This window comes from Pseudomonas sp. LM13 (genome assembly GCF_041381355.1).
In the GTDB taxonomy this organism is placed as follows: domain Bacteria; phylum Pseudomonadota; class Gammaproteobacteria; order Pseudomonadales; family Pseudomonadaceae; genus Stutzerimonas; species Stutzerimonas frequens.
The window spans coordinates 1-53,814 of sequence record NZ_JACBXH010000016.1 but is presented as its reverse complement, the minus strand read 5'-3'; the positions used below and the strand labels follow the sequence as shown (position 1 = coordinate 53,814).

Sequence of the window (53,814 nt, the reverse complement as noted above, 5' to 3'; positions counted from 1 at the left end):
GCGATTGGTCTGGTCGGCACGCCTTATCGCTGGGGCGGCAACACGCCGGACAGCGGCTTCGACTGCAGTGGCCTGATCGGCTACGTCTACCGCGGCGCAGCCGGTATCCAGCTCCCTCGCACCACTCAAGCCATGAGCAATTTGCGCGGCCCGTCGGTACGGCGCGACGCACTGCAGCCCGGCGATCTGGTGTTCTTCGCAACCAGCGGTGGGCGCCGGGTCAGCCACGCAGGCATCTACGTTGGCGAAGACCGCTTCGTTCACGCGCCATCATCTGGCGGCACGGTACGTCTGGACAGCCTTACTGCCGACTACTGGCACAAGAGTTATCTGGGCGCCAAGCGCGTGCTCGACCAGGAGCAACTGGCCCGCAACCCCTGAGCGTCATCCGCATAGAACCCCCGTCGTAGACGCCCTGTCTTTAGTCGTACTCATATGCTGAAACATTCTGCGTTTGACACGCGGTGATTCCGCTCGCCTGGCGCTTTGGCTAACATGCGCATCCCCAATTCCTCCCCGTGCGTCGTTCCGTCGCGCACAGACCCTTTTTCCCCACTTCCCATTAGGTGAGATATGCCTGAATTGCTGACGTACGTGCTGATTGCACTGGCGGTGGCGGCGCTGCTTGGCGTCGTACTCGAAGAAATTACCCACGTGAACAAGGCCAAGGTGACGCTGTTCTTCGGCACCCTGGCCTGGCTGCTCTTGTTCATCTTTGCACCGGCGGGCGAGGCGCGGGAAACCGTGCTGGAAAGCCTCAACGAGAACATCGCCGAGATTGCCGGTTTGTGGATCTTCCTGGTGGCGGCGATGACCTTCGTCGCCTACCTGAACAAGAAGGGCATGATCGAGAATTTGATCTATCTCGTCCTGCCGAAAAGAATCAGTGAGCGCGCGCTGCTGTTTCTCACCGCGACCTTCTGCTTCGTGTTCTCGTCGCTGGCCGACAACATCACCGCGACGCTGGTTTCCATCACCCTGATCCTCTCGCTGCAACTGGATAGGGCGAAGACCATCAAGTTCGCCACGCTGGTGGTTTTCTCCGTCAACTCCGGTGGCGTCGCGCTGATTACCGGTGACGTCACCACGCTGATGATCTTCCTCGCCGGCAAGGTGGCGATCCTCCAGCTGCTGGCACTGGCCGTACCGGCATTTATCGCGGTAATGGTGCTGGCAGCCATGCTGTCTATCGGCATGAAAGGCGAGGTAGCGGTGCAGGGCCATCGCAACGATGTACACGGCGTGGATGTGGCCATTGCGCTGATCTTCCTCTGCACCATTCTGAGCACCATCGTCGGCAACTTCCTGTTCCAGATTCCGCCGGTGCTGACCTTCCTTGCTGGCCTCTCGGTGATGTTCCTGGTTGCGCGCTTCTTCAGCGACGACAACGACTCCGATCCGATTCTCGAATACGTGCGCCAGGTGGAGTTCGAAACGCTGTTCTTCTTCCTCGGCATCCTCCTGCTGGTCGGCATGCTCAAGGAGATTCGCGTGCTCGACGGGCTGGTGCACATCTATGACCAGGTCCCCGCCGTCATGGCCAACTACCTGATGGGCCTGATGTCGGCAGCCATCGACAACGTGCCGCTGACCGCAGCGCTGCTCAAATCCGGGCTGGAAATGGGTGTCGCCGAATGGATGGTGCTGACCTATGCGGTCGGTGTCGGCGGCTCGCTGCTGGTGATCGGATCGGCGTCGGGCATCGTCGCCATGAGCAAGGTGCCGGGGCTGACCTTCGGTAGCTATCTGCGTTACATGCTCTACCTGTTCATCGCCTTCAACATCGGCTTCGCCGGTGTCTATCTGGTCGGCCTGTCGGTGGGCTGACCGCGATTCGCGCGCGAGCGCGGGTCACCAGCTCAGGTTGAAGTGCGAACCCAGCACGAAGCGACCGTCGAGCAGGTCCCAGCGCTCGACGCAGACCTTCTTCTGTTCGCCGGGATGCAGCTTCAGCCGGTTGAAGGAGTTCGGCGAGGTGCCACGCAGGCGGGTCGAGAGCGTGGTGCCGGCCTGCACCATCCAGATCTCCCGCGCGAGACCGCTGTACTGCTTGGACAACGGCAGCACGTAGGGCAGATGGATGTGCCCGCCCATGACCAGATCCAGCCCGTGCTCGGCCCAGCGCCGCAGCGCGGGTTCGGCGCCGTGCTGCAGGTTGCTCAGATCGCTCGGCACCATCGCGCCGAATGGCTGGTGGGCCACCACGATGCGAATCTTGTGCGGGTTGCCATCGGCCAGCCGCTGCGCCACCCGCTCCACTTGTCGCCCCGTCACCACGCCGTCCTTGTGCCGGCGCGGATGGGTGGTATTGAGCCCGATCACCAGCATGTCGTCGTTCTCGAAAACCGGCTCCAGCTCATCACCGAAGTGTCGCCGGTAGTTGCCGTACGGTGTGAACAGACGGGCGAAGAGGTTGTACAGCGGGATGTCGTGATTGCCCGGAATCACCAGCGTCTCGCCGACGCCGTCGGCCTCCAGCCGACGGACGAAGGCCGCAGCGCTGGCGAACTGGCCGCGGCGGGCGCGCTGGGTGATGTCGCCGGAGAACACCAGCAGATCTGCTCGATGCTCACTTACATGATCCTCCAGCGCCTGGACCACGGCGGGTTGCTCGGTGCCGAAATGGGTGTCGGAGATCTGCACGATGCTGGTCATGGGCTTGGCTGAGGGTCCTGGCTGTTTGCTGGCATTGTTGCATTCGAAGCCTTACGGCGTCCGCCGTTCCAAGCGGCGAGATGCAAGCGAAGATTGCAGAGGCCGTGCCGACAACCTCGTGGTTGCGTGATCCCCGGCCTTGGACTAACCTCCGCGTCGCCTCAGGTGCCCCCTGGCCTTGTGCCAGACGGGTGAAACAGGGAAGCCGGTCCATTCTCACGAAGATTCCGGCGCTGCCCCCGCAACGGTAGGCGAGTCGAGAAACCGCAACAGCCACTGTGCTCAACGCATGGGAAGGCGCGGTTTCGGGATGCCGCAAGGCATACGCTCGCAAGCCCGGAGACCGGCCTGTCGCATTTCACTGACAGTGCGGCGGGCGCTGGGCGGGTGCATATCCCTCGCGGTATTCCCTTCCTTTTGCGGTTCCTCCGTCTGTCTTCGTCGACTTTCAGTCGTGCGGGTGGGCACGACGGAGACCTGAACCTTGACTGGCAAGCCCCGTTTCAAGCCAGCGGCCTATGTGCTGCTCGGCAGTTTTCCCTTTTCCATCGGCGCAGCCCCGCTGGATCTCCAGCAACAGGTGGTGACCGCCACCCGTACCGCGCAGACGGCTCAGCAGAGCCTGGCCGCGGTAACCGTGATCGACCGCGAGCGGATCGAGCGCAGCCAGGCCAATTCGCTGCCGGAGCTGCTCAAGCAGGTGCCTGGCGTTTCGCTGGCCAACAACGGCGGGCCCGGCAAGTCCACCTCGCTGTTCATGCGCGGCACCGAATCCGATCACGTGCTGGTGATGATCGATGGCATCAAGATCGGCTCGGTCACGGGCGGCGGCGCGGCCCTGCAGGATCTGCCGCTGGAGCTGATCGAGCGCATCGAGGTGGTCCGCGGTCCGCGCTCCAGCCTGTACGGCTCGGAGGCCATCGGCGGGGTGATCCAGATATTCACCCGCAAGGGCCAGGGGCAGGGCGTCAAGCCGTTCTTCTCGGCCGGCTACGGCACCCATGACACCTATACCGGCAGCGCCGGCGTTTCCGGCGGCGACGGCCGTGGCTGGTACAGCCTGGGCGTCAGCGGCTCGGACACCGACGGCATCAACGTCAAGTCGGCGGACACCAGCGGCTACGAAAGCGATGCCGATGGCTATCGCAACCTGTCCGAGACGCTGAGCGCCGGCTACCGCTTCGACAACGGCCTGGAGCTGGACGCCAACCTGCTGCAGGCCAAATCCCATAACGACTACGACAGCGTGAACCGGGCCCGCACGTCCGGTTTCGGCGCCAATGCCGATGGTGAGTCGAGGGTCTTCGGCACCCGTGCGCGCTTCAGTCCGCTGGAACCCTGGCGGGTGACGCTGCAGGCCGGGCGCAGCGAAGACAAATCCGATGCCTATCAGGACGGACAGTTCTATTCACGCTTCGACAGCCGTCGCGACACGCTCAGCTGGCAGAACGATATCGAGCTGACTGCGGGGCATACGCTGATCCTGGGTGCCGATCACCAGCGCGACGAGGTCAACGGCACCACGGTCTATGCCGAGGACTCCCGGGACAACGACGGCTATTTCGCGCAGTACCTGGGCGAAGTCGGCCGCCATGATTGGCAGCTGTCGCTGCGTCGTGACGACAACGAGCAGTTTGGCCAGCACGACACCGGCAACATCGGCTACGGCTATGCGCTGACCGACTGGTTGCGCGCCACCATCAGCTACGGCACGGCATTCAAGGCACCGACCTTCAACGAGCTGTATTTCCCCGATTACGGCAATCCCGAGCTGGATGCGGAAACCTCCGAAAGCCTCGAAGTCGGCCTTGCCGGGCAGCATGGCTGGGGCCACTGGGCAGTGAATGCCTATCGCACCGTGGTCGATGAACTCATCGCCTATGACGCCAGCATTTCCGCGCCGGCCAACGTGCAGGAAGCGCGCATCCGCGGGGTCGAGCTGGTTCTCGGCAGCCAGTTGCTCGGCTGGGACTGGAATGCCAACTACAGCCTGCTGGAACCAGAGAACCGCTCCGCCGGCGCCAACCGCGGCAACGAGCTGGCGCGCCGGGCCAAGCAGCTGTTCAACCTCGATGTCGACCGTCGGTTCGGCGCCTTTAGCGTCGGCGCCAGCCTGCATGCCGAAGGGCAGCGCTACGACGACCTGGCCAACGCCCGCGAGCTGTCCGGCTACGCCACCCTCGACCTGCGCGGCGAATACCGCATCACCCCGGAGTGGCGTCTGCAGGCGCGCGTCGCCAACCTGCTGGACGCCGACTTTCAGACCGCCGAGGGCTACAACCAGCCCGGCCAGGCCGCTTACCTGACCGTGCGCTACCAGGCGCTGTAAGACCGCGGCGCGGGCATGTCGCCCGCGCCCACAGAAGGAGACTGCAATGATCAAGCTTGCCCCGAGATACCAGCTGCTGGTCGGCCTCGCGCTTGCCGCGCTACTGGCCATGACCCGCGGACAGCACTTCGCCAGCGTCAACCTGCCGAGCGCGTCCTGGGCGGTGTTCTTCCTCGCCGGCGTCCTGGTGCGGCCGAAGTGGGTGTTTCCGGCACTGTTTCTCGAGGCGTCGCTGTTGGATTTCGCCGCCATCCAGTGGGCCGGTGTCAGCGACTGGTGCATGTCGCCGGCGTACTGGATGCTGGTGCCGGCATACGGTTCGCTGTGGTTGGGCGGTCGACTCTACGCCCGTCTGCATCGTGACCATTTCAGCAGCCTGGCGACCCTGGCGCTGTGCGTGATGGCCAGCGCCTTCGTCTGCTACCTGTTCTCCGGCGGCGGCTTCCTCTATTTCTCCGGGCGCTACCCGGAGCCGACGCTGGCGCTGCTGGTCGACCGAATCGCTACCTATTACCCGCGCTACCTGTCGACCCTTGCGCTGTATGTCGGCGTCGCCGCGCTGCTGTTCGTCGGTTTGCGCGCCTGGTCTGGGCAGCGTGACGAGGCCCGCGCATGAGTGAGTCCAGCGAACGCGATGATCGCCACAAGGCGCGCATGCAGCGCAAGAAGGCGCTGATCGACGAGAAGATCGCCGAGGCGCAGGACGAGTACGGCCTGCTGCTGGTGCACACCGGCAACGGCAAGGGCAAGAGCAGCTCGGCCTTCGGCATGCTGGCGCGTGCGCTCGGCCATGGCATGAAGGTCGGCGTGGTGCAGTTCATCAAGGGCGCGGCCAGCACCGGCGAGGAGGCGTTCTTTCGGCGCTTTCCGGACGAGGTGCGCTACCACGTCATGGGTGAGGGCTTCACCTGGGAAACCCAGGATCGCCAGCGCGACATCGCCAAGGCCCGCGAGGCCTGGGCGGTGGCGGCCGAGTTGCTGGCCGATCCCGAGATCGGCCTGGTGGTGCTCGACGAACTGAACATCGCCCTGAAGTACGGCTACCTGGAGCTGGCGCCGGTGCTCGCCGACATCGAGTCGCGGCCGCTGCTGCAGCACGTGGTGGTTACCGGCCGCGGCGCCCCGCCGGGGCTGGTCGAGGCGGCGGATACCGTAACCGAGATGGCGTTGGTCAAGCATGCGTTCAAGGCCGGCGTGAAGGCTCAAAAAGGCGTCGAATTTTGACGCCTGCGCTCAAAACATTCACGGACCGTTGCGTAGGGTGGGTGGCGCCTGTTTCATCCACCATCGGCGTGGTCGGTGGATGGGTGAACCGTCATCCACCCTGTGATGCTGATGAGAGACCGCGATGACCAGTAGAAACTGCCCGGCGCTGTTGATCGCCGCCCCTGCATCCGGCCAGGGCAAGACCACCGTCACCGCTGCGCTGGCGCGGTTGCATGCGCGGCAGGGCAAGCGCGTGCGGGTGTTCAAGTGCGGGCCGGACTTTCTCGACCCGATGATCCTCGCGCGTGCCAGTGGCAAGCCGGTCTATCAGCTCGACCTGTGGATGGTCGGCGAAGAGGAGTCGCGACGCCTGCTCTGGGAAGCGGCGGGCGAGGCCGACCTGATCCTGATCGAGGGCGTGATGGGCCTGTTCGATGGCGCGCCCTCGGCGGCCGATCTGGCGCGGCGCTTCGGCGTGCCGGTGCTGGCGGTCATCGACGGCTCGGCCATGGCGCAGACCTTCGGCGCCATGGCGCACGGGCTGAGCAGCTTCCAGCCGGACCTGCCGTTCGACGGCGTGCTGGCCAATCGGGTCGGCAGCGCCCGGCATGGCGAGATTCTGCGTGACAGCCTGCCGGAGTCGATCCGCTGGTACGGCGCCCTTCCACGCAGTATCGAGGTGGAGCTGCCCAGTCGGCACCTGGGGCTGGTACAAGCCGAGGAGCTGGCTGATCTGGACGCCCGTCTGGATGCCGCCGCCGATGCTTTGGCACTCAGTGCGGACACCGAGTTGCCTGCACCGGTCACTTTCGCCGCGCCGGCCAGTGCGCCGCTCGAACCGCTGCTGGCGGGTGTGCGCATCGGCGTTGCACGCGATGCGGCCTTTGCCTTTTTCTACCAGGCCAATCTCGACTTGCTGCAGGCGTTGGGCGCCGAGTTGCTGTTTTTCTCGCCGCTGCGCTTCGCCCGCTTGCCGGCCGTGGACAGCCTGTACCTGCCCGGAGGCTATCCCGAGCTGCACCTGCGCGGCCTGTCGCGCAACCGTGCCATGGCCGACGCTATCCGCGCACATCATGAGGCGGGCAAGCCGATCCTCGCCGAGTGCGGCGGCATGCTCTACCTGCTCGACGGGCTGACCGACCGTGGCGACGAGCGCGCGCAGATGCTCGGCCTGCTGCCCGGGGAGGCGCGCATGCACAAGCGCCTGACTGCGTTGGCGCTGCAGGAAGTGGAGCTGCCGGAAGGGCGGCTGCGCGGGCACACCTTCCACCATTCCGCGCTGGAGTCGCCACTCGAGCCGCTGGCTCGCGGCGAATGCCCGAACTACAATCGCACTGCCGAAGCGGTCTACCGCCGGGGCCGGCTGACGGCGTCCTACATCCATCTGTACCTGCCGTCCGATCCGGCAGCCGCCGCGGCGCTGTTCCGGCCATGAGCGCGCATGCCTTCAGCCAGCAGGAGCGCGCGGCGGTCTATCGTGCCATCGGCGAGCGTCGCGACATGCGCCATTTCGCCGGCGGCGAGGTGGCACCCGAGCTGCTGTCGAGGCTGCTCAACGCTGCGCATCAGGCACCCAGCGTCGGCCTGATGCAGCCGTGGCGCTTTGTCCGCATCACCCGCCCCGAGTTGCGCACGGCCATCGCCGATCTGGTCGGTGAGGAGCGCCAGCGCACGGCTCAGGCGCTCGGCGAGCGTTCCGCCGAGTTCATGCGGCTCAAGGTCGAGGGCATCGAGGATTGCGCCGAACTGCTGGTCGCCGCGTTGATGGATGGCCGCGAGCAACATATCTTCGGCCGCCGCACGCTGCCGGAGATGGACCTCGCCTCGCTGGCCTGCGCGATCCAGAATCTCTGGCTCGCGGCGCGGGCGGAAGGCCTGGGGATGGGCTGGGTGTCACTGTTCGATCCCGACGCGCTGGCCGCCTTGCTCGGCATGCCGGACGGTGCCAAGCCGGTGGCGATCCTCTGCCTCGGGCCGGTGCAGGAGTTCTACCCGGCACCGATGCTGGCACTGGAAGGCTGGACCACGCCGCGACCGCTGCACGAACTGGTTTTCGAGAATGCCTGGGAGGCGAAATGAGCAAGGGGCCGCAGCGCATCGTCTGCCTGTCCACCGAGACCTGCGAAACGCTTTACCTGCTGGGCGAGCAGGCGCGCATCGTCGGCATCTCCGGCTTCACCGTGCGCCCGCCGCAGGCGCGCAAGGAAAAGCCCAAGGTCAGCGGCTTCACCAGCGTCAAGCATGAGCAGATTCTCGCCCTCGAGCCGGACCTGGTGCTCGGCTACAGCGACCTGCAGGGCGACATGCTCGCCGAGCTGGCGCGCGAAGGACTGGAGGTGCACCTGTTCAACCAGCGCGATATCGCCGGCATTCTGCGCATGATCGAGACGCTCGGTGCGCTGGTGCACGCTGGCGAGCGCGCGCGAGCGCTGATCGGTGAGCTGCAGGCGGGGCTGGACGTCATCCGCGCCAGCGCCGCTGCCTTGCCGCGCCGGCCGCGGGTGTACTTCGAGGAATGGAACGAGCCGCTGATTTCCGGCATCGCCTGGGTCAGCGAGCTGATCGAACTGGCCGGTGGCGAGGACTGCTTCGCCGAGCTGGCGGCGTTCAAGCGTGCCAAGCAACGCATCATCGAGGACCCGCAGGAAGTGGTGCGCCGCGCGCCGGAGCTGATCGTCGGCTCCTGGTGCGGCCGCCGTTTTCGCCCGGAACAGGTGGCTGCACGGCCTGACTGGCACGCGATTCCGGCGGTGCGCACGGGCCAGCTGCACGAGATCAAGTCGCCGGACATCCTCAATCCCGGCCCGGCGGTGCTGACCGACGGCGTACGCCAGCTGCATGCGCTGATCAGTTCCTGCGCGCAGAGGGCCGAGTGAGTCTGTTCCTCACCGTCAGCGCGGCGCTGCTGCTGGATGCGCTGCTCGGCGAGCCGAAGCGGGCGCATCCACTGGTAGCCTTCGGTCGCCTGGTCGATCGCCTGGAGCAGCATTTAAACGGGTCTGCGGCGCGCGGCTGGCGCAGCCACGGGGTGACCGCCTGGTGCCTGGCGGTGCTGCCGCTGACCGTGCTGGCCTGGCTGCTCAGCCTGTTGCCGGGCATCGGCTGGCTGGTGGAGATCGTTCTGCTCTATCTGGCCCTGGGCCTGCGCAGCCTCGGCGAGCATGCGCTGCCGGTGGCGCAGGCGCTGTGGCGGCATGACCTGCCCGAGGCACGCCGCCGCGTCGGCTGGATCGTCAGCCGCGACACTACGCAACTGGACGAGGAGGGTGTGGCCCGCGCGGCCACCGAGTCGGTGCTGGAGAACGGCAGCGACGCGGTGTTCGCCGCGCTGTTCTGGTTCATCGTCGCGGGCGCGCCAGGTGTGGTGCTGTATCGCCTGAGCAATACGCTGGACGCCATGTGGGGCTATCGCAACGCGCGCTTCGAGCGCTTCGGCTGGGCCGCGGCGCGCATCGACGACGTGCTCAACTACGTGCCGGCACGGCTGGTCGCGCTGACCTACGCATTGCTCGGGCGCACCCGCCGCGCGCTGCGTTGCTGGCGCACCCAGGCGCCCTTGTGGGACAGCCCCAACGCCGGTCCGGTCATGGCCTCAGGCGCCGGAGCGCTGGGTGTGGTGTTAGGTAGCTCCGCCATCTATCACGGTGAAGTCCACGCGCGGCCCGAGCTAGGGCGGGGCCAGGCGCCACAGGCGCGGCATATCGAACATGCGCTGGACCTGGTCTGGGCTGGCGTCGGTGTCTGGCTGCTGGCCCTGCTGTTTGGTGGCTGGCTCTATGCTTGAGCACGGTGGACGTTTGCGCGCAGCCGCACAGCGCTACGGCATTCCGCTCTCGGATTGGCTCGACCTGTCCACTGGCATCGCCCCCTATCATCCGCCGTTGCCGAGCATTTCCAGCTGCGCCTGGACACGTCTGCCGGAGCCCGACGATGGCCTGGAAGCGGCGGCGCGGCAGTACTACGGCGCGCGTGCGGTGTTGCCGGTGGCCGGTTCGCAGAGTGCCATTCAGGCCTTGCCGCGTCTGCGCGGGCTGGCGCGGGTCGGCATCGTTTCGCCCTGTTACGCCGAGCACGCCGAGGCCTGGCGCCGCCTCGGCCATCGGGTCGTCGAACTCTGCGAGGCCAGCGTGCCGCGTGCGCTGGAGCAGCTCGACGTGCTGGTGGTGGTCAATCCGAACAATCCCACCGGCCAGCTGATTGCGCCGCAGCGCCTGCTGGAATGGCGCAGTGAGCTGGCGGCCTACGGCGGCTGGTTGGTGGTGGACGAGGCGTTCATGGACTGCACGCCGCAGCACAGTCTGGCCGAGCACAGCCATCTGCCCGGACTGATCGTGCTGCGCTCGTTCGGCAAATTCTTTGGCCTGGCCGGCGCGAGACTGGGTTTCGTACTTGCCTACACTGGCCTGCTGCGTTCGCTCGCCAGGCTGCTCGGCCCCTGGGCGGTGAATGGCCCGACGCGGCAGCTGGGCGCAGTGCTGCTGGCTGATCAGTCTGCTCAGCAGCGCCAGCGCGAATGCCTGCACTGCGACGGCCAGCGTCTGACCGACCTGCTACGCCGCCATGGCCTTGCGCCGCTGGGCGGCTGCGCACTGTTCCAGTGGTGGGTCAGCGACGACGCTGCTCTGCTGCATGACTTTCTCGCCCGTCGCGGCATTCTCACGCGGTTTTTCGCTCAGCCTTCCAGCGTGCGTTTCGGCCTGCCGACCGATATTGGTTGGGCGCGACTGGATCAGGCTCTGCAATTTTTCAGGGAGCAACATCCATGACGACGCTGATGGTGCAGGGCACCACCTCCGACGCCGGCAAGAGCACGCTGGTGACGGCGCTGTGCCGCTGGTTGGCACGCCAGGGGGTTGCCGTCGTGCCGTTCAAGCCGCAGAACATGGCGCTGAACAGCGCGGTAACCGCGGATGGCGGTGAAATCGGCAGGGCTCAGGCCGTACAGGCGCAGGCGGCGAACCTCGCGCCGCACACCGACATGAACCCGGTGCTCCTGAAGCCCAACAGCGACATCGGTGCTCAGGTGATCATCCACGGCCGCGCCGTGACCAGCATGGATGCCGCGGCCTACCACGACTACAAGCGCGTGGCGCTGCAGGCGGTGCTCGACTCGCACCGCCGGCTGTCCGCGGCTTATCGCGTGGTGATGGTCGAGGGCGCCGGTTCGCCTGCGGAGATCAATCTGCGCGCCGGCGATATCGCCAACATGGGCTTTGCCGAGGCGGTGGACTGCCCGGTGATCCTGATCGCCGATATCGACAAGGGTGGGGTGTTCGCCCATCTGGTCGGCACTCTGGCATTGCTCTCGGCAAGCGAGCAGGCGCGGGTTCAGGGCTTCGTCATCAACCGCTTCCGTGGCGATATCGCCCTGTTGCAGCCCGGCCTCGACTGGCTGGAACAGCGCACCGGCAAGCCGGTGCTGGGCGTGCTTCCATACCTGATGGATTTCCATCTGGAAGCCGAGGACGCCATCGACGTGCGCCAGTCCGGCAAGGTTGGCGAGGCGCTGAAGGTGGTGGTGCCGGTGCTGCCGCGCATCAGCAACCATACCGACTTCGATCCGCTGCGCCTGCACCCGCAGGTCGATCTGCAATTCGTCGGTGCCGGGCAAGCGATCCCGGCTGCCGATCTGATCATCCTGCCCGGCTCGAAAAGCGTTCGCGCCGACCTTGCTTGGCTGCGTGCCAATGGCTGGGAAGCGGCGATCCGGAAGCACCTGCGCTACGGCGGCAAATTGCTGGGTATCTGCGGTGGCCTGCAGATGCTCGGCACGCGCATTGCCGATCCGCTCGGGCTGGAAGGCGCAGCGGGCGAAAGCACCGGGCTTGGTCTGCTGGACTTCGCCACCGTACTCGAAGCCGACAAGCAGCTGCGTAACGTGCAGGGCCGGTTGCTGCCGGAAGGCGTGCCGGTAAGCGGCTACGAGATTCATGCCGGTGTCAGCAGTGGCCCGGCCCTCGAGCAGCCAGCGGTGCAGCTTGATGACGGGCGCGGCGATGGCGCCATCAGCGTCGACGGCCAGATCCTCGGCACCTATCTGCACGGCCTGTTCGAAGGCCCCGAGGCCTGTGCCGCGCTGCTGCGCTGGGCGGGCCTGGATGCGGTGCAATCCGTCGATTACCACGGCTTGCGCGAGCGCGACATCGAGCGCCTCGCCGACCTGGTCGAGACACATCTGGATACCGCGCGGTTACGCGCGCTCTGCGGGCTGGAAGACTGAGCATGCTGGAACTGATCCTTGGCGGGGCCCGCTCGGGCAAGAGCCGCTTCGCCGAGCGTCTGGCTGCCGACAGCGGCCTGGCGGTCAGCTATATCGCCACCAGCCAGGCGCTGGACGGCGAGATGACCGAGCGCATCGCCCATCACCGTGAGCGGCGCCCGGCGCACTGGGCACTGGTCGAAGAACCCCTGCAATTGGCGCGGGTGCTGCGCGAGCAGGCTGCCGCTGATCGCTGCCTGCTGGTCGACTGCCTGACCCTCTGGCTCACCAATCTGCTGATGCTGGATGACGCGGCGCACCTCGCCGAGGAACGCGATGCCGTGCTCGAATGCCTGGACGGGTTGCCGGGCCGAATCCTGCTGGTCAGCAACGAGACCGGCCTCGGCGTGGTGCCGCTGGGTGAGCTGACCCGTCGTTATGTCGACGAGGCCGGCTGGTTGCACCAGGCCGTGGCGGAACGGGCGCAGCGGGTGACCTTCATGGTCGCCGGGTTACCCATGACATTGAAGGAAGCGCATTGATGCATGATTGGTGGAACGAGACTTGTCGAGCGTTGGACGAAACCGTTCGCGCCCAGGCATTGGCGCGACAGGACCAGTTGACCAAGCCACGCGGCGCGCTCGGCCAGCTCGAAGCCCTGGCGGTGGCGCTGGCAGCCATGCAGGGCAGCCAGCGGCCGCAGGTCGAGTGCCTGCATGTCAGCGTGTTCGCCGGCGACCATGGCGTGGTGGTGGAGGGCGTTTCGGCGTATCCGCAAGCGGTGACCGGGCAGATGCTGCGCAATTTCGTCGGCGGCGGTGCTGCACTGAGCGTGTTGTCGAAGCGGCTGGGCGCGCCGCTGGAAGTGATCGACCTGGGCACGGTGGAGCCGCTGCATCTGGATGGCGTAAGCCATTTGCGGCTTGGCCCTGGCACGGCGAACCTGGCGCGCGAAGCGGCGATGACTGACGAACAGTTGCGTCAGGCTCTGCTGGTCGGCCGCGACAGCGCGCAGCGGGCCGCCGAAGGTTCTGCCCAGCTGTTCATCGGTGGCGAAATGGGCATCGGCAACACCACCAGCGCCAGCGCCCTGGCTGCCGTGCTGCTGCCGCGCTCGCCGTTGACGCTGGTCGGGCCGGGCACCGGGCTCGATCTGGCCGGTGTTCGACACAAGGTTCAGGTGATCCAGAGTGCGGTCCGGTTGCATGCCGCACACTGTGGTGAGCCGCTGGAAGCCTTGCGCCGTCTAGGCGGATTCGAGATTGCGGCCTTGGCAGGTGCCTATCTGCGCTGTGCGCAGCTGGGCATTGCAGTACTGGTCGACGGTTTTATCTGCAGCGTTGCCGCACTTTGTGCGGTGCGGCTGAATCCGGCCTGTCGGCCGTGGCTGATTTTCGCCCATCGCTCTGCCGAGCCGGGGCACCTGGCCGTCCTGGAAGCGCTCGGTGCCGTGCCGCTGCTCGATCTCGGCCTGCGCCTGGGGGAAGGCAGCGGCGCTGCGCTGGTGGTGCCGTTGTTGCAGCAGGCGTGCGCGCTGCACAACGAAATGGCGACGTTCGCCGAAGCCGCAGTTTCGGACCGAACGGCATGATCACGAGCATCGATCTGCTGCGCCATGGTGAGACCGAGCAGGGCGGTGGCTTTCGCGGCAGCCTCGACGATGCGCTGACTGAGCGTGGCTGGCAGCAGATGCACGATGCGGTTGCTGGCGCCGGTCCCTGGGACGTGCTGGTCAGCTCGCCGCTGCAGCGCTGTGCCGCCTTCGCGCGGGAGCTCGCCGCACAGCACGGCCTGCCGCTGCAGCTGGAACCGGACCTGCGCGAGCTGCATTTTGGCGACTGGGAAGGCCGTAGCGCCGCCGATCTGATGCAGGACAGTGCCGAGGCGCTCGGCCTGTTCTGGGCCGATCCTTATGGCTTCACAGCGCCTGGCGGTGAGCCGCTGGTGCAGTTCGAAGCGCGTGTGCTGGCCGCTATTGACTGCCTTGGGCAGCGCTTTGCCGGCCAGCGGTTGTTGGTCATCTGTCATGCCGGCGTCATGCGCCTGCTGCTGGCGCGTGCGCGGGGCCTGCCTCGGGAGCGGCTGCTGGATGTGGTAGTGGCCCACGGCGAGCTACTGCCGCTCGCCGCTTGCGCGGCGGGCGAACCGGCCGCCGTCGTGGAATAGGCCCTGCCGATGCTGCCGCTACTGATCGCCCTGCAATTTCTCACCAGCCTGCCGGTCCGCCTGCCCGCCATGCCCACGCCGGAGCAGCAGGGGCGCTCGTTGCTGTATTACCCGCTGGTGGGTTTGCTGCTGGGTGCGCTGCTCTGGCTCGCGGCCATCCTGCTGGCAGGCGCGCCGCCGTTGCTGCAGGCGGCCTTGCTGCTCACCCTCTGGGTCGCGCTGACCGGCGCCCTGCACCTCGATGGCCTGGCCGACAGCGCCGATGCCTGGCTCGGCGGTTTCGGCGACCGCGAACGCACCCTGACGATCATGAAGGACCCGCGCAGCGGTCCTGTCGCCGTGGTGGTGCTGGTACTGGCGCTGCTGCTCAAGTTCGCCGCGTTGCTGGCGCTGCTGCAGGCGCAGCAATATGCGGTACTGCTGCTGGTGCCCGTGCTGGGGCGTGCGGCGCTGCTGGCGCTGTTCATGACCACGGTCTACGTACGGCCCAATGGCCTCGGCCAGGCGCTGGCGGAGAATCTGCCGCGACCCTGGGCGCGCGGGGTGCTGGCCGCGGTCGCCCTGAGCTGCCTGCCGTTCGGCATGGCCGGGCTGATCGCCCTGCTGATGGCCGCGGCGACATTCCTCCTCGCGCGCCGCGCCGTGCTCCGCCGCCTCGGCGGCACCACCGGCGACACCGCCGGCGCCCTGCTCGAGCTGGTGGAATGCTCGGTGCTGGTGGGCCTGGCATTGCAACTGGGGCCGTAGGCTGGGTTGAGCGCAGCGAAGCCCAACATACGGAGCATCGGGAAACACGCCCGCCGCGCCATTGTTTGCTCGCCGTCGCCTATGGGCGAGACGTTGGGGGAGCATTGTTGGGCTTCATCGCTACGCTTCTCAACCCAACCTACCCAGGGTCGTAGGTTGGGTTGAGCGCAGCGAAGCCCAACATACGGAACTCGGGAAACACGCCCGCCGCGCCATTGCTTTGCTCGCCGTCGCCTATGGGCGAGACGTTGGGGAGCACTGTTGGGCTTCGTCGCTGCGCTCCTCAACCCAACCTACCCAGGGTCGTAGGTTGGGTTGAGCGCAGCGAAGCCCAACATACGGAACTCGGGAAACACGCCCGCCACGCCATTGTTTTGCTCGCCGTCGCCTATGGGCGAGACGTTGGGGAGCACTGTTGGGCTTCGTCGCTGCGCTCCTCAACCCAACCTACCCAGGGTCGTAGGTTGGGTTGAGCGCAGCGAAGCCCAACATACGGAACATCGGGAACACACCCGCCGCGCCATTGTTTGCTCGCCGTCGCCTATGGGCGTGACGTTGGGGAGCGTTGTTGGGCTTCGTCGCTGCGCTCCTCAACCCAACCTACCCAGGGTCGTAGGTTGGGTTGAGCGCAGCGAAGCCCAACATACGGAGCATCGGAAACACGCCCGTCGCGCCATTGTTTGCTCGCTGTCGTCTATGGTGGTGACGTTGGGGAGCATTGTTGGGCTTCATCGCTGCGCTCCTCAACCCAACCTACCCAGGGTCGTAGGTTGGGTTGAGCGCAGCGAAGCCCAACGAGCGCGGTGTCAGGCCACGGATTCGTCACGCCATCGGTCTTTTCGAAGCCCCGAAGACCATCTTCGCCGCGGCACGCTCAGCCTGCGTTCAGCCCGGCCTAGGTTTCCGGCGCGAGGGCGGCATCGAGTTGCGCCGCCAGGCTGCCGTCGGCTTCCAGGCCGAGGATGATGTCGCAGCCGCCGACCAGCTCGCCGCGCAGGAACAGCTGCGGGTAGGTCGGCCACTGCGAGATCTTCGGCAGCTTCTCGCGGATGTGCGGCGCCAGCAGCACGTTGACCGTGGCGAACGGCCGGCCGCTGTTCTTCAGCGCCGCCACCGCAGCGCGGGAGAAGCCGCACTCCGGGGCGTCCGCCGTGCCCTTCATGTAGAGCAGCACCGGATGCTCGGCGAGCTGCTGGCGAATACGGGCTTCGGTATCGAGAACCTGCATGTGTTCACTCCATTGCCAGTGCGTAGCGGGCGCCGTGGATGCCCGGGTTGGGCCGGGCCCGTTGCGGGCGGGCCTTCCAGGCCTGGTAGCCGCCATCCAGGCTGTAGCAGTTGACGAAGCCGAAGTCGCTGAACAGCTGCGCCATGTCGCGGCTGGCATGGCCGCGTTCGCAGCAGATGATCAGGTGAACATGGGGCGGCGTGCTTTTGAGCAGGGTGCGCAGGTTCAGCTCGCTGAGGCGGGTGGCGCGCGGGTCGTGGCCCTGGCAGTAGGCGCGGGCATCGCGCATGTCCAGCAGCATGGTGTTTTCGGTCGCCAGCAGCCGTTGGGCCTGCTCGACGCTGATGCGTTGGTAATCGCTCATTGCTCTTCTCCAAAACAATCGTGGTAGGTCGGGCAGGTATCGCAAGAGGGAGCGCGGCAGACGTAGCCGCCGCCCTGTTCGCATAGTTGTTTGTAGAAGAATTTCTTCCAGCGCATGTCCTGGGTGTTGCGCCGGGCCAGGTGCGGGAAGTTGTACATCAGCAGGGCGCGCAGCTGCGCCCGGGAGTCGAGGCCCAGGTCGCGCCACAGGTGCTCGCTGCCGAGGCAGGCGGCGGCGACGATGGCGGCCAGCGCCGGCTCGCCGAGGTCGTCCTGCCCGGCCAGCAGCAGGTCGTGAAGTGCCTGCCATTCCTCCTGGCGCAGTGCCAGCAGTTCCTCGCGCAGGGCATCGCGTTCGTCGAGCAGGCGGTAGTTGGCTCTGCGGACCGCCGGCTGCAGGCCATGGCGCGCCAGCAGCCCGGCATATTGCGCGGCGTCGAGCCCGAGGTGCTTCGGCAGGCAGCTGCGGCCATCGCGCTGGGCCCGGACGATCTGTGCCAGCCAGGTCGTATTGGCTTCGGCCTCGACCTGCAGACGCAGCGCTACCTGGCTCATTGCGAGGCGCTCGCGGCGGGGCGGCAGCCGAGCGCCGAGCTGGTACCCAGCGAACAGCCGCTGATGTTCGGCGCCAGCGCCGGCAGGCGGCCGTGGCACGGCAACCAGGCGTTGATGCCCACCAGGTCGAAGTCGACCATGTAGTGCATGCCGCAGCGGATCAGCGGGCGGCGGATCAGCAGCGGCTGGGCCACCATCAGATCCAGCGCCTGTTCGGCGTTCAGTTCGCTTGGATCGAGCTCGCCATACTTGATCGCCGGGGCCGACGGGTTGAACCACTCGGCCACCGGCAGCCCGCCGAAGAACGGCCGCAGGCGTTCCGGCGTCCAGGTCTCGCGCAGCAGGTCGCGTACCTCCAGCTCGATGCCCGCCGAGCGCAGCAGTTCCTTCTGCAGGCGGTTGGTGGCGCAGCCGGGTTTCTCGTAGAAGATGATGCAGGACATGGGGACCTCCTCAGCGGGCCTGGATGGCGCGCATGGCCTCGGCCAGGCGCTCCGGAGGGATGCCCGTCAGCGAGCCGGCCGGGTTGGCCGGGCTGCCGTCGGCGAGCAGGATCGCGCCTTCGATGGGGCAGATGCTCGCGCACTGTTGCTCGGCATAGTCGCCGTCGCACTCGGTGCACTTGTGCGCGCTGATGCGGAAGTGCGTGGCGCCGGGGCTGATCGCCTCGCTCGGGCAGACGTCCAGGCAGGCCCAGCAGTTGACGCAGGATTCGACGATTCGCAGTGCCATGCTTCACCTCCTCATGCCGTCAGGCATTGCTCCGCAGCGTGTGCCGACGCATCGAGACGGCCGTTGGCGATCATCTCCTGGTACACCGCCAGCACCGCTTCCTCGATGGGCTCCATGGCGTGCTCGCCGTTGGGCTGGATGCCGGCGGCCTCCAGCTCGCCCCAGGGCTCGAAGCCGATCTTCGAGCAGAGCACCGCCTCGCAGCCCTTGAGTGCGCGGAGGCTGCCCGACAGCGCGCTTTCCTTGTCGCCGCAGCTGTCGTTGCCGATGCAGTACTGCTCGACCTTGCGATGGCCGATGAAACGCACTCCGGCCGGCGAGGCCTCGTAGACGAGGAACTCGCGGGCATGGCCGAAATGCTGGTTGACCAGGCCAGCGCCGCTGGTGGCGACGGCCATCAGCACCGGGCGATGGCGCGTGTCCGTCAAGCCCGTGAGCGGTGGCGTGGCCAGGCGCGCCTTCTTCGCCGCGCGCTCGTCCAGTTCTTCCTTGATCGCCGCATGGATGGCGGCGCGCTTGACCATCGCCGCGTCGTAGTCGATGTCCATTGTCTCGATCTTGTCGAGGGTGAACTCGTCGCCGCGGTCCTCGCCGAGCAGGCCCACCGCGTCGGCGCGGCACTGGCGGCAGTGGCGCATCATGTTCATGTCGCCGGCGCAGGCGTCCTGCAGGTCCTGCAGTTCCTCCGGCTCCGGGCTGCGCTGGCCCATCACGCCGTAGAAGGTGCCGTGCTCGGCCTCGGCGATCAGCGGCATGACGTTGTGCAGGAAGGCGCCCTTGGCCTTGACGATGCGGCTGACTTCTTTCAGGTGTTCATCGTTGACGCCGGGGATCAGCACCGAGTTGACCTTCACCAGGATGCCGCGCTCGACCAGCATCTCCAGGCCCTTCTGCTGGCGCTCGATGAGGATCTTCGCCGCCTTGCGCCCACGGATGCGTTTGTTGTTCCAGTAGATCCAGGGATAGATCTCGGCGCCGATGTCCGGGTCCACGCAGTTGATGGTGATGGTCACATGGTCGATGTTGTGCTTGGCCAGCTCGTCGACGCAGTCGGGCAGCGCCAGGCCGTTGGTGGAGACGCACAGCTTGATGTCCGGCGCCTGCTCGGAGAGCATGCGGAAGGTCTCGAAGGTGCGCTGCGGGTTGGCCAGCGGGTCGCCCGGCCCGGCGATGCCGAGCACCGTCATCTGCGGGATAGTCGCCGCCACCGCCTTGACCTTCTTCACTGCCTGGACTGGGTCCAGCAGTTCGGAGACCACGCCGGGGCGCGACTCGTTGGCGCAGTCGTACTTGCGGTTGCAGTAGTGGCACTGGATGTTGCAGGCCGGCGCCACCGCCACGTGCATGCGCGCGAAGTAGTGGTGCGCCTCCTCGGAGTAGCAGGGGTGGTTGTGCACTTTCTCGCGGATATGCTCGGGCAGGTGCGCGAGCTGGTCGTCCGAGCTGCCACAGGAACCCGCTGAACAACCGCCCCCGGCGGCATGCCCGGCCTCGCTCTGGCCCAGTACGTTCAGTTCCATGTTCGGTCTCCGAATAGAGGTCTGTCGCGGATACCTGGAGCAAGGGCCGTGCCTGTTTTCAATGCATTGTTTTTGAACGATTTTTCCAGCGCGTAGGCGGGATTCGTTGTTTCGCAACGAACAAAGTGGCGGAGTGGGGCGGGGCAACTGTCGCAAAGGCGACAAGGTGCGGCGCCCCGGTCCGCTGGTGCCGGGCTACTCCTCGAGGCGCCCGCTGGCGTCGCGATCGTGCGCATAGCGTCTCTTGAGCGGAAACGCCGGCAACCAGGACTCGCGGCGGACGGTCCAGAGCTCGTAGGTGGGCATCAGCAGGTCGGGGACATCCAGGGCTCCCAGGCTCACTTCGATTTCGTCCGCGGGGCGCGCGAAGACGGACGAGCCGTAGCGGGGACAGAAGAACCGCCCGGGATAGTCGCGTGTCTCGCCCGTGACCGTCACCGCCGCCAGGGGGAATATCGCCGAGGCGTGGAACAGGGCCCTGTGATGCTTGCGGCAGTCGAGACAATGGCAAAGGCCGACCCGATATGGGCGGCCCGACACCACGATGCGGACGTCGCCGGACAGGCAACCACCGCTGAATCGCGTCATGGCGCAGCTTCTCTGAGTCAAATGGCGCTGGGCTTTGCGCGCCTGCCTGTGTCGTGAAAATAGCAGTTCAAGGTATAAGCATGCCGACTTCGCCCACGCGCCAGGGCGGTGCATCGGTTAAAGGCCCCGCTGGCTCACCTTCAAGCCACCCGGCGACCGGCGTGAGGGCGCCGGCCATCGTTTCGCCGGCGACCTCCAGGCGGGCCGTTCTTGTGAACGCTAGCGGCGTTACGCCCCGCCCGGCCCCGCGACACGCAGCGCTTCGGCGACCAGCGAGAAGGCCGGCGACGGCTGCTTGCGGCTCGGGTAGTAGAGGTAGTAACCCTCGAACGGCGCACACCAGTCCTCCAGTACGCGCACCAGCCGGCCTTCCTCGATATGCGGGGCGAATTCGTCTTCCGGCAGGAAGGCGATGCCCAACCCTTCGAGCGCCGCCTGCACGATATGGGGCGTGCTGTTGAGGACCAGCTGGCCATCGACGCGGACGTTCAACTGCCGGCCCCGGCGCTCGAATTCCCAGACGTACAGGCCGCCATGGGTGGGGAAGCGCAGGTTGATGCAGCGGTGCGCCATGAGGTCGCCCGGCGCCTTCGGTATGGGGTTGCGGGCGAAGTAGGAGGGTGATGCGACCGCGGCCATGCGCAGCTTGGGGCCGATGGGCAGCGCGATCATGTCCTTGTCGATGGTGTCGCCCAGGCGCACGCCCGCGTCGAAGCGATCCGCCACGATGTCCCTGAATCCGTAATTGACGTCGAATTCGACGTTGATGTCCGGAAACTCGTGCAGCAAGGGGGCGAGTTTCGGCAGCAGCGTGGTGCGCAGGACGTGATCGGCGCAGGTGATCCGCACCGTCCCGGCCGGCTTGTCGCGCATCTCCGTCAGCACGTCCAGCTCCGCCTCGATTTCGTCGAAGCGGTGGCCGATCGCATGCAGCAGCCGTTCGCCCGCCGCCGTGGGCGAGACGCTGCGCGTGGTACGCGTGAGCAGGCGGATCTGGAGCCTTTTCTCCAGGCCGCTGATCGCCTGGCTGAGCGCCGATTGCGTCACGCCCAGCTGGGCGGCGGCGCGCGTGAAGCTGCCCGCACGCGCCACCGTGACGAAGGAGAGGAGATCGTTGAGGTTGCGTCTGACCATGGGGCGCAGTTTCGCATGAATGATTGATTAGTAGTTCTTATATCCGTTTTAAGGATTGATTAGCTAGTTGCGGGTGCATTCTTGCGGGAACATTATCCGGCATGAAAACGAACGGAACAGAGTGGCAACGGATGCCACCGCGACAGTGGACATCATGGCAATGAAGAAAAAGCCTTTTCCTCTCTCCTGGCCTTCGTTGCGTCGCTCGGCCTTGCCGCTGTTCGCCAGCTCGTTGCTGGGACTGGCGGCTTGCTTACCCGGCAACTCGGTGGCGCAGCCAGCCACGCCCGCGAAGGAATTCCCCATGAAGATTCGCCTGATCGTCGATGGCCAAAGCGCCACCGCCACGCTGTACGACAATGCCACCGCGCGTGATTTCGCCACGCTGCTGCCGCTGTCGCTGACGATGGAGGACTACGCCACCATCGAGCGCGTATCCAGCCTGCCGCGCAAGTTGTCCACGCAAGGCGCGCCGGACGGCATGGCGCCGGTGGCCGGCGAGCTGACCCACTACGCGCCCTGGGGCAACCTGGCGATTTTCGTCGAGCGTCGACCCCATGCGCGGGGCCTGCTGCCGCTGGGCAAGGTGGAGGAAGGCCTGTCCATCCTGGCCAGACCCGGGCCGTATCAGCTACGGATCGAGCGAATCGGGAACTGATGCCTCGGCTGCGCGCCTGGACGGCGCGGCAGCTTCGTTCGTTTCCCGTTCCTCGTGCGATGCACGCCCTAGCTGGCCGGGCACGACCTTTCACTCTCGGATCGAAGCACAGACAAGGCTTTCATGACCGCTCGAACATCCGCCGCGCCCATGGCCGGCACCGACACCCCATACGAAGCCGGACAAGCGGCCTCCTGGAGCGGCGTCTTCGCCCTGTCGTTCTGCGCGTTCGCGCTGATCGCATCGGAATTCCTGCCCGTCAGCCTGCTGACGCCCATGGCGAATGACCTCCGGGTCAGCGAAGGCATGGCGGGGCAGGGCATCGCGATCTCCGGCGCATTCGCCGTCCTGACGAGCCTGTTCATTTCGACGCTGGCCGGCAACCTGAACCGCAAGACGCTGTTGCTCGGGCTGACGGCGGCGATGGGTGTGTCGGGCGCCATCGTCGCGCTGGCGCCGAACTATTTCACCTACATGCTGGGCCGGGCGCTGATCGGCGTGGTCGTCGGCGGTTTCTGGTCGATGTCGGCGGCCATGGCCATCCGCCTGGTGTCGTCGCGCGATGTGCCGCGCGCCCTGGCCATCGTCAACGGCGGCAACGCACTGGCCACTGTGGTGGCCGCGCCGCTGGGCGCCTACCTGGGAACCGTCATCGGTTGGCGCGGCGCTTTCCTTTGCCTGGTGCCGGTAGCCCTGATCGCCCTGGCCTGGCAATGGAGGACGCTGCCTCCCATGCCGGCCGCGGCGCGGGCGTCGGGCAGCGCCAGTGCGTTCAAGGTGTTCACGCTGCTCGGGCGTCCCGGCGTCGGCGTGGGCATGCTGGCCAGCAGCCTGCTGTTCATGGGGCAGTTCGCGCTGTTCACCTACGTGCGGCCGTTCCTGGAAACGGTCACGGGCGTACAGGGAAGCGCGATATCGCTCATTCTGCTGGTGATCGGCGCGGCGGGTTTCATCGGCACCGTGCTCATCGGCCGGGTCCTGCAGCGGGGTTTCTACCAGACGCTGATCGCCATCCCGCTGTTGATGGCCGTGACGGCCCTGGCGCTGATCGCCTTCGGCAGCTGGCTGGCCATCGTCATCGTGTTGCTGGGCCTGTGGGGGCTGGCCGGCACTGCCGCGCCCGTGGGCTGGTGGTCCTGGATCGCCAGGGTCTTTCCCGGGGATGCCGAGGCGGGTGGTGGCCTGTTCGTCGCCGTCGTGCAGTTGTCCATCGCGCTGGGTTCGACCCTGGGTGGCCTGCTGTTCGACCACAGCGGCTACCGGAGCACGTTCATCATGAGCGCCGTGTTGCTGGCGAGCTGCGCCGCCCTGGCGGCCATGACGGCGCGCGGAGCGGCGGCGCGTGCCTGACGGGGGCTTCCGACGACATTGGAGAGCCGATCATCAAGCCGGCTTATGACTTCCAGGGCCGTGTCTCACTGAAAGAACGGGAGAAATAGCTTGAACAAACCCTGCGTCATCATTCACGCGCTGACGTCGCTGGACGGGAAGCTCGACCGTCCTGAATGCGACTCGGCGGCCCTTCAATGCGAGCAACCGGGCTGGCGTGAACTTCGGCAAAAGGTGAACGGAGGGCGGTCCTGATGAAGAAAGTCATCGTACTGGGCGCCAACGGCCGCACAGCCAGGGAAATCGTTCCACGCCTGCTGGAGCAGGGCGATGTGGAGCTGATGCTTTTCGCGCGCCACGCCGAACGCCTGCATGATTTCAAGAGTCCGCGCGTCCAGGTGGTCGAGGGCGACGCCCGCAGTCCAGATGCTCTGAAAAAGGCCCTCCAGGGTCAGGATATCGTCATCAGTGCGCTGGGCGGCATGGACCTCGGCGACGTCACGCAAGCCTTGGTCGAGACGATGGAGGCGCTTGGCGTTCGCCGCATCATCGCCATCAGTGCCGGAGGCATCTACGACGAACTGCCCGAGCCGTTCAATTCCTGGGACAAGAGCGTGGTAGGGCAGACCCGACCCACCAATCTGAAAACGGCCGAGGTGATCGAGAGTTCCTCCCTGGATTACACCATCCTGCGCCCGGTCTGGCTGACGGATGAAACCACCGAAGAGGTCCAGCTGACGCACAAGGGGGAGATCTACAAGGGCACGGAGACCTCGCGCGCCAGTCTTGGGCGCTTCGTGGCCGATCTCGTCGAGCATCCCGAGCGCCACGTCAACGAAAACCTCGGCATCAGCCAGCCTCATACCGAGGGGAACAGGCCCGCTGCCTATCGCTAGGAAACCACGATGAGCACCTGTCCTGGCGCATCACGGCCCCGTACGCCCCGAGAACACCAGAACCTCCAACGCCAAGGAGAAAACCATGAACGAATCCAACCCGAAGATCGCCACCAGCGGGCAGCCCGGCTCCCGCAGAGCGTTCATCCAGGGCTCCCTTCTCGTCGGCTCGGCAGCGCTTCTCGCCGGGCCGGCGGCCCTGGCGGCAGCGACTTCCAGCAGCAGCGAGGCAGGCACCATGCAACTGACACAGGAATGGGACAAGGTCTTCCCTCGAAGCGAGAACCTTGACCACCAGAAGATCACGTTCACTAACCGCTACGGCATCACCCTGGCGGCCGACCTGTATCTGCCGAAGAAGCGTAGCGGCGAGCGGCTTCCCGCGATCGTCGTCAGCGGCCCGTTCGGCGCGGTGAAGGAACAGTCGTCCGGCCTGTACGCGCAAACCATGGCCGAGCGCGGCTTCGTCACCCTGGCGTTCGACCCGTCCTACACCGGTGAGAGCGGCGGCGAGCCGCGCAACGTCGCCTCGCCGGACATCAATACCGAAGACTTCAGTGCGGCGGTGGACTTCATCGGCCTGCGCCCGGAAGTCGATCGCGAGCGCATCGGCATCATCGGTATCTGCGGCTGGGGCGGCATGGCGCTGAACGCCGTGGCCGTGGACAAGCGCGTCAAGGCCGTCGTGGCCAGCACCATGTACGACATGACGCGGGTCATGTCCAAGGGCTACAACGACAGCGTGACCCTCGAACAGCGCACGCAGACGCTGGAGCAACTGAGCCGGCAGCGCTGGCAGGACGCGGAAAACGGTACCCCCGCCTACCAGCCGCCCTACAACGAACTGCAGGGTGGCGAGGCGCAGTTCCTGGTCGACTACCACGACTACTACCGGACGCCGCGCGGCTACCATCCGCGGGCGGTCAACTCCGGCAATGCCTGGACGATCACCACGCCGCTGTCGTTCATGAACATGCCGCTGCTCACCTACATCGAGGAAATCTCGCCACGCCCGGTCCTGTTGATCCATGGCGAGAACGCGCATTCGCGCTACTTCAGCGAAACCGCCTACGAGGCGGCGGCCGAGCCGAAGGAACTGCTGATCGTCCCGGGCGCCAGCCACGTCGACCTGTACGACCAGTTGGACAAGATCCCCTTCGACAGGATCACGGCGTTCTTCGGCGAACACCTGCGCTAGGGACTGAATGAGTCCCTCATGATTCGGTGCGGATTCATGACATGCCGGGCGGCGAAGCCCCGCGGGCGTGCGCTCGATACGCGGCAATGGCACGTGCGATCCGTGGTGCCCTTGCCGCGCCGGATACAACGGTTATCGTTGCTGGCAAACGTCGCAATCTTGATGCGTGCGCCTGCTTCGAGCCGATGATTCGCCTGGCAACGATACGCCGCCACAGGTCATGTTGAATCTGGCGGCCAGAACCGGAAGACACGCCCATGGACCGTCGAAGATTTCTCACCGCAGGCGCTGAGCTGGGGGCTGCACTGGTCGCAGGATCGCTCCTGCCCGCCACCGCATGCTGGGCACAAACGCCACCGAATCCACGTAAGGAGACCTCCATGCCCAGGGCACAACGAGGTGCCGGCAAGGCCCGTGTGTTCATCACCGGTTCGGCCGATGGACTGGGCCATGCCGCGGCGCGGACGCTGCTCGCCGAGGGGCACGAGGTCGTCGTGCACGTCCGTTCCCGGGCCCGGCTGCCCGCCGTCGAGGAACTGCTGGAGCAGGGCGCCATCGCCACGATCGGCGATCTGTCGGACGTTGCGCAAATCCGTGATCTCGCCAGCCAGGTCAATGCGATCGGCCGGATGGATGCCGTTATCCACAACGCCGGCATCATTTCAGGCTCGCAGTTGCTGGTGGTCAACGTCGTCGCGCCATACCTGCTCACGGCCCTGATCCAGCGCCCCGAGCGCCTGATCTACCTGAGCAGCAGCATGCACCGGGGCGGGCGCGCCGACCTAGCCGGCATGGACTGGGCCGGCCGCACGTCCACGGGGAGCTACTCGGACAGCAAGCTGTTCGTCACCACCCTGGCCGCAGCCGTCGCGCGCTTGTGGTCGAAGGTGTACAGCAACGCGGTCGATCCGGGCTGGGTACCGACCAGGATGGGTGGCCCGGGCGCGCCCGACGACCTGCGGCTGGGACACCTGACCCAGGAGTGGCTCGCGACCAGTAATGACCTCGAGGCATTGACCAGCGGCGGCTATTGGCATCACCAACAGCGGGAGCAGCCGCATCCCGCCGTCAACGACGCAGGACTCCAGGACCGACTGCTGGCCGATCTCGCCCGCGCCACCGGCACGAAGCTGGCGTGATGGCGGCGCGGAGTTGCGTCGTCGCCTCGGGCTTCCCCGCAGCCGGCCGGACAGGCCGCCAGACACCAGCCGACACGCATCGTATCGAGAACGAAAGGAGGCAACCGCCGAGACGCGGTTGGAATCATGAAATCCCGGATTGACGACAGGATGACCGGTCAGTGCATCCGTAGCGTGCCGTTCTCACCTGCGCCGTGCCACGCGCACGGCAGCCAGTCGGGCGGCGAAGCGAGAGTGCGGAGTACTCCTGTATGAAAAAATTCTGCTCGCGTTTCCTGATGGTATGCGCCGGTATTGTCGTTCTGGGCGGTATTGGCATCGCCGCCTACCTGCAGCACCCGCTGTTCGGCGCGCTGCCGAGCGGCGAGTGGCTGGAGCGTATCGCGCGCTCGCCCAACCATGCCGATGGCGCATTCCACAACCAGATCGACACGCCGATGCGGACGACGGAGCAGCCCGAGTGGTCGATGTGGCTGGAGACGATCTTCGGGGAAAAGGGCCAGCCACGTCCGCCGGGTTCGATTCCCGCCATCAAGACCGATCTCGGGGCGCTCGATCCTGCGCAGGACCTGGTGATCTGGCTCGGCCACTCCTCCTACTTCGTGCAGTTGGCCGGGCAGCGCATCCTGATCGATCCGGTCTTCAGCAGCAATGCCGCACCCGTGCCGCGGGCGAATCTGGCCTTCGAAGGCACCAGCCTCTATACGGCGCAGGACATGCCCAAGATAGACGTGCTGCTGGTCACCCACGATCATTACGACCACCTGGACTATCCGAGCATCCTGGCGCTGCAGGCCAAGGTCAGGCGGGTGGTGGCCGGGCTCGGGGTGGGGGCGCACTTCGAGGCATGGGGCTACGACATGGACATCGTGCGCGAGGTCGATTGGTTCGATGTCGTCGAGCCGACACCAGGGCTGCAGATCCACGTCACCCCGGCCCGACATTTCTCCGGGCGTACCTTGACGCGCAACAGATCGCTGTGGGTCGGCTTCGCGCTGGTATCGCCCGAGCGCCGTCTGTTCTTCAGCGGCGACAGCGGCTACGCGCCGCACTTCGTCGAGATCGGCCGGCGGCTTGGTCCTTTCGACTGGGTGGCGCTCGATATGGGCCAGTACGATCCGCGCTGGGCCAATGTGCACATGAACCCCGAGCAGGCAGCGCAGGCGGCTGAAGACTTGCGAGCGAAGGTGTTGACACCCGCGCATGCTGGCCGCTTTTCCATCTCTCCCCACGATTGGGACGATCCGTTCAAGCGGATCACCGTCGCCAGCCAGGGACGCAGCTATGCATTGTGGACGCCGGAGATCGGCCGCCCCATTCACCTGGATGGCCGTGCCCAGGCGTTCAGCGCATGGTGGGAGGAAGCTTCAAGCTTCAAGCCAGGCTTCACCCCATTCTTCACCGCCAGGATTTCTGCCATCACGCTCACCGCGATTTCGGCGGGGGTCTTGCTGCCGATGTAGAGGCCGACCGGCGCATGCAGATGCCGCAGGGAGTCCTCCGTCTCGTCGAAGTGCTCGATGAAGCGGCGCCTGCGGCTCGCGGTGTTGCGCCGCGAGCCGATGGCGCCGACGTAGAAGGCGGGGCTGTGCAGCGCCGCCAGCAGGGCCAGGTCGTCGAGCTTGGGGTCGTGGCTCAGGGCGACGATGCAGGTGCGCGGGTCGGGATTCAGGGTACGAACCGCGTCGTCGGGCATTTCCGTGCTGAGCGCCACGCCTGCCACGGTCCAGGTTCCACGATGTTCGATGCGCGGATCGCAGACCGTCACCGCGAAGTCGTTGAACAGGGCCATGGTGGCCACGTACTCGGCCAGCGCGCCGGCGCCGATGAGCAGCATGCGGTATTGCGGCCCCAGGGTGCAGGACAGGCTGGCGCCATCGAAGCGCAGCGCCTCGGGGATCGAGGTCGGCTGCAGCGTCACCGCGCCGCTGGCGCAGTCGACCGTGCGCTGCATGAGCCGTCCCGATTCCAGCTGGCGCACCAGTTCGTCGAGCGCCGTGAAGTCCGGCTGGAACTCCAGCAGCAGTTCCAGCGTGCCGCCGCAGGGCAGGCCGAAGCGATGCGCCTCGTCCGCGGTGACGCCGTAGCGCACGACCGCGGGCGTCGTCTGCCCGATGTCTCCCGCGCCGCCGTAGGCGCGGGTGTAGCGGTGGACCAGGTCATCCTCGATGCAGCCGCCGGAGACCGAGCCCACGCAGCGGCCATCCTCGCGCAATGCCATCATCGAGCCCACGGGGCGCGGCGACGAGCCCCAGGTCTTGACCACCGTGACCAGCAGCAGCCGATGTCCGGCCGCATGCCAGTCGCGGGCGGTGCGCAGTACGCGTACATCGATGCTTTCCAATGTCGTGGTTCCTTATCGGGCATGAGCGGCCGTCAAGCGCGGCAGGGCATTCCTGTGTACTAGACCGTGCCCGCCCCGTCGCAGGTCGTGTGCGCCGACCGGCGGCGAATCGCCCGGCGTGCCCGAAGCCCACGACAGGCGACTTCCGGGCCGGTTCTTACGCCACCCTGCGCACCGGCAGGCTGCGCACGCGCTTGCCGGTGGCGGCGAAGATCGCGTTGCATAGCGCCGGCGCCACGGGCGGCACCGGCGGCTCGCCCACGCCGCCGGGCGGCAGGTCGTGGTCGTCGTTGACCAGGTGGGTGCGGATCAGCCGCGGCGAGGCGGAGTGGCGCAGCACTTCGTAGTCGTGGAAGTTGCTCTGCTGCACGCGGCCGCTCTCGAAGGTGATCTCGCTGGCCAGCGCCAGGCCCAGGCCCATGATGGCGCCGCCTTCCATCTGCGCGCGGATGCGTTCGGGATTGATCTGCGGGCCGCAGTCCAGCGCCATGTCGACGGCCAGCACGCGCACCTCGCCCTCGTCGTCCACGGCCACCTCGACCACGCTGGCCGTGTAGCTCATGAAGCTGTAGCAGAAGGCCAGGCCCAGGCCATGGCCCTCGGGCAGTTCGCGGCCCCAGCCGGCGCCTTCGCAGGCGGCCTCGATCACGCCGCGCAGGCGGCCGGTGTCGTAGGGGTAGCGTTCGGGCGACTCGGTGTAGTTCCAGGTGTCGGCCAGCGTGCCGGGGTCGAGCCGGCGTGCCGGCCCGATCAGGTCGAGGGCGAACTGCCGGTGGTCCTTGCCGGTGCGATGCGCCAGTTCGGCGATGAAGCATTGCGCGGCGAAGGCATGCGGGATGTTGGCCACCGAACGGAACCAGCCGATGCGCGCATGCGCCGGCACCTCGGCGGTTTCCACGCGCACGTTGGGGATGCGGTAGGGCATGTTGATGGCCGACATGGCCGACTCGAACAGCTGCTGGCCTTTCGCCCCTTCGGCGAACAGCGAGGCGATCGTGGGCGCGGCGCTGCGGTGCAGCCAGGAACGCACCTGGCCCTGCCGGTCGACGACGGCTTCCAGCCGTTCGCAGGAGACGGTGTGCAGGTAGTCGTGGCGGATGTCGTCCTCGCGCGTCCACACCAGCTTGACCGGGGTGCCTTCGGGCATGGCCCGGGCGACGATGGCGGCTTCATCGACGAAGTCGGGCTTGGACTTGCGGCCGAAACCACCGCCCAGCAGCAGGACGTTGACCTTGACCTTCTCGGGCAGGAGTCCGAGCCGGGCGGCCACGGCGTCCCGGGCGGCGACGGGGTTCTGGACCGAGGTCCAGACGTCGGCGCGGCCGTCCTGGATGCGCACCGTGGCCACGGGCGGCTCCATCGACGCATGGGCCAGGTGGGGCACGTAGTACTCGGCGGCGAAGCGCTCGCGCTCCGCTGCCTGCGCCCAACTGCCCGGGGCGTCGCCCTGGTCGCGCATCACCTTGCCGGGCGCGCGCGAAGCCTCTTCCAGCGCCTGGCGATAGGCGGCCGAGTCGTAGCCGGCATTGGCGCCGTCGTCCCATTCGAGTTCCAGCGCGGCACGGCCCTGCATGGCGGCCCAGGTGTTGCGCGCGACCACGGCCACGCCGCCCAGCGGCTGGAACGCCGGCGCGCCCTTGAAGGCGGGAATCTCGATGACCTGCAGCACGCCGGGCAGCGCCAGCGCCTTGCGGCTGTCCAGCCGGCGCAGCGTGCCGCCCACCACCGGCGGGCGCGCCACCACGGCGTAGACCATGCCGGGCAGGCGCATGTCCATGCCGTAGATGGCCTGGCCCGTGCCGATGTCTTCCAGGTCGACGAGGCGTACCCGGTCCTTGCCGATATAGCGGAACTCGGCGCGGGTCTTGAGCCGCAGCGTATCGCCCGTGGGCACGGGTTGCCTGGCCGCATCCGCCGCCAGTTCGCCGTAGCCCAGGCGGCGACCGCTGGGCAGGTGCAGGACTTCGTGCTGCGTCGCCCTGACCTCGGCGACCGGCACCGCCCAGCGCGCGGCGGCCGCCGCTTCGAGCATCTGCCGGGCGGCCGCGCCGACGCGGCGCATGGGCATCAGGAAGTGCCGCACGCTGCGCGAGCCGTCCACGTTCTGGTTGCCGTAGCGCGCCTCGTCGGCCTCGGCCTGCACGACCTTGACCCGGTCCCAGCGCGCCTCCATCTCGTCGGCCACCACCATCGGCAGGCTGGTGCGCACGCCGGTGCCCATCTCGGCGCGGTGCGCCACGATGGTGACGGTGCCGTCGGTCGCGATCGAGACGAAGACCAGCGGATCGTCCACCGTACCGCCGGGCATGCCGTCGGCACCGTATCGGGGAGCGTCGTCGGCCCAGGCGACGCTGACCAGGCCCCTGGCCGTCACGGCCAGCGTCAGCAGGCCCAGGCTGCCCTGCAGGAAACGACGTCGGGAGAGTGCGCTGCCGGTCATCTACTGGTCCCCCTGCGCAAGGACTTGCGCCGCCTGCTGGACGGCGGCGCGAATGCGCGGATAGGTGCCGCAGCGGCAGATGTTGCCGCTCATGGCTTCTTCGATCTGCTGCTCGCTGGGCGCCGGCGTGCTCTTGAGCAGGCCCACGGCCGTCATGATCTGGCCGGCCTGGCAGTAGCCGCACTGGGCGACGTTCTGTTCGAGCCAGGCGCGTTGCACCACCTGGCCCACGCGGTCGGCCTGCAGGCCTTCGATGGTGGTGATGGCGTGCCCGGCCGCCGTCGAAACGGGCGTGATGCAGGCGCGGACCGGCGCGCCGTCCATGTGTACCGTGCAGGCGCCGCACAGTGCCACGCCGCAACCGAACTTGCTGCCGGTCATGCCCAGCTCGTCGCGCAGCGCCCACAGCAGCGGCATGTCGTCGGGGACTTCGATGTCCCTGGCCTGGCCATTGACCTGAAGTCTCGCCATGGTGAACTCCTCGGGAAGGCAAAGGGCCACGGCCATGGCCCATCGCGGGTGATACGCGCTCGGAATTTTCCCGGAAAATATAGGCAGGCATTCATTAGAATGCCTACTAGCCGTATTAAGGACTCAACAGGTGTCCACTGTATTCGAGGCCCGGACGTGGCGCTCGAGGGGGCGCTGTGCCGTTCAGATCTTGCGCATGTGAATGTTCAGCGTCTGCACCCGGTAGGCGATCTGCCGGGGCGTCATGCCGAGCAGGCGGGCGGCCTTGGCCTGGACCCAACCGGCCTGTTCCAGGGCGGCGATGACGCGTTCGCGGTCGTCGAGGCTGTCGTCGGCGAGGTCGACCTCGGGGACCGGCGCCAGCGGCGTGGCGTCGTGGTCGAGGCCGGTGAGCGAGACCACGTCGCGGCTGATGGTGCCGTCCTCGCTCATGATCGCCGAGCGTTCCAGGCAGTTCTCCAGCTCGCGCACGTTGCCCGGCCAGCGGTGGCTCATCAGCAGGCGCAGGGCGCTGTCGGTCAGCTTGAGCGTGCGGCCCTGCTGGCGGGCTATCTTGTCGAGGAGGAATTCGGCCAGTTCCGGGATGTCGCCGCTGCGCTCGCGCAGCGGCGGGACGCGGATGGCCATGACGTTGAGCCGGTAGTAGAGGTCTTCGCGGAACTTGCCTTGCTCCACCTCGTGCTCCAGGTCGCGGTTGGTGGCGGCGACGATGCGCACGTTGACCTTCACCGTCTGGGTGCCGCCGACGCGCTCCAGCTCGCCTTCCTGCAGCACGCGCAGCAGCTTGGCCTGGAACATCGGCGAGATCTCGCCGATCTCGTCGAGGAACAGGGTGCCGCCGTCGGCCTGTTCGAAACGGCCCTTGCGCTGCTTCACGGCGCCGGTGAAGGCGCCTTTCTCGTGGCCGAACAGTTCCGATTCGAGCAGGGTTTCCGGTAGCGCGGCGCAGTTCAGGCGCACCAGCGGCTGGTGCGCGCGCGGCGAGTTGTAGTGGATGGCGCTGGCGATCAGTTCCTTGCCGGTGCCGGATTCGCCGAGGATGAGCACGGTGCTGTTCCACTTGGCCACCCGCCGTACCTGGTCGAATACCCGGCGCATGGAGGCGGTGTGGCCCACCACCATGTTCTCGAAGCCGTACTTGGCGCGGACTTCGCGGCGCAGTTCGTCGCGCTCGTCGACCACTTCCTGGCCGTCCTCGATGTTCACCACCAGGCGCACGGTCTGCGCCAGCAGGCGGGCGACGATTTCCATCAGGCGGGTGCGCTCGGGCATCAGCTCATCGGCACGGCGGTCGGGTTGCGCCGCCAGCACGCCGATGGTGGTGCCGTCGACGGCCTTGATCGGCACGGCGATGAAGGGCAGGTCCATGTCGTACAGCGCCAGCCGGTCGAGAAAGCGCGGTTCGGCGTCGATGCGGCCGAGCACCACGCTGTTGCCGTGCTTGAGGATGTTGCCGAACACGCCTTCGCCGATGCGGTAGCGGGCGCTTTCGCAGGCCCGCACCACGGCTTCGGAATCGCTGTGCACGGCGCCCACCTGCAGGCTGCCGTCCTTCGGGTTGCAGATGGAGACCAGTCCGTGCAGCAGGCCGAGGTCTTCGTGCAGCACGGCGAGGATATCGGCCAGCAGTTCCTCGATGGGCCGGCCGCGGTTGAGGATGCGGGCGATCTGCGCCAGCGCCTGCAGTTGAGCGTCCAGCAGTTCGCTGCGGGTCGGCGTGACGGGGCGTTCGGCGAATGTGGCGTTCATGCGAGCTCCCCCTGTCAACTGGCCGAGAAGGGCAGTTCGACGACGATCCTGCAGCCCTGATCGTAGCCGCTGTCGATATGCACCGTGCCGGCATGCTCGGTGACGGTTTCCTGCACCATGGCCAGGCCCATGCCGCGGCCAGCCTTGTGTGGCGGCTTGGTGCTGAAGAAGGGTTCGAACACCTTGAACGCCAGTTCCGGCGCGATGCCCGGGCCGCTGTCGGCGATTTCCAGGCGCACCACGCGCTGGCCCTGGACACTGGTGACGATCGACAGCGTGCGCGGGTTGTCCTGGTTCTGGCTCATGGCCTCGATGGCGTTGTCCAGCAACTGCTTGATCATGCTGCGCAGCCGGCCTTCGGCGCCCATCACCCAGGGCAGGCGCAGCGCCGGTTGCCAGTCGACGACGATGCCCTGGGCGAGCAGCCTGTCGGTCATCAGGCTGACCACTTCGCGGATCAGCTGGTTGACGTTGACCGGCACGCAACTGCCGGTCTGGCGCTGCGGGATCGAGCCGCTGAGGCTTTCCAGCGCGTCCATGCCGGCCTGGCTGGCTTCGCGCATGGCGCTGAGCACCGGGTCGCCCTCGGCGCTGTCGCCCAGGCGCCGTTCGAGCATGCGCAGCGCGGCGCTGATCAGGTTGACCGGGCCCTGCAGGCGGTGGATGGCGCCGTTGAAGGTCTCGCGCATGCCGTCGAGCAACTCTTCCTCGGCCATCAGCACCTTCAGCGCGTTGAGCTGGGAGGCCTGCTGTTGCTGGCGCAGCCCGGTGATGTCGTTGATCGTGAGCAGCAGGTAGTTTTCCTCGCCCGGGTCGAAGAAATCGTCGGCGCGCTCGCCCTCGATGCGGATGGCGCGGCCGTGGCAGGACAGCCAGCGCGGGGCGTGGCCGCCGAGGTCGAAGGTGACTTCCTTGCCGGTGAAGGCCTGGCCATGCGTCTTCAGCGCCTCGATGGCGCCGCCGAGGTTGTCCTGCAGCAGGCTCACCAGTTGCGCGGGCGTGGCCTGGTCGCCGAGCTCGGCGGCCAGGCGGTTGAAGCTGGGATTGGACAGGCGGATGCGCAGGGCGTGATCGAGCACGACGATGGCCGCCGGCGCGCTGTCGACCACCGCCTCGATGATCAGGCGCTGGTTGCTGACGCGCTGTTCGAGCTTGTGCTGGTCGCTGCTGTCGCGGTGCATGCCCAGGTAATGGATGGTCCGCTCGTGCTCGTCGAGCACCGGTGCCACGGTCAGCTCGGCGAGGTAGCAGCTGTCGTCCTTGCGCCGGTTGATCAGCATGCCGGACCAGGCCTTCTTCTGCGCCAGGCGGCTCCAGAGCGCCTGGTAGACCAGCCGCGGGGTGGTGCCGTTGGACAGCATCGACTCGTTCTTGCCGATCACCTCGGCGCTGTCGTAGCCGGTGATGGCGCTGAAGGCGCGGTTGGCATAGAGGATGTTGGCCTTCAGATCGGTGATGGAGATGGCGATCGGCGCGTGTTCCACGGCTTGCTGGAACACCTCGGGCGCCAATCCATCGGACGCGGCGGGTTGCCCCACGTCGCGCTCGGGGGTGGCCTGGGTCATGTGCATGTCCTCATCGATGCGGCGAAGCCGACGTCTGTGCGCCGGTATCCGCTGCAAAGCCATACGGTTAGGGGCTGTTGCCGTTTCATCGAGGTCGCGAATGAAATGGCAACAGCCCCCTCGGGTTTTGCAAACCGCGTGCCGCCGGTCACATTCCACGTCGGCGACCCCGCAAGGGCCCTAAACAGGTTGCGCAGGCGCATTTGCGCCCGGCAAACGCCCGTTGCGCTGTTGCAAAACCCACAGGGAGGCGCGCCTGCCCCTCTGGACCTGTCGTAAATCCCACAAAATCCGTCCCGCCAGCGCCGTCGGGGGCTGCGCTATCGCGAGCTTCGTTGATCTGCATCAACGAATCCCGGGCTCCCGGGGGGCTCCGGGACGTCTGGCGGGGCGTGGCATGCTTGATGCAAAACCCTCTCGTGACGTCGCGTTGCCCGACAACGGTGCAGCGCCATTACAGCGGAGAGGGTTTATGGAATACGCGCTGTTCCTGATCGGCACCGTACTGGTCAACAACGTGGTGCTGGTCTACTTCCTCGGCCTGTGTCCGTTCATGGGCGTGTCCGGCAAGCTCGATCCCTCGCTGGGCATGGGCCTGGCAACGACCCTGGTGATGACCCTGGGCGGCATCAGCAGCTGGTTGCTCGAACACTACGTGCTGCTGCCGCTGGGTATCGGCTTCCTGCGCATCCTTTCCTACATCCTGGTGATCGCCGGCATGGTGCAGCTGATCGAGATGGTCATCCGCAAGGTCAGCCCGCCGCTGCATCGTTCCCTGGGTATCTACCTGCCCCTGATCACCACCAACTGCGCCGTGCTGGGCGTGCCGCTGATCAGCGTGCGCGAGGGCCACGGGCTGGCCGAGGCGGGGTTGTTCGGCCTGGGCTCGGCGCTGGGTTTCACCCTGGTGATGGTGATCTTCGCCGGTCTGCGCGAGCGGCTGGCATTGGCCAGCGTGCCGGCGGCTTTCGCCGGCGCGCCGATCGCTTTCGTCACCGCCGGGCTGCTGGCGATGGCCTTCATGGGCTTCGCCGGCCTGATCTGAACGCTGCTGCCGGCGAGGCTGGCGAAGGAGGAACGATGCTGGGCGCAATTCTGGTTCTCGCACTGATGGGCCTGCTGCTGGGCGGCGGTCTCGGCCTGGCGGCACGCTACCTGGCGGTCTCGGAGGAGAATCCGCTGGTCAAGGAGATCGAGGCGCTGATGCCCGGCAGCCAGTGCGGGCAGTGCGGCTATCCGGGCTGCGGCGCGGCGGCCAGCGCCCTGGTCGAGGGCCGCGCCGCGGTCACCTGCTGCCCGCCCGGCGGCGCCGCGCTGGCCGAGCGTCTGGCCGAGCTGCTCGGCGTGCCGCTGGATGCCAGCGCGCTCGCCGCGCCGATGCTGGCGCGCATCGATGCCGCCGAGTGCACCGGCTGCACGCGCTGCTTTCGCGCCTGCCCGACCGACGCCATCGTCGGCGCCAATGGGCAGATCCATTGCGTCTTGAGCAACGCCTGCACCGGTTGCGGCAAATGCCTGGAGGCCTGCCCGGAAGACTGCATCGCCCTCGCGGCCCAGGAACCGACGCTGGACCATTGGCGCTGGGCCAAGCCCCGGGCCGCCTGATTTCGCCTGATGAACAGGGGCGTCAGACCCCGGGAGTCGACCATGTTCCACCTCGCGCATTTTCGCGGCGGCATCCATCCCGCCGCCCACAAGGACCGCTCGGCCGCCCTCGGCATCGCCGTGCAGCCACTGCCGCCGCGCCTGTACCTGCCGTTGCGCCAGCACGCCGGGGCCGAGGCCTTGCCGGTGGTGAAGGCGGGCGAACGGGTGCTCAAGGGCCAGTTGCTGGCCGGCTCGCCCACCGAGCTCTCGGCGCCGATCCATGCGCCGAGTTCCGGGCGCATCGTCTCGATCGGGCCGATCGACGCGCCGCACCCGTCCGGGCTCCAGGTCAATGGCATGGTGCTCGAATGCGATGGCGAGGAGCGCTGGATCGAGCTGGACGTACCGGCCGATCCCTTCGCCGAGGCCCCGCAGCGGCTCGCCCAGCGTGTCGCCGATGCCGGCGTGGTCGGACTCGGCGGGGCGATCTTCCCGGCTGCGGTGAAACTCAAGCAGGGCACGAAGCACGAGATCAAGACGGTGCTGGTCAACGGCAGCGAATGCGAGCCGTACCTGAGCTGCGACGACCGGCTGATGCGCGAGCGCGCCGAGGCGGTGGTCGACGGCGCGCGGCTGATCCAGCACATCCTGCGCGCCTACAGCATCGTCATCGCCATCGAGGACAACAAGCCGGCGGCGCTGGCGGCCATGCGCGCGGCCAGCGAGCCCTACGGCGCCGTCGAGGTGGTGGCGGTGCCGGCGCTCTACCCGATGGGCTCGGCCAAGCAACTGATCCGCCAGGTCACCGGCCGCGAGGTGCCGGCCGGCGGGCGCAGCACCGACGTCGGCGTGCTGGTGCACAACGCTGGCACGGTCTACGCGATCCAGCAGGCGCTGCGCCACGGCCGCCCGCTGATCTCGCGGGTGGTGACGGTGGCCGGCGGCTGCGTGAGCAGCCCGCGCAACGTCGAGACCCTGATCGGCACGCCGGCGCAGGCGCTGCTCGACACCTGCGGCGGGCTGCTGCGCGAGCCGCGGCAACTGCTGCTCGGCGGGCCGATGATGGGCATGCCGCTGCCGTCGACGGCGGTGCCGGTGATCAAGGGGGCCACCGGCCTGCTGGCGCTCGACCGCCACGAGTTGCCGCATGACGACAGCGCGCCGTGCATCCGCTGCGCGCGCTGCGTGGATGCCTGCCCGATGGGCCTGGCGCCGCTGGAGATGGCCGCGCGCACCCGCGTCGACGATTTCGACGGCGCCAGCGAGTACGGCCTGCGCGACTGCATCCTCTGCGGCTGCTGCGCCTACGTCTGCCCGTCGCACATCCCGCTGGTGCAGTACTTCCAGTATGCCGTCGGCCAGCAGGACGAACGCCGCAGCGCCGCACGCAAGAACGATTACATCAAGCGCCTCACCGAGGCGCGCGAGGCACGCCTGGCCGAGGAAGAAGCGGCCAGGGCGGCGGCCAAGGCCGCGAAGAAACGCAAGACGGCGGCGCCGGCCGCCAGCAGCGAGGTGTCGTCATGAGCGCGCCAGGTATCGCATCGGGGCCGTTCGCCCACGACCGCTCCTCGGTCGACCGCATCATGCTGCACGTGTGCCTGGCGCTGCTGCCGGCGACGGCCTGGGGGCTGTACCTGTTCGGCTGGCCGGCGATCAACCTGTGGCTGCTGACCTGCGCCAGCGCGGTGGCCTGCGAGGCCGTCTGCCTGTACCTGCTCGGCCGGCCGCTGCGCCGCCTGCTGGACGGCAGCGCGCTGCTCAGCGGCTGGCTGCTGGCGCTGACGCTGCCGCCCTGGGCGCCCTGGTGGATCGCCGTGGCCGGCAGCGTCTTCGCCATCGGCATCGGCAAGCAGCTGTACGGCGGCGTCGGGCAGAACGTGTTCAACCCGGCGATGCTGGCGCGGGTGGCGCTGCTGATCGCCTTTCCGCTGCAGATGACCACCTGGGCGCTGCCCCTGCCGCTGGGCGCGGCGGGCGCGCCCGGCTGGCTCGAAGGCCTGCGCATCACCTTCGCCGGCGGGACGCTGGCCGATGGCCTGAGCGGCGCCACGGCGCTGGGCCAGTTGCAGACCGAGCTGACCCTGGGCCATGGCGCCACGCAGATCCTCGCCGAGCATTTCGACCTGCTGCCGGCCTTTCTCGGCTACAGCGGCGGCAGCCTCGGCGAGACCTCGGAGCTGCTGATCCTGCTCGGCGGGCTCTGGTTGCTGGCGCTGCGCATCATCCACTGGGAGATCCCGCTGGGCATGCTGTTGACGGTGGCGGCGCTGGCGGCGCTGGCGCACCAGATCAATCCGCAGGTGTATGGCGGCGGGCTGTTCCACCTGACCTCGGGCGGGTTGCTGCTCGGCGCGCTGTTCATCGCCACCGACCCGGTGACCTCGCCGACCAGCCGCAGCGGGCGGCTGGTCTTCGCGATCGGCTGCGGGGCGCTGGTGTTCATCATCCGCAGCTGGGGCAATTTCCCCGAGGCGGTGGCCTTCGCGGTGCTGTTCATGAACGCCCTGGTGCCGCTGATCGACCGGCTCTGCCGGCCGCGCGCCTATGGGCGCAACGCGCGGGGCAAGCCGCTGGTGGCGGCGAAATGGACCAGCCAGGTGAAGGAGGTCGACAAGGTATGAACGAGATGACCCAGGTTCCGCCCGCAGAGTCCGGCAGCGAACCGTCGGCCGTCCGACCCGGCCTGATCGAGGCCTGGCGCGACCGGGTCGCCTACCAGGCGCTGTCGCTGGGGCTGGTCTGCGCCCTGGTGGCCGTGGTGCTGCTGCTGGGCAACCAGCTGACCCGGCAGCGGATCGTCGATGCCGAATTGCAGGACCGCCTGGCCGTGCTGCGCCAGGTCCTGCCGCAGGCGCTCTACGACAACGACCCGCTGGCCGACGCCTTCGAGCTCGAGGATGCCGAACTGGGCCTGGTCGAGGTGTACCCGGCGCGGCGTGCCGGGCAACTGACGGCGACCGCCTTCCAGGTCAGCACCGTCGGCTACGGCGGCCCGATCGTCCAGCTCATCGCCCTCGACAACGAAGGCCGCATCCTCGGCGTGCGGGTGCTCAGCCACAAGGAAACCCCCGGCCTGGCGGACAAGATCGAAATCGCCCGCAGCGACTGGATCAAGGGCTTCGACGGCCTGTCGCTGGCCAACACAGCGCTGGATCGGTGGGCGGTGAAGAAGGACGGCGGCCAGTTCGACCAGTTCGCCGGCGCCACCATCACCCCGCGGGCCATCGTCAAGGGCGTGGTGCGAACGCTCGAATTCCAGGCCCGCCAGTCCACTGTCCAGTCCAACCAGGAGACCCGGCCATGAGCAGCCATTGTGGATCACCCGAGGTCGCGGCAGCCACGCCCAAGGGGCTGTTCGGCTACTTCAGCTCGGCGCTGTGGGACTACAACGTCGCCCTGGTGCAGATGCTCGCGCTGTGCCCGGCGCTGGCGGTGACCACCACCGCCACCAACGGCCTGGGCATGGGCCTGGCCACCACGCTGGTGCTGATGATCACCAACGCGATCGTCTCGGCGCTGCGCCACAGCATTTCGCCGGCGGTGCGCAACCCGCTGATGATCGGCATCATCGCCGGCGTGGTGACGCTCATCGACATGGCGATGAACGCCTGGATGCACGAGCTGTACAAGGTGCTGGGGCTGTTCATCGCGCTGATCGTGACCAACTGCGCGGTGCTCGGCCGCGCCGAATCCTTCAGCAGCCGCAACCCGGTGCTGCCCTCGATCCTCGATGGCGCCGGCATGGGCATCGGCTTCACCTGGGTGCTGATCGTGATCGGCGGGGTGCGCGAGATTCTTGGCAGCGGCACGCTGTTCGCCCAGGCCTCGCTGCTGCTGGGCGAGCACTTCCGCTGGCTGGAGATCACCGTCTTTCCCGACTTCCAGGGGATTCTGCTGGCGATCCTGCCGCCCGGGGCATTCATCGTCCTGGGCTTCGTGCTGGCGTTCAAGCGGGTGGTCGACCGCCGCCGCGCCGAGCGACGGGTCAGGACCCATGGCGAACTGATCGTGCTGCAGTGAGGCCGGCCGAGGAGCGAAGCGCACCATGAAGATTTCCGTTGTATACGCCGCACCCCGGCAACCCCTGCTGTTCGATTGCCGGGTGGCGGAGGGCTGCAGCGTGGCCGAGGCCATCGAGCAGTCCGGCCTGCTGCGCTACTGCCCGGATATCGACCTGGGCAGGCAGAAGGTCGGCGTCTACGGCAAGTTCGTCAAGCTCGACAGCCCGCTGAAGGAGGGCGATCGGGTGGAGATCTACCAGCGCATCACGCGCGTGCTGGACGAAGACGACGATGACGACGACTGAAGCGATCGTCGCAGACAACCACCGTGAATGAGAACAGCCCAGAGAGGAGCGACCGATGGACAGCCAGCCCCCGAAAATGAACCGTGAAACCGCACTGCGCATCGCCCTGGCCGCCCGGGCCCTGCCCGAGGTGGGCGTGGGCCGCCTGCTGGAGATCCTGCATCAGCGGATCGAAGGCGAACTGAACGAAGAGAGCCTGCAGCGCGTGACCGTCACCGACCTCAAGACCGCCTTCGCCAGTGCCGATGGCGAGGAGGACGGCGAGGACATCGGCATCGGCCTGCCGGCGCTGAAGGAGGCGGTGCGCATCCTCTGGGGCGAAGGCGTCGACGACGACCTGCCGCAGGCGGAGGCCCTGGACGTCGTGCCGGAAGGTTCGATCCGGGTGGCCGTGGCCTCCAACAACGGCGAACGGCTGGATGGCCACTTCGGCTCCTGCCTGCGCTTCCTGGTCTACCAGGTCGGCGTCGACAGCCTGGCGCTGGTGGACGTGCGCTCGGCGCTGGACACCGAGTTCGCCGAGGACCGCAACGGCGCGCGCGCCGAACTGATCGGCGACTGCCAGGTGCTCTACGTGGTCTCCATCGGCGGCCCGGCGGCGGCCAAGGTGGTCCGCAGCGGCCTGTATCCGATCAAGAAAGCCGGCGGCGAGGCGCGGCAGATCCTCGCCGACCTGCAGACCGTCATGGCCGGCAGCCCGCCGCCGTGGCTGGCCAAGCTGCTGGGCGTGAGTGCGGAACAGCGGGTGCGCTTCGACCGTTCCGACGACGAGGCGGCCTGGGCATGAGCGACGCGCGCAGGCTGGTCGCCGTGGCCATCGACCGCCACGGCAAGGTCGCCGGGCATGCCGGCCGGGCGCATCATTGGCAGGTGTACGACATCTGGCCCGGCGAGGCGCCGGAATCGGTCTACCGCCTGGCGCTGGACGAACAGGCCTGCCTGCACGAGTGGCACGTCAGCGCCCAGCCCGAACGCCATCCGCTGCACGCGGTGGACGTGGCCATCGCCGCCAGCGCCGGCGACGGCGTGGTGCGCCGCCTGGGCGAGCGCGGCGTGACGCTGTTGACCACCGCCGAGAGCGATCCGCTGCGCGCCGTGAAGGCCTGGCTCGCCGGCACCCTGCCAGCGGGATTGCCGCACGATGAGCCGGGCTGTGGTGGCGAGGGCCATCGGCATCCATGAGTGTGGATTGGCGGAGGCGTGGATTATGAGGGCGGCCGCCAGACCGTAATTGTAGGCTGCGGCGGCGCGGAACGGGTCGTGGTGGCCGGCCAGCAGCTCGGCGTAGACCGACGGGCGCACCGGCAGCTTGCGGATGTCCGCTGACGGACAGCACGAAGGCGACGAAGGCTTCGGCCGCCTCCGGCTCCCGCGTGCCGGCGGTGATCGCGACATGGCCGGGGTTGAGCCCGCGTGCGCCGGGTAGACGAAGCGCAGGGACGCGTCGCTGGCGATGCTAGAGGCGACGAAGAGTCGATGGACAGGCCGACCACCTCGACCCATCCCAGGTCGAAGGTGGTGAAGCGGCTGAGGTCCGCGTAGCCGTAGTAGGGGACGTAGATGGGGATGCCGTCGACGAAGATCGGCACCTGGCGCAGGTCGAAGCCGCGCACGTGGACCATCTCTTCGTTGCGCGCGCCGCCGCGGCTGAGGGTCACGCCCGGGAGCAGGTCGAGCGCCGTGCCGAGGGTCTCGCGGTCATGGGCGCGGATCTGCTCGCGGCCGACCGACCGGGCCGCGCCCAGGCTGTCTTCGCCACGGTTGTCGACGACGATGGTGCCGAGGTCGGCCGGTGCGGATGGGGCCGACTGAGCATGGGCGAGCGTCGAGCTTCGGCGGTCATGGCGCTCCGCTGGAGCCGCTCACTCGGCGGCGACGATGACGTGCGAGGCCTTGATCAGCGCGGTGCAGTCCTGGCCGCTGCCCAGGCCCAGTTCGGCGACGCTGGCATTGGTCACCAGGGCGGTCAGCGTGCGGCCCGGCGACAGGCGCAGCTTGACTTCGCTGCGCACGGCGCCGGGAATCAGGCTCAACAGCTTGCCGTGCAGGCGGTTGCGGGCGCCGATGCGCACCGCCGGATCGGGCGACAGCATCACGAAGTCGGCCTTGATCAGGGCCATGGCCATCGTGCCCTCGCGCAGTTGCATCTCTTCCAGGCTGTCATTCGACACTGTCGCCTGCAGTGTCACGCCTTCGCCGATATCCAGCGTCACGCAGCCTTCGATGGCATCGCGCTCGATACGGCTGATGCGTCCGCGGTACTGGTTGCGTGCGCTGGTGCTGAGCGACAGCGCGCGCAGTTGCCGCTGGATTTCGGCCGCTTCCAGCGGCTCGGCGGAGGGGGCGCTTCGCGCAACTGCTGCCAGGCTTCCAGCAGGCGTCTTCCGTACTCGGTCAGGTGGGTGCCGACTTCGGCCGAATAGTCGATCAAGGGCGCCTGGGACAGGTTGTTCATGGCATCCACGCAGTCCCAGGCGCTCTTGTAGCTGAGCCGGATCCGCTTGGCGGCACGGCTGATGGAGCCGGATGCCTCGATCGATGCCAGCAGCTCGAGGTTGCGCTCGGCGTTGCGAATGGATGTGGGCCTGAGCTGGCATTCGCCGGGTATCTGTATCTGGAGGGGTGGGACATTCATGGAAGAGCTCCTGGGAAAGGCTGTCTCGCCACCACCTGCAAAACCGTCGCCAGGCTGGCATGCCGGGAAAGCGGCCGGTTTTCAAGGGCTTGGCTTTGTGCTCGGCGGATTCGCGAATGTGCGGGTCGTGACAGGCAGGCTTTATCTATGTCGCTTTGTATATAAGTAAACATCGCGAAGCCAGCGGTTTCGATTCGCGTGTAGGGCGGGACCGGGCTTGTAGCAAAGGTGACATTCGCCTTCGGCAAGTCCTGTTCGCGACAGCCGGGGTTGGCACGGCCTTCCTGCAACCTGTTGATAATCATGGATTTTCGTTTCTTTTCGGGTGTGGCATGGCGGTTGCACCTCCCCTGCTACAGGTTGCCCAGGCAGCCGCGTCCAGCCGAGGAGACATGCCGATGATTACTTTGACCGAGAGCGCCAAGTGCGCGGTTAGCCGCTTCATCAGCAACGCCGGCAAGCCCACCGCCGGCTTGCGCATCAGCGTCGAGGGTGGCGGCTGTGCGGGGCTGAAGTACAGCCTGAAGCTGGAGGAGCAGGACCTCGCCGGCGACCAGCGGGTCGACTGCGGCGCCTTCACCGTGCTGATCGACGATGCCAGCGCGCCGTTGCTCGCCGGTGTGACCATGGATTTCGTCGACAGCATGGAAGGCAGCGGTTTCACCTTCGTCAATCCGAACGCCAGCGGTGGCTGCAACTGCGGCAAGTCCTTCGCTTGCTAAGCGCCACTACGAGGCGGCCGGCCAGGACCAGCCGCCCAGCATTTCACCGGGAGATCAGCCGTCATGTGGGATTATTCGGAAAAGGTCAAAGAACACTTCTACAACCCGAAGAACGCCGGTGCCGTGGCCGAGGCCAATGCCGTCGGCGACGTCGGCTCGCTGAGCTGCGGCGATGCCCTGCGGCTGTCGCTGAAGGTCGATCCCGACACCGACGTGATTCTCGACGCCGGTTTCCAGACCTTCGGCTGCGGCTCGGCGATCGCATCGAGCTCGGCGCTGACCGAGATGATCAAGGGGCTGACCGTCGACCAGGCGTTGAAGATCAGCAACCAGGACATCGCCGATTTCCTCGACGGCCTGCCGCCGGAGAAGATGCACTGCTCGGTGATGGGCCGCGAGGCCCTGCAGGCGGCGGTGGCCAACTACCGCGGCGAAGAACTGGAAGACGACCATGAGGAGGGCGCGCTGGTCTGCAAGTGCTTCGCCATCGACGAGGTGATGGTGCGCGAGACCATCCGCGCCAACCGCCTTTCCAGCGTCGAGGACGTGACCAACTACACCAAGGCCGGCGGCGGCTGCTCGTCCTGCCACGAGGGCATCGAGCGGTTGCTGGTCGAGGAACTGGCCGCGCGCGGCGAGATCTTCGTCCCGGCCGGCACCGGCGCCAGGGCGGCGAAGAAGAAGGCCAAGGCGCCACTGGTGACCCTGGAGGCAGCGCAAGCGGCGCCTGCCGCGCAGCCCATGACCAACCTGCAGCGCATCCGTCGTATCGAAAGGGTGCTCGAATCGATCCGCCCGACCCTGCAGCGCGACCACGGCGACGTCGAGCTGCTGGATGTCGAGGGCAAGAACGTCTACGTCAAGCTGACCGGCGCCTGCACCGGCTGCCAGATGGCGAGCATGACGCTGTCCGGCATCCAGCAGCGGCTGATCGAGGAACTCGGCGAGTTCGTCAAGGTGGTCCCGGTCAGTGCCCCGGCCCACAGCGCGATGGCTGAGGTGTGAGATGAACGGCATCTATCTCGACAACAACGCGACCACCCGTGTCGATGACGAAGTGGTGCAGGCCATGCTGCCGTTCTTCACCGAGCAGTTCGGCAACCCGTCGTCGATGCACAGTTTCGGCAACCAGGTCGGCATGGCGCTGAAGAAGGCCCGGCAGAGCGTGCAGCGGCTGCTGGGCGCCGAGTTCGACTCGGAAATCGTGTTCACCTCCTGCGGCACCGAGGCCGACTCCACCGCGATCCTCTCGGCGCTCAAGGCCCAGCCCGAGCGCAAGACCATCATCACCACGGTGGTCGAGCATCCGGCGATCCTCAGCCTGTGCGACCATCTGGCCGAGGACGGCTACAGCGTGCACAAGCTCAAGGTGGACAAGAAGGGCCGCCTGGACCTGGACGAGTACGCCGCGCTGCTCGACGACGACGTGGCCATCGTCTCGGTGATGTGGGCCAACAACGAGACCGGCACGCTGTTCCCGGTGGAGCGGATGGCGCAGATGGCCGACGACGCCGGCATCATGTTCCACACCGATGCGGTGCAGGCGGTCGGCAAGGTGCCGATGAACCTCGAGGACAGCGCCATCCACATGCTCTCGCTGTCCGGCCACAAGCTGCATGCGCCCAAGGGCGTCGGCGTGCTCTACCTGCGCCGCGGCACGCGCTTCCGTCCGCTGCTGCGCGGCGGTCACCAGGAGCGCGGACGCCGCGCCGGCACCGAGAACGCGGCGTCGATCGTCGGCCTGGGGGTCGCCGCCGAGCGCGCGCTGGCCTTCATGGAGCACGAGAACACCGAGGTCCGGCGCCTGCGCGACAGGCTCGAGGCCGGCATCCTTGCCGCGGTGCCCCATGCCTTCGTAACCGGCGACCCGGACAACCGCCTGCCGAACACCGCCAACATCGCCTTCGAGTACATCGAGGGCGAGGCCATCCTGCTGCTGCTGAACAAGGTCGGCATCGCCGCCTCCAGCGGCTCGGCCTGCACCTCCGGCTCGCTGGAACCCTCGCATGTGATGCGGGCGATGGACATCCCCTACACGGCGGCCCACGGCAGCGTGCGCTTCTCGCTGTCGCGCTACACCACCGAGGAGCAGGTCGACTACGTGATCCGCGAGGTGCCACCGATCATCGCCCAGCTGCGCAAGCTGTCGCCCTACTGGAGCGGCAACGGCCCGGCCGAGGACGTGGGCGAGTCGTTCGCACCGGTCTACGCCTAGGGCGGGTCAACCCAAGGTGTGGCCCCCTGTGTAGGAGCCAGCTGGCTGGCAATCAGCTGATCGAAAGCATCGCCGGCAAGCCGGCTCCTACGAAAAACGCAGACCCGCCGTGACATTGCACTATCTGGAGGCAGTCATGAGCACAGTGATCATCGACGACACCACCCTGCGCGACGGCGAACAGAGCGCCGGGGTCGCCTTCAGCGCCGAGGAGAAGCTCGCCATCGCCCGCGCCCTGGCGGCGCTCGGCGTGCCGGAGCTGGAGATCGGCATCCCCGGCATGGGTGAGGAAGAGTGCGAGGTGATGCGCGCCATCGCCGGGCTGGCCCTGCCGGCGCGGCTGCTGGCCTGGTGCCGGCTGTGCGACGCCGACCTGCTGGCGGCCTGCGGCACCGGCGTGGACATGGTCGACCTGTCGTTGCCGGTCTCGGACCTGATGCTGCAATACAAGCTCGGCCGCGATCGTGACTGGGCGCTGCGCGAGGTCGCACGGCTGGTGGGGGCGGCGCGCGACGCCGGGCTGGACGTCTGCCTGGGCGGCGAGGACGCCTCGCGTGCCGACCTGGAGTTCATCGTTCGCGTGGCGGAGGTCGCCCAGGCCGCCGGCGCGCGGCGGCTGCGCTTCGCCGACACGGTGGGGGTGATGGAGCCGTTCGCCATGCATGAGCGCTTCCGCTTTCTCGCCGAGCGCCTGGACCTGGAGCTGGAAGTGCACGCCCACGACGACTTCGGCCTGGCCACGGCCAACACCCTGGCGGCGGTCAGGGGCGGCGCCACGCACATCAATACCACGGTCAACGGCCTCGGCGAGCGGGCCGGCAACGCCGCGCTGGAGGAATGCGCGCTGGCGCTCAAGCAACTGCACGGCATCGACTGCGGCATCGACGTGCGCGGCATTCCCTCGATCTCCGCGCTGGTGGAGCAGGCCTCCGGGCGCCAGGTGGCGTGGCAGAAGAGCGTGGTCGGAGCCGGGGTGTTCACCCACGAGGCGGGCATCCACGTCGACGGGCTGCTCAAGCACCGGCGCAACTACGAGGGGCTCAATCCCGACGAACTCGGCCGCAGCCACAGCCTGGTGCTGGGCAAGCATTCCGGCGCGCACATGGTCGAGCTGAGCTACCGCGAACTGGGCATTGAGCTCGAGCAGTGGCAGAGCCGCGCGTTGCTCGGCTGCATCCGCCGCTTCTCCACACAGACCAAGCGCAGCCCGCAGCACGCCGACCTGCAGGGTTTCTACCAGCAACTGTGCGAACAGGGCCTGGCCCTGGCCGGAGGTGCCGCATGAGCCTGTACCGCGAATGCCGCGACGACGTGCGTTGCGTGTTCCAGCGCGACCCCGCCGCACGTTCCACGCTGGAGGTGCTGACCACCTATCCGGGTGTGCACGCGATCATGCTCTATCGCCTCGCACACCGCCTGTGGCGCCGCCAGTGGCGCTACCTGGCGCGCCTGCTGAGTTTCGCCGGGCGGCTGCTGAGCAATGTCGATATCCACCCCGGTGCCCGCATCGGCGCACGCTTCTTCATCGACCACGGCGCCGGCGTGGTGATCGGCGAGACCGCCGAGATCGGCGATGACGTCACCCTCTACCACGGCGTGACGCTGGGCGGCACCAGCTGGCGCAAGGGCAAGCGCCACCCGACCCTGGGCGATGGCGTGCTGGTCGGCGCCGGGGCGAAGATCCTCGGGCCGATCAGCATCGGCCGCAATGCCCGGGTCGGTGCCAATTCGGTGGTGGTGCAGGACGTGCCGGACGGCTGCACGGTGGTCGGTATCCCCGGCAAGGTGGTGCGTCTGCGCGAGGCTGGCCGACCCAATGCGCATGGCATCGATCTCGATCATCACCTGATCCCCGACCCGGTGGGCAAGGCCATCGCCTGCCTGCTGGAACGCCTGGACAGCCTGGAGAAGCAGGTCGAGCAGGGCGGCCTGGTCGCCGCCGGCAGCCAGCAGCGGCGCTACCAGGAGTGCCAGCCGGACAACAGCCTGTGTGAAAACGATTGCCCGGCCATGGCCGGGCGCTGACGGAGCACGCCCATGGACCTGCAGGATTTCGACGGCGACGGCCTGTATTTCGACGAGCCGCGCCAGCCACGCGTCGCGGCGCTGCTGGACGAGGCGTCGGCGCAGTACGCCACCGGCATGGCGGAGCGGCCGCTGCTGACGGCGCAGGCGCTGGCGCCGGGCGACCTCAGCGTGCTGGTCGGGCTCTACCGCTTCTACTTCTACCAGCATCGCCATGCCGATGCGCTGGGCATCGCCGCGCAGGTGCTGGACGTGGTCGCGCCGCGGCTGGGCTTGCCCTCGGACTGGCGCGCACTCGATGCCGACTGCCTGGCGCGCGTGGCGCCCGGCGCCATCGGCCTGCTGCGTTTTCATCTGCTGGCGCTCAAGGGCGCCGGTTACCTGAGCCTGCGCCTGGGCCTGTTCGGCCAGGGCAAGGCGATGCTGGCGAAGGTCGTCGAGCTGGACGCGGACAACCGCCTCGGCGCGCGCCTGCTGCTCGAGGTGCTGGCGGCCAACGACGCCACCATCCTCACCTTTCCCTCTGCCGCCACCCTGGAGACACGCCCATGAGCGAATACGCCGCCGAACCGAACCTGGACGGGCCTCTGGACGAGGCGCTGGAAGAGCTGGTGTCCGCCGAGGACTTCCTGAACTTCTTCGGCGTGCCCTTCGTGCCGTCCGTGGTCCAGGTCAACCGCCTGCACATCATGCAGCGCTATCACGACTACCTGTGCCAGGCCGGCGACATCGAGCATCTGCCGGATGCCGTGCGGCATGCGGTCTATCGCCGGCTGCTGGGGCGTGCCTACGAAGATTTCGTCGCTTCCGACGCGCAGACCGAGAAGGTCTTCAAGGTCTTCCGCATGCACGAACCGCAGACGACCTTCGTGCCTTTCGATCAACTGCTGGGCTGATCCGCAGGAGGTGAGCGCCATGAGCCTGCCGCTCTACGAATATGGCCAGGCCGTAAGGCTGATCCGCAACGTGCGCAACGACGGCACCTATCCCGGCAAGGACACCGGCGCCCTGCTGATGCGCCGTGGCGCGGTGGGCTGCGTCTACGACGTCGGCACCTACCTGCAGGATCAACTGATCTACCGCGTGCATTTCCTCGAGCAGGGCTGCACGGTGGGTTGCCGCGAGGAGGAGCTGATTCCGGCGTCGGACCCCTGGATACCCAACCTGTTCGAGTTCCGCGACCAGGTGATCGCCACCCGCAGCCTTGCCGTGCGCGGCGAGGTGGTGGTGGAGCAGGGCCGCGCCGGCAGCATCGAGAAGGTGCTGCGCGACCTGCCCGGCGGCATCCAGTACCACGTCTATTTCGGCGACGGCCGGGTGCTGCAGGTGCCCGAGGCGAGCCTGGCCTGGGCCGACGCGCAAGCGGGAGGCGAGCATGAGCATTGATCCCGTTGCCGGCGGCGCCCGCTACCAGTTGCTGAAGATCGCCCACGAGCGCTTCGGTTGTGACCCGGCCGCCCTCAGCACGCCGCAGCGCGAGCAGGCCGAGCGCATCGCCGGTCGCCAGCTGCAGCTGGAGAATGCCGTGCTGCACAGCACCGAGGCCTGCGGCGTGGTGATTCCGGACGAGCAGGTCGACGAAGCCTGGGCGCAGATCGCCGCCCGCTACGAGGACCCGCTCGCGCTGCGCAAGGCGCTGGCCGACAGCGGCCTCGACGAGGCCGGGCTGCGCCAGCTGCTGGCCCGCGAGCTCAAGGTCGAGACGGTGTTGCAGCGCGTCTGTGCCGGGCTGCCGGAAATCACCGACACGGATGTCAGCCTGTACTACTTCACACATCCGGAACGCTTCGTGCGGCCCGCCACGCGCCTGGCGCGGCATATCCTGATCACCATCAACGAGGATTTCCCGGAGAACGGCCGGACCAGCGCCTGGCGCCGCATCAACCTGATCGCCGAGCGTCTGTTGCGCAAGCCGCAGCGCTTCGCCGAACAGGCACTGAAACATTCCGAATGCCCTTCGGCGATGGACGGCGGGAACCTCGGCCTGGTACGCCCCGGCATGCTCTATCCGCAGCTGGAAGCCTGCCTGTTCGCCCTGCGCGCAGGCGAGATCGGCCCGGTGGTGGAGACGCCGATGGGGTTTCACCTGGTGTTCTGCGAGGCGATCCACCCCGCGGGCCAGTTGACGCTGCAGGAGGTACTGCCACACCTGCGCGAGAAGCTTCGTGCCCGTCAACACGAGCGGCACCAGCGCGCATGGCTGGCCGGCCTGCTGCAACCCGCCCCGTCCCGCATGGAGGCCACCCATGACTGATATCGACAAGCCCTACTGTTCGTTCTGCGGTGCGGAAAAATCGCCGACGGTCCCGCTGATCGCGGGCAACGAGGGGCGCATCTGCGAGGCCTGCGTCAAGCTCGCCCACCAGGTGGTGACCAGTTGGGGGCAGCGGCGCCAGGCCCAGCAGCTGGCGCCGCAGCTGCTCACCCCGGCGGCCTGCATGCAGCATCTGGACGAGTCGGTGATCGGCCAGGACGAGGCCAAGGAAACCCTGGCGGTGGCGGTCTACAACCACTACCTGCGGCTGCTCAACTGCACCCGCGAACCGGTCTGCCAGCTGGGCGGGGCGGTGGAGCTGGAGAAATCCAACATCCTCATGGCCGGCCCCTCGGGAACCGGCAAGACCCTGCTGGTGCGCACCCTGGCACGCATCCTCGGCGTGCCCTTCGCCTCCGCCGACGCCACCACCCTGACCCAGGCCGGCTACGTCGGCGACGACGTCGACAGCATCATCGCCCGCCTGCTGGAGGCTGCCGGCGGCGACGTGCAGAAGGCGCAATGGGGCATCGTCTATATCGACGAGGTGGACAAGCTGGCACGGCGCGGCGGGGGCGGCACGGCGGTGCGCGACATCTCCGGCGAAGGCGTGCAGCAGGCGCTGCTCAAGCTGGTCGAGGGCAGCGAGGTGCGCATCGGCAAGGGCGGCCGGCGTGGCGAGCACGGCGAGGAGCAGGTGGTGGACACCCGCAACATCCTGTTCATCGCCGGTGGCGCCTTTCCGGGCCTGGAAACCCTGGTCGGCAGCCGTGTGCATCCGCGTGGCAGCGCGATCGGCTTCCATGCGCGACCGCAGCAGCAGGCGCCGTCGATCAACGAGCTGCTGGCGGCGCTGCTGCCGGACGACCTCCATGAGTTCGGGCTGATCCCCGAGTTCATCGGTCGCTTCCCGATCATCACCTTCCTCCGCGAGCTGGACCACGCGACGCTGCTGCGCATCCTCAGCGAACCGCGCAATGCGCTGGTCAAGCAGTACCAGCAACTGTTCGCCTACCAGGGCGTGAAGCTGGAGTTCAGCGAGGCGGCGCTCGGCCACATCGCCGACCAGGCGCTGCTGCGTCGCACCGGCGCGCGCGGGCTGCGCGCGGTCATGGAGGGCGCGCTGCAGCGCACCATGTTCGAGATGCCGGCGCAGCCGCAACTGCGCAGTTGCCTGCTCGACCTCGACGAGGAGGGCAGCGAACTGGTGGTGCTCAGGCAGTTCGACGAGCATGCCGAAGCGCAACCTGCCGACAGCCGGGCGGCCGCGGCGTCCGGGCAGCGTTCCCTGCTGGTGGTGGATGGCTAGTGTCGCATTGCCGACAGCGGCATGCCGCTGCCGGCGGCCGGCTTGTGTGGTTTGCGACAGGTAATGCTTATGAAAGTGCTTTATTTTCAAGTGCTTACAATAATCCAGCGGCTGGCGTGCTTCCTGCTACGAAGTCTTTTGCCGAGTGGGTATGGGGCCTGCGCGGTGTTTCATTCATCCAAACAGCAATGAGGTGGCGTGATGGCCAGGATCGGACTTTTCTTCGGCAGCAACACGGGCAAGACGCGCAAGGTCGCCAAGATGATCAAGAAGCGCTTCGACGACGACACCCTGGCTGATCCGCTCAACGTCAACCGCACGAGCGCGGAGGACTTCGCCGGCTATTCGCACCTGATCCTCGGCACGCCGACCCTGGGCGAGGGCTTGCTGCCGGGGCTGAGCGCCGATTGCGAGAACGAAAGCTGGGAGGAATTCCTGCCGCAGATCGAGGGGCTGGATTTCACCGGCAAGACCGTGGCCATCTTCGGCCTCGGCGATCAGGTCGGCTACGCCGACGAGTTTCTCGATGCGATGGGCGAACTGCACGAATTCTTCAGCGAGCGCGGCGCCACCCTGGTCGGCGAGTGGCCGACCACGGGCTACGAATTCACCCACTCCGAAGCGGTGGTGGACGGCAAGTTCGTCGGGCTGGCGCTGGACCTGGACAACCAGAGCAACCTCACCGAAGAGCGGCTGGGCGCCTGGTTGCGACAGATCGCCCCGGCCTTCGAACTGCCGTTGTGAACGCTCGTTGAGCTTCGTTCGGCTGTAGCCACGCGTCGGGCTTCGCTGCGCTCAGGCTGCGTACCCCGGCCCCGACCTGCGCCTCGTAATCCGTAGGTTGGGTTGAGACGCGCAGCGTCGAAGCCCAACGCGCTCCGAAGCGCAGCTCGGCGGCGATCTGTGCGAACCGTTGCCCGGTGGCCGTGGGCGGAGTAGCGTGATCGCGAACCGAGGAAGGAGATTCGCCATGAAGCTTCTCACGCTCATTGCCCTGTCTGCGCTCGCCTTGCCGGTAATGCCGGCGGCGGCCAGCGAATGCCCGACCCTGCTACAGCACGAGCTGCCCAAGTTGCGCTCCAAGGAAACCGTCGATCTGTGCGGCCAGTTCCAGGGCAAGGCCCTGGTGGTGGTCAACACGGCCAGCCATTGCGGCTTCACCGGGCAGTTCAAGGGGCTCGAAGCGCTCTATCAGCGTTACAAGGACGACGGCCTGGAGGTGATCGGCGTGCCCTCGGACGACTTCTTCCAGGAGGCCGATGACGAAGCCGAGACGGCCGAGGTCTGCTACGTGAATTACGGTGTGACCTTCACCATGACCCAGACGCAGCCGGTGCGGGGCAGCGATGCGACGCCGTTGTTTCGCCAGCTGGCCGAGCAGACCGGAACAGCGCCGCGCTGGAATTTCTACAAGTACGTGGTCGATCGGGAAGGGCGTGTCGTCGCGCATTTCTCCAGCAAGGTGAAGCCGGATGACCCGCAGTTGATTGCGGCGGTGGAGAAGGCGCTGGAGAGATAGAAACGAAAAAGCTCCGGCGGACCGCGAC

Annotated in this window: 60 protein-coding genes, 1 pseudogene and 1 riboswitch (1 of these 62 only partly in view); of the genes and pseudogenes, 42 read left to right on the top strand and 19 right to left on the bottom strand. The window is 67.4% G+C overall.

Annotated elements, in window-relative coordinates:
- Together HZR81_RS12125 and nhaD are read left to right on the top strand one after the other, a co-directional pair.
- A protein-coding gene (locus tag HZR81_RS12125) for a C40 family peptidase (protein WP_500128220.1) crosses the window boundary here: on the top strand, positions 1-381 show its 3' portion. 147 nt of this gene lie to the left of the window's left edge; only the last 381 of its 528 coding nucleotides appear in the window; its start codon lies beyond the left edge, outside the window; the stop codon is at positions 379-381.
- Between the two features lie 192 nt (positions 382-573).
- The gene (nhaD, locus tag HZR81_RS12120; RefSeq protein WP_500128219.1) at positions 574-1,827 is read left to right on the top strand and encodes a sodium:proton antiporter NhaD; all 1,254 of its coding nucleotides are present in this window, start codon (positions 574-576) and stop codon (positions 1,825-1,827) included.
- 24 nt (positions 1,828-1,851) lie between these two features.
- On the opposite strand, the gene HZR81_RS12115 is transcribed toward nhaD, so the two are convergent.
- Positions 1,852-2,655 carry a metallophosphoesterase family protein gene (locus HZR81_RS12115; RefSeq protein WP_500128218.1) on the bottom strand — a complete coding sequence of 268 codons (804 nt, stop codon included), beginning with the start codon at positions 2,653-2,655 and terminating at the stop codon, positions 1,852-1,854.
- A 146-nt stretch (positions 2,656-2,801) separates the two neighbouring features.
- Positions 2,802-3,021, top strand: a riboswitch (cobalamin riboswitch).
- A gap of 118 nt (positions 3,022-3,139) precedes the next feature.
- Between HZR81_RS12115 and btuB the strand changes: the two genes are divergently transcribed.
- From btuB to HZR81_RS12050, 13 genes are all read left to right on the top strand, one after another.
- Positions 3,140-4,984 (top strand): TonB-dependent vitamin B12 receptor, encoded by a 1,845-nt coding sequence (btuB, locus tag HZR81_RS12110; protein ID WP_500128217.1) that lies wholly within the window; start codon positions 3,140-3,142, stop codon positions 4,982-4,984.
- Between the two features lie 46 nt (positions 4,985-5,030).
- Entirely contained in the window at positions 5,031-5,600 is a 570-nt protein-coding gene (locus HZR81_RS12105) for a hypothetical protein (protein ID WP_125868410.1), read from the top strand.
- A complete protein-coding gene (cobO, locus tag HZR81_RS12100) occupies positions 5,597-6,208 on the top strand; it encodes a cob(I)yrinic acid a,c-diamide adenosyltransferase (protein WP_500128216.1) in 612 nt (203 codons plus the stop codon). Before HZR81_RS12105 ends, cobO begins: the two co-directional genes overlap by 4 nt.
- A 124-nt stretch (positions 6,209-6,332) precedes the next feature.
- Positions 6,333-7,625, top strand: a complete 1,293-nt coding sequence (locus HZR81_RS12095; protein ID WP_500128215.1) for a cobyrinic acid a,c-diamide synthase CobB — start codon at positions 6,333-6,335, stop codon at positions 7,623-7,625.
- A complete protein-coding gene (bluB, locus tag HZR81_RS12090; RefSeq protein WP_500128214.1) occupies positions 7,622-8,269 on the top strand; it encodes a 5,6-dimethylbenzimidazole synthase in 648 nt (215 codons plus the stop codon). The genes HZR81_RS12095 and bluB overlap by 4 nt, the downstream gene beginning before the upstream one ends.
- Positions 8,266-9,066, top strand: a complete 801-nt coding sequence (locus tag HZR81_RS12085) for a cobalamin-binding protein (protein WP_234174881.1) — start codon at positions 8,266-8,268, stop codon at positions 9,064-9,066. The genes bluB and HZR81_RS12085 overlap by 4 nt, the downstream gene beginning before the upstream one ends.
- A complete protein-coding gene (cbiB, locus tag HZR81_RS12080) occupies positions 9,063-9,974 on the top strand; it encodes an adenosylcobinamide-phosphate synthase CbiB (protein WP_500128213.1) in 912 nt (303 codons plus the stop codon). Before HZR81_RS12085 ends, cbiB begins: the two co-directional genes overlap by 4 nt.
- The gene (gene cobD / locus HZR81_RS12075) at positions 9,967-10,956 is read left to right on the top strand and encodes a threonine-phosphate decarboxylase CobD (protein ID WP_500128212.1); all 990 of its coding nucleotides are present in this window, start codon (positions 9,967-9,969) and stop codon (positions 10,954-10,956) included. The genes cbiB and cobD overlap by 8 nt, the downstream gene beginning before the upstream one ends.
- Positions 10,953-12,410: a cobyric acid synthase gene (locus HZR81_RS12070; RefSeq protein ID WP_500128211.1), complete on the top strand. Its 1,458-nt coding sequence runs from the start codon at positions 10,953-10,955 to the stop codon at positions 12,408-12,410. Before cobD ends, HZR81_RS12070 begins: the two co-directional genes overlap by 4 nt.
- Positions 12,411-12,412: 2 nt before the next feature.
- Complete coding sequence (gene cobU / locus HZR81_RS12065; RefSeq protein ID WP_500128210.1) at positions 12,413-12,931, top strand: bifunctional adenosylcobinamide kinase/adenosylcobinamide-phosphate guanylyltransferase; 519 nt, start codon at positions 12,413-12,415, stop codon at positions 12,929-12,931.
- The gene (gene cobT, locus HZR81_RS12060; RefSeq protein ID WP_500128209.1) at positions 12,928-13,980 is read left to right on the top strand and encodes a nicotinate-nucleotide--dimethylbenzimidazole phosphoribosyltransferase; all 1,053 of its coding nucleotides are present in this window, start codon (positions 12,928-12,930) and stop codon (positions 13,978-13,980) included. Before cobU ends, cobT begins: the two co-directional genes overlap by 4 nt.
- The gene (cobC, locus tag HZR81_RS12055; RefSeq protein WP_500128208.1) at positions 13,977-14,555 is read left to right on the top strand and encodes an alpha-ribazole phosphatase family protein; all 579 of its coding nucleotides are present in this window, start codon (positions 13,977-13,979) and stop codon (positions 14,553-14,555) included. Before cobT ends, cobC begins: the two co-directional genes overlap by 4 nt.
- Before the next feature lie 9 nt (positions 14,556-14,564).
- The gene (locus HZR81_RS12050; protein ID WP_500128207.1) at positions 14,565-15,302 is read left to right on the top strand and encodes an adenosylcobinamide-GDP ribazoletransferase; all 738 of its coding nucleotides are present in this window, start codon (positions 14,565-14,567) and stop codon (positions 15,300-15,302) included.
- An 895-nt stretch (positions 15,303-16,197) separates the two neighbouring features.
- On the opposite strand, the gene grxD is transcribed toward HZR81_RS12050, so the two are convergent.
- From grxD to HZR81_RS12005, 9 genes are all read right to left on the bottom strand, one after another.
- The gene (grxD, locus tag HZR81_RS12045) at positions 16,198-16,530 is read right to left on the bottom strand and encodes a Grx4 family monothiol glutaredoxin (protein ID WP_500128206.1); all 333 of its coding nucleotides are present in this window, start codon (positions 16,528-16,530) and stop codon (positions 16,198-16,200) included.
- A 4-nt stretch (positions 16,531-16,534) separates the two neighbouring features.
- Positions 16,535-16,894 carry a thiosulfate sulfurtransferase GlpE gene (locus tag HZR81_RS12040; protein WP_226685715.1) on the bottom strand — a complete coding sequence of 120 codons (360 nt, stop codon included), beginning with the start codon at positions 16,892-16,894 and terminating at the stop codon, positions 16,535-16,537.
- Positions 16,891-17,448, bottom strand: a complete 558-nt coding sequence (locus HZR81_RS12035; RefSeq protein ID WP_003302679.1) for a nitrogen fixation protein NifQ — start codon at positions 17,446-17,448, stop codon at positions 16,891-16,893. Before HZR81_RS12035 ends, HZR81_RS12040 begins: the two co-directional genes overlap by 4 nt.
- Positions 17,445-17,891, bottom strand: a complete 447-nt coding sequence (locus HZR81_RS12030) for an ArsC/Spx/MgsR family protein (RefSeq protein WP_256076555.1) — start codon at positions 17,889-17,891, stop codon at positions 17,445-17,447. The genes HZR81_RS12035 and HZR81_RS12030 overlap by 4 nt, the downstream gene beginning before the upstream one ends.
- Positions 17,892-17,901: 10 nt before the next feature.
- Positions 17,902-18,180 carry a 4Fe-4S dicluster domain-containing protein gene (locus HZR81_RS12025; protein ID WP_003302676.1) on the bottom strand — a complete coding sequence of 93 codons (279 nt, stop codon included), beginning with the start codon at positions 18,178-18,180 and terminating at the stop codon, positions 17,902-17,904.
- Positions 18,181-18,191: 11 nt separating this feature from the next.
- Positions 18,192-19,700 carry a nitrogenase cofactor biosynthesis protein NifB gene (nifB, locus tag HZR81_RS12020; protein ID WP_500128205.1) on the bottom strand — a complete coding sequence of 503 codons (1,509 nt, stop codon included), beginning with the start codon at positions 19,698-19,700 and terminating at the stop codon, positions 18,192-18,194.
- A gap of 195 nt (positions 19,701-19,895) precedes the next feature.
- The gene (locus HZR81_RS12015) at positions 19,896-20,288 is read right to left on the bottom strand and encodes a GFA family protein (protein WP_500128204.1); all 393 of its coding nucleotides are present in this window, start codon (positions 20,286-20,288) and stop codon (positions 19,896-19,898) included.
- 228 nt (positions 20,289-20,516) lie between these two features.
- Positions 20,517-21,422 carry a LysR family transcriptional regulator gene (locus tag HZR81_RS12010; RefSeq protein WP_500128203.1) on the bottom strand — a complete coding sequence of 302 codons (906 nt, stop codon included), beginning with the start codon at positions 21,420-21,422 and terminating at the stop codon, positions 20,517-20,519.
- A gap of 63 nt (positions 21,423-21,485) precedes the next feature.
- Entirely contained in the window at positions 21,486-21,728 is a 243-nt protein-coding gene (locus HZR81_RS12005) for a hypothetical protein (protein ID WP_500128202.1), read from the bottom strand.
- On the opposite strand from HZR81_RS12005, the gene HZR81_RS12000 reads away from it, so the two are divergent.
- The 6 genes and pseudogenes from HZR81_RS12000 to HZR81_RS11975 form a co-directional block, all read left to right on the top strand.
- The gene (locus HZR81_RS12000; protein ID WP_500128201.1) at positions 21,727-22,080 is read left to right on the top strand and encodes a cyclophilin-like fold protein; all 354 of its coding nucleotides are present in this window, start codon (positions 21,727-21,729) and stop codon (positions 22,078-22,080) included. The two genes, HZR81_RS12005 and HZR81_RS12000, sit on opposite strands and share 2 nt — an antisense overlap.
- Positions 22,081-22,230: 150 nt before the next feature.
- Positions 22,231-23,430: an MFS transporter gene (locus HZR81_RS11995; RefSeq protein WP_500128200.1), complete on the top strand. Its 1,200-nt coding sequence runs from the start codon at positions 22,231-22,233 to the stop codon at positions 23,428-23,430.
- 233 nt (positions 23,431-23,663) lie between these two features.
- The gene (locus HZR81_RS11990) at positions 23,664-24,305 is read left to right on the top strand and encodes an SDR family oxidoreductase (RefSeq protein ID WP_500128199.1); all 642 of its coding nucleotides are present in this window, start codon (positions 23,664-23,666) and stop codon (positions 24,303-24,305) included.
- A 238-nt stretch (positions 24,306-24,543) separates the two neighbouring features.
- Positions 24,544-25,503 (top strand): alpha/beta hydrolase, encoded by a 960-nt coding sequence (locus HZR81_RS11985; RefSeq protein ID WP_500128243.1) that lies wholly within the window; start codon positions 24,544-24,546, stop codon positions 25,501-25,503.
- Positions 25,504-25,883: 380 nt separating this feature from the next.
- On the top strand, positions 25,884-26,642 hold the full coding sequence (locus HZR81_RS11980; protein ID WP_500128198.1) for an SDR family NAD(P)-dependent oxidoreductase: 759 nt from the start codon (positions 25,884-25,886) through the stop codon (positions 26,640-26,642).
- 251 nt (positions 26,643-26,893) lie between these two features.
- Positions 26,894-27,835 (top strand): annotated as a pseudogene (locus tag HZR81_RS11975) (MBL fold metallo-hydrolase); the annotation flags it as partial.
- A gap of 125 nt (positions 27,836-27,960) precedes the next feature.
- On the opposite strand, the gene HZR81_RS11970 reads toward HZR81_RS11975, so the two are convergent.
- The 5 genes from HZR81_RS11970 to nifL form a co-directional block, all read right to left on the bottom strand.
- Positions 27,961-28,986, bottom strand: coding sequence for an XdhC family protein (locus HZR81_RS11970; protein ID WP_226685727.1), 1,026 nt, complete (start codon positions 28,984-28,986; stop codon positions 27,961-27,963).
- A gap of 157 nt (positions 28,987-29,143) precedes the next feature.
- The gene (locus HZR81_RS11965) at positions 29,144-31,426 is read right to left on the bottom strand and encodes a xanthine dehydrogenase family protein molybdopterin-binding subunit (protein ID WP_500128197.1); all 2,283 of its coding nucleotides are present in this window, start codon (positions 31,424-31,426) and stop codon (positions 29,144-29,146) included.
- The gene (locus HZR81_RS11960; protein WP_003302655.1) at positions 31,427-31,897 is read right to left on the bottom strand and encodes a (2Fe-2S)-binding protein; all 471 of its coding nucleotides are present in this window, start codon (positions 31,895-31,897) and stop codon (positions 31,427-31,429) included.
- A 183-nt stretch (positions 31,898-32,080) separates the two neighbouring features.
- Positions 32,081-33,646, bottom strand: coding sequence for a nif-specific transcriptional activator NifA (nifA, locus tag HZR81_RS11955; RefSeq protein WP_226685730.1), 1,566 nt, complete (start codon positions 33,644-33,646; stop codon positions 32,081-32,083).
- 14 nt (positions 33,647-33,660) lie between these two features.
- The gene (gene nifL / locus HZR81_RS11950; RefSeq protein ID WP_500128196.1) at positions 33,661-35,211 is read right to left on the bottom strand and encodes a nitrogen fixation negative regulator NifL; all 1,551 of its coding nucleotides are present in this window, start codon (positions 35,209-35,211) and stop codon (positions 33,661-33,663) included.
- Positions 35,212-35,683: 472 nt separating this feature from the next.
- Between nifL and rsxA the strand changes: the two genes are divergently transcribed.
- From rsxA to HZR81_RS11905, 9 genes are read left to right on the top strand one after another with little or no spacing between them, the layout of a single operon-like run.
- Positions 35,684-36,256, top strand: a complete 573-nt coding sequence (rsxA, locus tag HZR81_RS11945; protein ID WP_003302650.1) for an electron transport complex subunit RsxA — start codon at positions 35,684-35,686, stop codon at positions 36,254-36,256.
- Positions 36,257-36,291: 35 nt separating this feature from the next.
- On the top strand, positions 36,292-36,816 hold the full coding sequence (locus HZR81_RS11940) for an RnfABCDGE type electron transport complex subunit B (protein WP_003302648.1): 525 nt from the start codon (positions 36,292-36,294) through the stop codon (positions 36,814-36,816).
- 42 nt (positions 36,817-36,858) lie between these two features.
- Complete coding sequence (gene rsxC, locus HZR81_RS11935; protein WP_003302647.1) at positions 36,859-38,325, top strand: electron transport complex subunit RsxC; 1,467 nt, start codon at positions 36,859-36,861, stop codon at positions 38,323-38,325.
- Positions 38,322-39,422, top strand: a complete 1,101-nt coding sequence (locus HZR81_RS11930; protein ID WP_500128195.1) for an RnfABCDGE type electron transport complex subunit D — start codon at positions 38,322-38,324, stop codon at positions 39,420-39,422. Before rsxC ends, HZR81_RS11930 begins: the two co-directional genes overlap by 4 nt.
- Positions 39,419-40,105, top strand: a complete 687-nt coding sequence (rsxG, locus tag HZR81_RS11925) for an electron transport complex subunit RsxG (protein ID WP_003302644.1) — start codon at positions 39,419-39,421, stop codon at positions 40,103-40,105. The genes HZR81_RS11930 and rsxG overlap by 4 nt, the downstream gene beginning before the upstream one ends.
- The gene (locus HZR81_RS11920; protein WP_003302642.1) at positions 40,102-40,821 is read left to right on the top strand and encodes an electron transport complex subunit E; all 720 of its coding nucleotides are present in this window, start codon (positions 40,102-40,104) and stop codon (positions 40,819-40,821) included. The genes rsxG and HZR81_RS11920 overlap by 4 nt, the downstream gene beginning before the upstream one ends.
- A gap of 25 nt (positions 40,822-40,846) precedes the next feature.
- Entirely contained in the window at positions 40,847-41,107 is a 261-nt protein-coding gene (locus HZR81_RS11915) for an RnfH family protein (RefSeq protein ID WP_003302641.1), read from the top strand.
- Positions 41,108-41,162: 55 nt separating this feature from the next.
- A complete protein-coding gene (locus tag HZR81_RS11910) occupies positions 41,163-41,894 on the top strand; it encodes a dinitrogenase iron-molybdenum cofactor biosynthesis protein (RefSeq protein WP_226685737.1) in 732 nt (243 codons plus the stop codon).
- The gene (locus HZR81_RS11905) at positions 41,891-42,289 is read left to right on the top strand and encodes a NifB/NifX family molybdenum-iron cluster-binding protein (protein ID WP_500128194.1); all 399 of its coding nucleotides are present in this window, start codon (positions 41,891-41,893) and stop codon (positions 42,287-42,289) included. The genes HZR81_RS11910 and HZR81_RS11905 overlap by 4 nt, the downstream gene beginning before the upstream one ends.
- A 23-nt stretch (positions 42,290-42,312) precedes the next feature.
- Here HZR81_RS11905 and HZR81_RS11900 read toward each other — a convergent pair whose 3' ends face one another.
- The 4 genes from HZR81_RS11900 to HZR81_RS11885 all read right to left on the bottom strand — a co-directional run bounded on the left by HZR81_RS11900 (position 42,313) and on the right by HZR81_RS11885 (position 44,047).
- Entirely contained in the window at positions 42,313-42,852 is a 540-nt protein-coding gene (locus tag HZR81_RS11900; RefSeq protein WP_264186716.1) for a Plug domain-containing protein, read from the bottom strand.
- Positions 42,853-42,969: 117 nt separating this feature from the next.
- Positions 42,970-43,332 carry a TOBE domain-containing protein gene (locus HZR81_RS11895; RefSeq protein ID WP_500128242.1) on the bottom strand — a complete coding sequence of 121 codons (363 nt, stop codon included), beginning with the start codon at positions 43,330-43,332 and terminating at the stop codon, positions 42,970-42,972.
- Positions 43,317-43,742, bottom strand: coding sequence for a winged helix-turn-helix domain-containing protein (locus tag HZR81_RS11890; protein ID WP_500128193.1), 426 nt, complete (start codon positions 43,740-43,742; stop codon positions 43,317-43,319). Before HZR81_RS11890 ends, HZR81_RS11895 begins: the two co-directional genes overlap by 16 nt.
- Positions 43,739-44,047, bottom strand: a complete 309-nt coding sequence (locus HZR81_RS11885; RefSeq protein WP_500128192.1) for a hypothetical protein — start codon at positions 44,045-44,047, stop codon at positions 43,739-43,741. The genes HZR81_RS11890 and HZR81_RS11885 overlap by 4 nt, the downstream gene beginning before the upstream one ends.
- A 93-nt stretch (positions 44,048-44,140) precedes the next feature.
- Here HZR81_RS11885 and HZR81_RS11880 point away from each other — a divergent pair, with 93 nt between their 5' ends.
- The 12 genes from HZR81_RS11880 (at position 44,141) to HZR81_RS11825 (ending at position 53,786) form a co-directional block, all read left to right on the top strand.
- Entirely contained in the window at positions 44,141-44,464 is a 324-nt protein-coding gene (locus tag HZR81_RS11880; RefSeq protein ID WP_003302636.1) for a HesB/IscA family protein, read from the top strand.
- Between the two features lie 63 nt (positions 44,465-44,527).
- Entirely contained in the window at positions 44,528-45,469 is a 942-nt protein-coding gene (gene nifU, locus HZR81_RS11875) for a Fe-S cluster assembly protein NifU (RefSeq protein ID WP_226685740.1), read from the top strand.
- Between the two features lies 1 nt (position 45,470).
- A complete protein-coding gene (gene nifS / locus HZR81_RS11870) occupies positions 45,471-46,679 on the top strand; it encodes a cysteine desulfurase NifS (RefSeq protein WP_256076564.1) in 1,209 nt (402 codons plus the stop codon).
- A 136-nt stretch (positions 46,680-46,815) separates the two neighbouring features.
- Entirely contained in the window at positions 46,816-47,964 is a 1,149-nt protein-coding gene (gene nifV, locus HZR81_RS11865) for a homocitrate synthase (RefSeq protein WP_500128191.1), read from the top strand.
- On the top strand, positions 47,961-48,704 hold the full coding sequence (gene cysE, locus HZR81_RS11860; protein WP_003302629.1) for a serine O-acetyltransferase: 744 nt from the start codon (positions 47,961-47,963) through the stop codon (positions 48,702-48,704). Before nifV ends, cysE begins: the two co-directional genes overlap by 4 nt.
- Before the next feature lie 12 nt (positions 48,705-48,716).
- A complete protein-coding gene (locus tag HZR81_RS11855) occupies positions 48,717-49,256 on the top strand; it encodes a hypothetical protein (RefSeq protein WP_003302627.1) in 540 nt (179 codons plus the stop codon).
- On the top strand, positions 49,253-49,600 hold the full coding sequence (gene nifW / locus HZR81_RS11850; protein ID WP_003302626.1) for a nitrogenase-stabilizing/protective protein NifW: 348 nt from the start codon (positions 49,253-49,255) through the stop codon (positions 49,598-49,600). The genes HZR81_RS11855 and nifW overlap by 4 nt, the downstream gene beginning before the upstream one ends.
- Before the next feature lie 19 nt (positions 49,601-49,619).
- On the top strand, positions 49,620-50,090 hold the full coding sequence (locus HZR81_RS11845; RefSeq protein ID WP_003302625.1) for a nitrogen fixation protein NifZ: 471 nt from the start codon (positions 49,620-49,622) through the stop codon (positions 50,088-50,090).
- Positions 50,080-50,958, top strand: coding sequence for a nitrogen fixation protein NifM (gene nifM, locus HZR81_RS11840; RefSeq protein WP_500128190.1), 879 nt, complete (start codon positions 50,080-50,082; stop codon positions 50,956-50,958). Before HZR81_RS11845 ends, nifM begins: the two co-directional genes overlap by 11 nt.
- Positions 50,951-52,267 (top strand): ATP-dependent Clp protease ATP-binding subunit ClpX, encoded by a 1,317-nt coding sequence (clpX, locus tag HZR81_RS11835; RefSeq protein ID WP_500128189.1) that lies wholly within the window; start codon positions 50,951-50,953, stop codon positions 52,265-52,267. Before nifM ends, clpX begins: the two co-directional genes overlap by 8 nt.
- A 201-nt stretch (positions 52,268-52,468) precedes the next feature.
- A complete protein-coding gene (locus tag HZR81_RS11830) occupies positions 52,469-53,011 on the top strand; it encodes a flavodoxin (RefSeq protein ID WP_256076581.1) in 543 nt (180 codons plus the stop codon).
- 226 nt (positions 53,012-53,237) lie between these two features.
- The gene (locus tag HZR81_RS11825) at positions 53,238-53,786 is read left to right on the top strand and encodes a glutathione peroxidase (protein ID WP_500128188.1); all 549 of its coding nucleotides are present in this window, start codon (positions 53,238-53,240) and stop codon (positions 53,784-53,786) included.
- Positions 53,787-53,814: the final 28 nt, after the last annotated feature.

Coding starts and splice junctions, on each gene's coding strand:
- nhaD (WP_500128219.1), top strand. CDS start 574: ATGCCTGAATTGCTGACGTACGTGCTGATTGCACTGGCGGTGGCGGCG.
- HZR81_RS12115 (WP_500128218.1), bottom strand. CDS start 2,655: ATGACCAGCATCGTGCAGATCTCCGACACCCATTTCGGCACCGAGCAA.
- HZR81_RS12105 (WP_125868410.1), top strand. CDS start 5,031: ATGATCAAGCTTGCCCCGAGATACCAGCTGCTGGTCGGCCTCGCGCTT.
- cobO (WP_500128216.1), top strand. CDS start 5,597: ATGAGTGAGTCCAGCGAACGCGATGATCGCCACAAGGCGCGCATGCAG.
- HZR81_RS12095 (WP_500128215.1), top strand. CDS start 6,333: ATGACCAGTAGAAACTGCCCGGCGCTGTTGATCGCCGCCCCTGCATCC.
- bluB (WP_500128214.1), top strand. CDS start 7,622: ATGAGCGCGCATGCCTTCAGCCAGCAGGAGCGCGCGGCGGTCTATCGT.
- HZR81_RS12085 (WP_234174881.1), top strand. CDS start 8,266: ATGAGCAAGGGGCCGCAGCGCATCGTCTGCCTGTCCACCGAGACCTGC.
- cobD (WP_500128212.1), top strand. CDS start 9,967: ATGCTTGAGCACGGTGGACGTTTGCGCGCAGCCGCACAGCGCTACGGC.
- HZR81_RS12070 (WP_500128211.1), top strand. CDS start 10,953: ATGACGACGCTGATGGTGCAGGGCACCACCTCCGACGCCGGCAAGAGC.
- cobU (WP_500128210.1), top strand. CDS start 12,413: ATGCTGGAACTGATCCTTGGCGGGGCCCGCTCGGGCAAGAGCCGCTTC.
- cobC (WP_500128208.1), top strand. CDS start 13,977: ATGATCACGAGCATCGATCTGCTGCGCCATGGTGAGACCGAGCAGGGC.
- HZR81_RS12050 (WP_500128207.1), top strand. CDS start 14,565: ATGCTGCCGCTACTGATCGCCCTGCAATTTCTCACCAGCCTGCCGGTC.
- grxD (WP_500128206.1), bottom strand. CDS start 16,530: ATGCAGGTTCTCGATACCGAAGCCCGTATTCGCCAGCAGCTCGCCGAG.
- HZR81_RS12040 (WP_226685715.1), bottom strand. CDS start 16,894: ATGAGCGATTACCAACGCATCAGCGTCGAGCAGGCCCAACGGCTGCTG.
- HZR81_RS12035 (WP_003302679.1), bottom strand. CDS start 17,448: ATGAGCCAGGTAGCGCTGCGTCTGCAGGTCGAGGCCGAAGCCAATACG.
- HZR81_RS12030 (WP_256076555.1), bottom strand. CDS start 17,891: ATGTCCTGCATCATCTTCTACGAGAAACCCGGCTGCGCCACCAACCGC.
- HZR81_RS12025 (WP_003302676.1), bottom strand. CDS start 18,180: ATGGCACTGCGAATCGTCGAATCCTGCGTCAACTGCTGGGCCTGCCTG.
- nifB (WP_500128205.1), bottom strand. CDS start 19,700: ATGGAACTGAACGTACTGGGCCAGAGCGAGGCCGGGCATGCCGCCGGG.
- HZR81_RS12015 (WP_500128204.1), bottom strand. CDS start 20,288: ATGACGCGATTCAGCGGTGGTTGCCTGTCCGGCGACGTCCGCATCGTG.
- HZR81_RS12010 (WP_500128203.1), bottom strand. CDS start 21,422: ATGGTCAGACGCAACCTCAACGATCTCCTCTCCTTCGTCACGGTGGCG.
- HZR81_RS12000 (WP_500128201.1), top strand. CDS start 21,727: ATGAAGATTCGCCTGATCGTCGATGGCCAAAGCGCCACCGCCACGCTG.
- HZR81_RS12005 (WP_500128202.1), bottom strand. CDS start 21,728: ATGGGGAATTCCTTCGCGGGCGTGGCTGGCTGCGCCACCGAGTTGCCG.
- HZR81_RS11995 (WP_500128200.1), top strand. CDS start 22,231: ATGGCCGGCACCGACACCCCATACGAAGCCGGACAAGCGGCCTCCTGG.
- HZR81_RS11990 (WP_500128199.1), top strand. CDS start 23,664: ATGAAGAAAGTCATCGTACTGGGCGCCAACGGCCGCACAGCCAGGGAA.
- HZR81_RS11985 (WP_500128243.1), top strand. CDS start 24,544: ATGCAACTGACACAGGAATGGGACAAGGTCTTCCCTCGAAGCGAGAAC.
- HZR81_RS11980 (WP_500128198.1), top strand. CDS start 25,884: ATGCCCAGGGCACAACGAGGTGCCGGCAAGGCCCGTGTGTTCATCACC.
- HZR81_RS11965 (WP_500128197.1), bottom strand. CDS start 31,426: ATGACCGGCAGCGCACTCTCCCGACGTCGTTTCCTGCAGGGCAGCCTG.
- HZR81_RS11960 (WP_003302655.1), bottom strand. CDS start 31,897: ATGGCGAGACTTCAGGTCAATGGCCAGGCCAGGGACATCGAAGTCCCC.
- nifA (WP_226685730.1), bottom strand. CDS start 33,646: ATGAACGCCACATTCGCCGAACGCCCCGTCACGCCGACCCGCAGCGAA.
- nifL (WP_500128196.1), bottom strand. CDS start 35,211: ATGACCCAGGCCACCCCCGAGCGCGACGTGGGGCAACCCGCCGCGTCC.
- rsxA (WP_003302650.1), top strand. CDS start 35,684: ATGGAATACGCGCTGTTCCTGATCGGCACCGTACTGGTCAACAACGTG.
- HZR81_RS11940 (WP_003302648.1), top strand. CDS start 36,292: ATGCTGGGCGCAATTCTGGTTCTCGCACTGATGGGCCTGCTGCTGGGC.
- rsxC (WP_003302647.1), top strand. CDS start 36,859: ATGTTCCACCTCGCGCATTTTCGCGGCGGCATCCATCCCGCCGCCCAC.
- HZR81_RS11930 (WP_500128195.1), top strand. CDS start 38,322: ATGAGCGCGCCAGGTATCGCATCGGGGCCGTTCGCCCACGACCGCTCC.
- rsxG (WP_003302644.1), top strand. CDS start 39,419: ATGAACGAGATGACCCAGGTTCCGCCCGCAGAGTCCGGCAGCGAACCG.
- HZR81_RS11920 (WP_003302642.1), top strand. CDS start 40,102: ATGAGCAGCCATTGTGGATCACCCGAGGTCGCGGCAGCCACGCCCAAG.
- HZR81_RS11915 (WP_003302641.1), top strand. CDS start 40,847: ATGAAGATTTCCGTTGTATACGCCGCACCCCGGCAACCCCTGCTGTTC.
- HZR81_RS11910 (WP_226685737.1), top strand. CDS start 41,163: ATGGACAGCCAGCCCCCGAAAATGAACCGTGAAACCGCACTGCGCATC.
- HZR81_RS11905 (WP_500128194.1), top strand. CDS start 41,891: ATGAGCGACGCGCGCAGGCTGGTCGCCGTGGCCATCGACCGCCACGGC.
- HZR81_RS11890 (WP_500128193.1), bottom strand. CDS start 43,742: ATGAATGTCCCACCCCTCCAGATACAGATACCCGGCGAATGCCAGCTC.
- HZR81_RS11885 (WP_500128192.1), bottom strand. CDS start 44,047: ATGATTATCAACAGGTTGCAGGAAGGCCGTGCCAACCCCGGCTGTCGC.
- HZR81_RS11880 (WP_003302636.1), top strand. CDS start 44,141: ATGATTACTTTGACCGAGAGCGCCAAGTGCGCGGTTAGCCGCTTCATC.
- nifU (WP_226685740.1), top strand. CDS start 44,528: ATGTGGGATTATTCGGAAAAGGTCAAAGAACACTTCTACAACCCGAAG.
- nifS (WP_256076564.1), top strand. CDS start 45,471: ATGAACGGCATCTATCTCGACAACAACGCGACCACCCGTGTCGATGAC.
- nifV (WP_500128191.1), top strand. CDS start 46,816: ATGAGCACAGTGATCATCGACGACACCACCCTGCGCGACGGCGAACAG.
- cysE (WP_003302629.1), top strand. CDS start 47,961: ATGAGCCTGTACCGCGAATGCCGCGACGACGTGCGTTGCGTGTTCCAG.
- HZR81_RS11855 (WP_003302627.1), top strand. CDS start 48,717: ATGGACCTGCAGGATTTCGACGGCGACGGCCTGTATTTCGACGAGCCG.
- nifW (WP_003302626.1), top strand. CDS start 49,253: ATGAGCGAATACGCCGCCGAACCGAACCTGGACGGGCCTCTGGACGAG.
- HZR81_RS11845 (WP_003302625.1), top strand. CDS start 49,620: ATGAGCCTGCCGCTCTACGAATATGGCCAGGCCGTAAGGCTGATCCGC.
- nifM (WP_500128190.1), top strand. CDS start 50,080: ATGAGCATTGATCCCGTTGCCGGCGGCGCCCGCTACCAGTTGCTGAAG.
- clpX (WP_500128189.1), top strand. CDS start 50,951: ATGACTGATATCGACAAGCCCTACTGTTCGTTCTGCGGTGCGGAAAAA.
- HZR81_RS11830 (WP_256076581.1), top strand. CDS start 52,469: ATGGCCAGGATCGGACTTTTCTTCGGCAGCAACACGGGCAAGACGCGC.
- HZR81_RS11825 (WP_500128188.1), top strand. CDS start 53,238: ATGAAGCTTCTCACGCTCATTGCCCTGTCTGCGCTCGCCTTGCCGGTA.